This is a genomic window from Roseateles terrae (genome assembly GCF_014192155.1).
Taxonomy (GTDB): Bacteria; Pseudomonadota; Gammaproteobacteria; order Burkholderiales; family Burkholderiaceae_C; genus Roseateles; species Roseateles terrae.
On record NZ_JACHXO010000010.1, the window covers coordinates 115,344 to 168,723 of the forward strand.

57 protein-coding genes (2 of these 57 only partly in view) are annotated in these 53,380 nt (G+C 66.6%); 28 read left to right on the forward strand and 29 right to left on the reverse strand.

Going from position 1 to position 53,380, the window contains the following annotated elements:
- The 3 genes in view from FHS28_RS22290 to petA are tightly spaced (at most 21 nt apart) and all read right to left on the reverse strand, a layout consistent with a single transcriptional unit that may run on beyond the window.
- Nucleotides 1-114, reverse strand: the 5' portion of a protein-coding gene (locus FHS28_RS22290; RefSeq protein ID WP_088454040.1) for a cytochrome c1. 669 nt of this gene lie to the left of the window's left edge; 114 of the gene's 783 nt are visible here — the first part of the coding sequence; its start codon is at nucleotides 112-114; its stop codon lies off the left edge, out of view.
- Nucleotides 115-132: 18 nt separating this feature from the next.
- Nucleotides 133-1,533, reverse strand: coding sequence for a cytochrome b (locus tag FHS28_RS22295; RefSeq protein WP_088454041.1), 1,401 nt, complete (start codon nucleotides 1,531-1,533; stop codon nucleotides 133-135).
- A gap of 21 nt (nucleotides 1,534-1,554) precedes the next feature.
- Nucleotides 1,555-2,151 (reverse strand): ubiquinol-cytochrome c reductase iron-sulfur subunit, encoded by a 597-nt coding sequence (gene petA, locus FHS28_RS22300; protein WP_088454042.1) that lies wholly within the window; start codon nucleotides 2,149-2,151, stop codon nucleotides 1,555-1,557.
- Between the two features lie 191 nt (nucleotides 2,152-2,342).
- On the opposite strand from petA, the gene mscL reads away from it, so the two are divergent.
- Both mscL and FHS28_RS22310 read left to right on the forward strand, forming a co-directional pair.
- Nucleotides 2,343-2,795 carry a large conductance mechanosensitive channel protein MscL gene (gene mscL / locus FHS28_RS22305; protein ID WP_088454043.1) on the forward strand — a complete coding sequence of 151 codons (453 nt, stop codon included), beginning with the start codon at nucleotides 2,343-2,345 and terminating at the stop codon, nucleotides 2,793-2,795.
- A gap of 120 nt (nucleotides 2,796-2,915) precedes the next feature.
- Nucleotides 2,916-5,429, forward strand: a complete 2,514-nt coding sequence (locus tag FHS28_RS22310; RefSeq protein WP_088454044.1) for a DUF1631 family protein — start codon at nucleotides 2,916-2,918, stop codon at nucleotides 5,427-5,429.
- Between the two features lie 2 nt (nucleotides 5,430-5,431).
- Here FHS28_RS22310 and pdxA read toward each other — a convergent pair whose 3' ends face one another.
- Both pdxA and FHS28_RS22320 read right to left on the reverse strand, forming a co-directional pair.
- Nucleotides 5,432-6,463, reverse strand: a complete 1,032-nt coding sequence (gene pdxA / locus FHS28_RS22315) for a 4-hydroxythreonine-4-phosphate dehydrogenase PdxA (protein WP_088454045.1) — start codon at nucleotides 6,461-6,463, stop codon at nucleotides 5,432-5,434.
- Nucleotides 6,460-7,212 carry a Nif3-like dinuclear metal center hexameric protein gene (locus tag FHS28_RS22320; RefSeq protein WP_088454046.1) on the reverse strand — a complete coding sequence of 251 codons (753 nt, stop codon included), beginning with the start codon at nucleotides 7,210-7,212 and terminating at the stop codon, nucleotides 6,460-6,462. Before FHS28_RS22320 ends, pdxA begins: the two co-directional genes overlap by 4 nt.
- Here FHS28_RS22320 and FHS28_RS22325 point away from each other — a divergent pair.
- The gene (locus FHS28_RS22325; protein WP_088454047.1) at nucleotides 7,211-8,383 is read left to right on the forward strand and encodes a S1C family serine protease; all 1,173 of its coding nucleotides are present in this window, start codon (nucleotides 7,211-7,213) and stop codon (nucleotides 8,381-8,383) included. The two genes, FHS28_RS22320 and FHS28_RS22325, sit on opposite strands and share 2 nt — an antisense overlap.
- Before the next feature lie 136 nt (nucleotides 8,384-8,519).
- Here the strand turns inward: FHS28_RS22325 and tatC are convergent, their stop codons facing one another.
- The 13 genes from tatC to argB form a co-directional block, all read right to left on the reverse strand.
- Nucleotides 8,520-9,320 carry a twin-arginine translocase subunit TatC gene (gene tatC, locus FHS28_RS22330; RefSeq protein WP_088454048.1) on the reverse strand — a complete coding sequence of 267 codons (801 nt, stop codon included), beginning with the start codon at nucleotides 9,318-9,320 and terminating at the stop codon, nucleotides 8,520-8,522.
- Nucleotides 9,317-9,799, reverse strand: a complete 483-nt coding sequence (gene tatB, locus FHS28_RS22335) for a Sec-independent protein translocase protein TatB (protein ID WP_088454049.1) — start codon at nucleotides 9,797-9,799, stop codon at nucleotides 9,317-9,319. Before tatB ends, tatC begins: the two co-directional genes overlap by 4 nt.
- Before the next feature lie 8 nt (nucleotides 9,800-9,807).
- Nucleotides 9,808-10,035: a Sec-independent protein translocase subunit TatA gene (gene tatA, locus FHS28_RS22340; protein WP_088454050.1), complete on the reverse strand. Its 228-nt coding sequence runs from the start codon at nucleotides 10,033-10,035 to the stop codon at nucleotides 9,808-9,810.
- A 120-nt stretch (nucleotides 10,036-10,155) separates the two neighbouring features.
- The gene (locus FHS28_RS22345; protein ID WP_088454051.1) at nucleotides 10,156-10,503 is read right to left on the reverse strand and encodes a histidine triad nucleotide-binding protein; all 348 of its coding nucleotides are present in this window, start codon (nucleotides 10,501-10,503) and stop codon (nucleotides 10,156-10,158) included.
- Between the two features lie 26 nt (nucleotides 10,504-10,529).
- A complete protein-coding gene (locus FHS28_RS22350) occupies nucleotides 10,530-10,874 on the reverse strand; it encodes a DUF4870 family protein (protein WP_246410470.1) in 345 nt (114 codons plus the stop codon).
- A gap of 4 nt (nucleotides 10,875-10,878) precedes the next feature.
- Nucleotides 10,879-11,352, reverse strand: a complete 474-nt coding sequence (locus tag FHS28_RS22355; protein WP_088454053.1) for a phosphoribosyl-ATP diphosphatase — start codon at nucleotides 11,350-11,352, stop codon at nucleotides 10,879-10,881.
- Nucleotides 11,353-11,355: 3 nt separating this feature from the next.
- Nucleotides 11,356-11,748 (reverse strand): phosphoribosyl-AMP cyclohydrolase, encoded by a 393-nt coding sequence (gene hisI, locus FHS28_RS22360; RefSeq protein ID WP_088454054.1) that lies wholly within the window; start codon nucleotides 11,746-11,748, stop codon nucleotides 11,356-11,358.
- Between the two features lie 16 nt (nucleotides 11,749-11,764).
- Nucleotides 11,765-12,223, reverse strand: a complete 459-nt coding sequence (locus FHS28_RS22365) for an NUDIX domain-containing protein (RefSeq protein WP_088454157.1) — start codon at nucleotides 12,221-12,223, stop codon at nucleotides 11,765-11,767.
- A 181-nt stretch (nucleotides 12,224-12,404) separates the two neighbouring features.
- A complete protein-coding gene (locus FHS28_RS22370) occupies nucleotides 12,405-13,397 on the reverse strand; it encodes an ATP-binding protein (RefSeq protein ID WP_088454055.1) in 993 nt (330 codons plus the stop codon).
- Nucleotides 13,398-13,430: 33 nt separating this feature from the next.
- A complete protein-coding gene (gene slmA, locus FHS28_RS22375; protein ID WP_088454056.1) occupies nucleotides 13,431-14,069 on the reverse strand; it encodes a nucleoid occlusion factor SlmA in 639 nt (212 codons plus the stop codon).
- A gap of 155 nt (nucleotides 14,070-14,224) precedes the next feature.
- On the reverse strand, nucleotides 14,225-14,911 hold the full coding sequence (locus FHS28_RS22380; RefSeq protein WP_088454057.1) for a response regulator: 687 nt from the start codon (nucleotides 14,909-14,911) through the stop codon (nucleotides 14,225-14,227).
- Between the two features lie 246 nt (nucleotides 14,912-15,157).
- Entirely contained in the window at nucleotides 15,158-15,814 is a 657-nt protein-coding gene (locus tag FHS28_RS22385) for a pyrimidine 5'-nucleotidase (protein ID WP_088454058.1), read from the reverse strand.
- Between the two features lie 15 nt (nucleotides 15,815-15,829).
- Entirely contained in the window at nucleotides 15,830-16,771 is a 942-nt protein-coding gene (gene argB, locus FHS28_RS22390) for an acetylglutamate kinase (protein ID WP_088454059.1), read from the reverse strand.
- A gap of 66 nt (nucleotides 16,772-16,837) precedes the next feature.
- Between argB and FHS28_RS22395 the strand changes: the two genes are divergently transcribed.
- Genes FHS28_RS22395 through FHS28_RS22405 form a run of 3 tightly spaced genes read left to right on the forward strand, consistent with a single transcriptional unit; the run spans nucleotide 16,838 to nucleotide 18,614 of the window.
- Nucleotides 16,838-17,773 carry a cation diffusion facilitator family transporter gene (locus FHS28_RS22395; RefSeq protein ID WP_088454158.1) on the forward strand — a complete coding sequence of 312 codons (936 nt, stop codon included), beginning with the start codon at nucleotides 16,838-16,840 and terminating at the stop codon, nucleotides 17,771-17,773.
- Complete coding sequence (gene dtd / locus FHS28_RS22400) at nucleotides 17,770-18,207, forward strand: D-aminoacyl-tRNA deacylase (protein WP_088454060.1); 438 nt, start codon at nucleotides 17,770-17,772, stop codon at nucleotides 18,205-18,207. The genes FHS28_RS22395 and dtd overlap by 4 nt, the downstream gene beginning before the upstream one ends.
- Before the next feature lie 23 nt (nucleotides 18,208-18,230).
- Nucleotides 18,231-18,614 carry a VOC family protein gene (locus FHS28_RS22405; RefSeq protein ID WP_088454159.1) on the forward strand — a complete coding sequence of 128 codons (384 nt, stop codon included), beginning with the start codon at nucleotides 18,231-18,233 and terminating at the stop codon, nucleotides 18,612-18,614.
- 112 nt (nucleotides 18,615-18,726) lie between these two features.
- Here FHS28_RS22405 and FHS28_RS22410 read toward each other — a convergent pair whose 3' ends face one another.
- On the reverse strand, nucleotides 18,727-19,692 hold the full coding sequence (locus FHS28_RS22410) for a tripartite tricarboxylate transporter substrate-binding protein (protein ID WP_088454061.1): 966 nt from the start codon (nucleotides 19,690-19,692) through the stop codon (nucleotides 18,727-18,729).
- Between the two features lie 241 nt (nucleotides 19,693-19,933).
- On the opposite strand from FHS28_RS22410, the gene FHS28_RS22415 reads away from it, so the two are divergent.
- Nucleotides 19,934-20,719: a hypothetical protein gene (locus FHS28_RS22415; RefSeq protein ID WP_184295440.1), complete on the forward strand. Its 786-nt coding sequence runs from the start codon at nucleotides 19,934-19,936 to the stop codon at nucleotides 20,717-20,719.
- Between the two features lie 57 nt (nucleotides 20,720-20,776).
- On the opposite strand, the gene FHS28_RS22420 is transcribed toward FHS28_RS22415, so the two are convergent.
- Nucleotides 20,777-21,085: a hypothetical protein gene (locus tag FHS28_RS22420; protein ID WP_088454063.1), complete on the reverse strand. Its 309-nt coding sequence runs from the start codon at nucleotides 21,083-21,085 to the stop codon at nucleotides 20,777-20,779.
- Between the two features lie 144 nt (nucleotides 21,086-21,229).
- Between FHS28_RS22420 and FHS28_RS22425 the strand changes: the two genes are divergently transcribed.
- Nucleotides 21,230-22,126, forward strand: coding sequence for a Crp/Fnr family transcriptional regulator (locus FHS28_RS22425; protein WP_088454064.1), 897 nt, complete (start codon nucleotides 21,230-21,232; stop codon nucleotides 22,124-22,126).
- Here the strand turns inward: FHS28_RS22425 and FHS28_RS22430 are convergent.
- Nucleotides 22,077-22,667, reverse strand: coding sequence for a GNAT family N-acetyltransferase (locus FHS28_RS22430; RefSeq protein WP_088454065.1), 591 nt, complete (start codon nucleotides 22,665-22,667; stop codon nucleotides 22,077-22,079). The genes FHS28_RS22425 and FHS28_RS22430 overlap by 50 nt on opposite strands.
- 272 nt (nucleotides 22,668-22,939) lie before the next feature.
- Here FHS28_RS22430 and imuA point away from each other — a divergent pair, with 272 nt between their 5' ends.
- Genes imuA through FHS28_RS22445 form a run of 3 tightly spaced genes read left to right on the forward strand, consistent with a single transcriptional unit; the run spans nucleotide 22,940 to nucleotide 28,523 of the window.
- Nucleotides 22,940-23,812: a translesion DNA synthesis-associated protein ImuA gene (gene imuA / locus FHS28_RS22435; protein WP_184295448.1), complete on the forward strand. Its 873-nt coding sequence runs from the start codon at nucleotides 22,940-22,942 to the stop codon at nucleotides 23,810-23,812.
- On the forward strand, nucleotides 23,772-25,256 hold the full coding sequence (locus FHS28_RS22440; RefSeq protein WP_246410474.1) for a Y-family DNA polymerase: 1,485 nt from the start codon (nucleotides 23,772-23,774) through the stop codon (nucleotides 25,254-25,256). Before imuA ends, FHS28_RS22440 begins: the two co-directional genes overlap by 41 nt.
- Nucleotides 25,257-25,271: 15 nt before the next feature.
- Nucleotides 25,272-28,523, forward strand: a complete 3,252-nt coding sequence (locus FHS28_RS22445; RefSeq protein WP_088454067.1) for an error-prone DNA polymerase — start codon at nucleotides 25,272-25,274, stop codon at nucleotides 28,521-28,523.
- Here FHS28_RS22445 and FHS28_RS22450 read toward each other — a convergent pair.
- Complete coding sequence (locus tag FHS28_RS22450) at nucleotides 28,482-29,252, reverse strand: alpha/beta fold hydrolase (protein WP_088454068.1); 771 nt, start codon at nucleotides 29,250-29,252, stop codon at nucleotides 28,482-28,484. The two genes, FHS28_RS22445 and FHS28_RS22450, sit on opposite strands and share 42 nt — an antisense overlap.
- 219 nt (nucleotides 29,253-29,471) lie before the next feature.
- On the reverse strand, nucleotides 29,472-30,584 hold the full coding sequence (locus FHS28_RS22455; RefSeq protein ID WP_088454069.1) for a hypothetical protein: 1,113 nt from the start codon (nucleotides 30,582-30,584) through the stop codon (nucleotides 29,472-29,474).
- 275 nt (nucleotides 30,585-30,859) lie between these two features.
- Between FHS28_RS22455 and FHS28_RS22460 the strand changes: the two genes are divergently transcribed.
- The 4 genes from FHS28_RS22460 to FHS28_RS22475 all read left to right on the forward strand — a co-directional run bounded on the left by FHS28_RS22460 (nucleotide 30,860) and on the right by FHS28_RS22475 (nucleotide 34,775).
- Nucleotides 30,860-31,228 (forward strand): hypothetical protein, encoded by a 369-nt coding sequence (locus FHS28_RS22460; RefSeq protein WP_088454070.1) that lies wholly within the window; start codon nucleotides 30,860-30,862, stop codon nucleotides 31,226-31,228.
- A 370-nt stretch (nucleotides 31,229-31,598) separates the two neighbouring features.
- Nucleotides 31,599-33,056 carry a hypothetical protein gene (locus tag FHS28_RS22465; protein ID WP_088454072.1) on the forward strand — a complete coding sequence of 486 codons (1,458 nt, stop codon included), beginning with the start codon at nucleotides 31,599-31,601 and terminating at the stop codon, nucleotides 33,054-33,056.
- Nucleotides 33,057-33,131: 75 nt separating this feature from the next.
- On the forward strand, nucleotides 33,132-34,106 hold the full coding sequence (blaOXA, locus tag FHS28_RS22470; RefSeq protein WP_088454073.1) for a class D beta-lactamase: 975 nt from the start codon (nucleotides 33,132-33,134) through the stop codon (nucleotides 34,104-34,106).
- Between the two features lie 189 nt (nucleotides 34,107-34,295).
- A complete protein-coding gene (locus FHS28_RS22475; RefSeq protein WP_246410495.1) occupies nucleotides 34,296-34,775 on the forward strand; it encodes a copper chaperone PCu(A)C in 480 nt (159 codons plus the stop codon).
- Between the two features lie 40 nt (nucleotides 34,776-34,815).
- Here FHS28_RS22475 and FHS28_RS22480 read toward each other — a convergent pair whose 3' ends face one another.
- On the reverse strand, nucleotides 34,816-35,766 hold the full coding sequence (locus tag FHS28_RS22480; RefSeq protein ID WP_088454075.1) for a LysR family transcriptional regulator: 951 nt from the start codon (nucleotides 35,764-35,766) through the stop codon (nucleotides 34,816-34,818).
- An 83-nt stretch (nucleotides 35,767-35,849) separates the two neighbouring features.
- Between FHS28_RS22480 and FHS28_RS22485 the strand changes: the two genes are divergently transcribed.
- The 4 genes from FHS28_RS22485 to FHS28_RS22500 all read left to right on the forward strand — a co-directional run bounded on the left by FHS28_RS22485 (nucleotide 35,850) and on the right by FHS28_RS22500 (nucleotide 39,856).
- Nucleotides 35,850-36,878, forward strand: coding sequence for a zinc-binding alcohol dehydrogenase family protein (locus FHS28_RS22485; protein WP_088454161.1), 1,029 nt, complete (start codon nucleotides 35,850-35,852; stop codon nucleotides 36,876-36,878).
- A gap of 140 nt (nucleotides 36,879-37,018) precedes the next feature.
- Complete coding sequence (locus FHS28_RS22490; protein WP_184295451.1) at nucleotides 37,019-38,107, forward strand: type 1 periplasmic-binding domain-containing protein; 1,089 nt, start codon at nucleotides 37,019-37,021, stop codon at nucleotides 38,105-38,107.
- Between the two features lie 90 nt (nucleotides 38,108-38,197).
- Nucleotides 38,198-38,947 carry a phasin family protein gene (locus FHS28_RS23925; protein WP_088454162.1) on the forward strand — a complete coding sequence of 250 codons (750 nt, stop codon included), beginning with the start codon at nucleotides 38,198-38,200 and terminating at the stop codon, nucleotides 38,945-38,947.
- Between the two features lie 297 nt (nucleotides 38,948-39,244).
- The gene (locus FHS28_RS22500; RefSeq protein ID WP_088454077.1) at nucleotides 39,245-39,856 is read left to right on the forward strand and encodes a DUF642 domain-containing protein; all 612 of its coding nucleotides are present in this window, start codon (nucleotides 39,245-39,247) and stop codon (nucleotides 39,854-39,856) included.
- Between the two features lie 132 nt (nucleotides 39,857-39,988).
- Here FHS28_RS22500 and FHS28_RS22505 read toward each other — a convergent pair whose 3' ends face one another.
- Together FHS28_RS22505 and FHS28_RS22510 are read right to left on the reverse strand one after the other, a co-directional pair.
- Nucleotides 39,989-41,488 carry a carboxypeptidase M32 gene (locus FHS28_RS22505; RefSeq protein WP_088454078.1) on the reverse strand — a complete coding sequence of 500 codons (1,500 nt, stop codon included), beginning with the start codon at nucleotides 41,486-41,488 and terminating at the stop codon, nucleotides 39,989-39,991.
- A 110-nt stretch (nucleotides 41,489-41,598) separates the two neighbouring features.
- Nucleotides 41,599-42,081 carry a YqaA family protein gene (locus FHS28_RS22510; protein ID WP_088454079.1) on the reverse strand — a complete coding sequence of 161 codons (483 nt, stop codon included), beginning with the start codon at nucleotides 42,079-42,081 and terminating at the stop codon, nucleotides 41,599-41,601.
- Between the two features lie 42 nt (nucleotides 42,082-42,123).
- Here FHS28_RS22510 and FHS28_RS22515 point away from each other — a divergent pair, with 42 nt between their 5' ends.
- The 7 genes from FHS28_RS22515 to FHS28_RS22545 all read left to right on the forward strand — a co-directional run bounded on the left by FHS28_RS22515 (nucleotide 42,124) and on the right by FHS28_RS22545 (nucleotide 49,361).
- Nucleotides 42,124-43,080 carry a substrate-binding periplasmic protein gene (locus FHS28_RS22515; RefSeq protein WP_088454080.1) on the forward strand — a complete coding sequence of 319 codons (957 nt, stop codon included), beginning with the start codon at nucleotides 42,124-42,126 and terminating at the stop codon, nucleotides 43,078-43,080.
- Between the two features lie 178 nt (nucleotides 43,081-43,258).
- On the forward strand, nucleotides 43,259-44,359 hold the full coding sequence (dusB, locus tag FHS28_RS22520) for a tRNA dihydrouridine synthase DusB (RefSeq protein ID WP_184295491.1): 1,101 nt from the start codon (nucleotides 43,259-43,261) through the stop codon (nucleotides 44,357-44,359).
- A complete protein-coding gene (locus tag FHS28_RS22525; protein ID WP_088454082.1) occupies nucleotides 44,356-44,589 on the forward strand; it encodes a helix-turn-helix domain-containing protein in 234 nt (77 codons plus the stop codon). Before dusB ends, FHS28_RS22525 begins: the two co-directional genes overlap by 4 nt.
- A gap of 35 nt (nucleotides 44,590-44,624) precedes the next feature.
- Nucleotides 44,625-46,205: a bifunctional phosphoribosylaminoimidazolecarboxamide formyltransferase/IMP cyclohydrolase gene (gene purH, locus FHS28_RS22530; RefSeq protein WP_088454083.1), complete on the forward strand. Its 1,581-nt coding sequence runs from the start codon at nucleotides 44,625-44,627 to the stop codon at nucleotides 46,203-46,205.
- A 182-nt stretch (nucleotides 46,206-46,387) separates the two neighbouring features.
- A complete protein-coding gene (locus FHS28_RS22535; protein ID WP_088454084.1) occupies nucleotides 46,388-46,909 on the forward strand; it encodes a porin family protein in 522 nt (173 codons plus the stop codon).
- A 355-nt stretch (nucleotides 46,910-47,264) separates the two neighbouring features.
- Nucleotides 47,265-47,786: a porin family protein gene (locus tag FHS28_RS22540; RefSeq protein ID WP_088454085.1), complete on the forward strand. Its 522-nt coding sequence runs from the start codon at nucleotides 47,265-47,267 to the stop codon at nucleotides 47,784-47,786.
- A 99-nt stretch (nucleotides 47,787-47,885) separates the two neighbouring features.
- A complete protein-coding gene (locus FHS28_RS22545) occupies nucleotides 47,886-49,361 on the forward strand; it encodes a coniferyl aldehyde dehydrogenase (protein WP_259373090.1) in 1,476 nt (491 codons plus the stop codon).
- Nucleotides 49,362-49,371: 10 nt separating this feature from the next.
- Here the strand turns inward: FHS28_RS22545 and ruvC are convergent, their stop codons facing one another.
- The 3 genes from ruvC to FHS28_RS22560 are packed head-to-tail and all read right to left on the reverse strand — an operon-like array spanning nucleotide 49,372 to nucleotide 51,549.
- Entirely contained in the window at nucleotides 49,372-49,920 is a 549-nt protein-coding gene (gene ruvC, locus FHS28_RS22550) for a crossover junction endodeoxyribonuclease RuvC (RefSeq protein WP_088454087.1), read from the reverse strand.
- A gap of 16 nt (nucleotides 49,921-49,936) precedes the next feature.
- Nucleotides 49,937-50,923, reverse strand: a complete 987-nt coding sequence (locus FHS28_RS22555) for a phosphatidate cytidylyltransferase (protein WP_088454088.1) — start codon at nucleotides 50,921-50,923, stop codon at nucleotides 49,937-49,939.
- Nucleotides 50,920-51,549, reverse strand: a complete 630-nt coding sequence (locus FHS28_RS22560) for a lysophospholipid acyltransferase family protein (RefSeq protein ID WP_088454163.1) — start codon at nucleotides 51,547-51,549, stop codon at nucleotides 50,920-50,922. The genes FHS28_RS22555 and FHS28_RS22560 overlap by 4 nt, the downstream gene beginning before the upstream one ends.
- A 138-nt stretch (nucleotides 51,550-51,687) precedes the next feature.
- On the opposite strand from FHS28_RS22560, the gene FHS28_RS22565 reads away from it, so the two are divergent.
- Both FHS28_RS22565 and FHS28_RS22570 read left to right on the forward strand, forming a co-directional pair.
- On the forward strand, nucleotides 51,688-52,089 hold the full coding sequence (locus tag FHS28_RS22565; protein WP_088454089.1) for a COG4315 family predicted lipoprotein: 402 nt from the start codon (nucleotides 51,688-51,690) through the stop codon (nucleotides 52,087-52,089).
- An 84-nt stretch (nucleotides 52,090-52,173) separates the two neighbouring features.
- On the forward strand, nucleotides 52,174-53,380 hold the 5' portion of the coding sequence (locus FHS28_RS22570) for an ABC transporter ATP-binding protein (protein ID WP_088454090.1). It continues 545 nt past the right edge of the window; the window shows 1,207 of its 1,752 coding nt (coding positions 1-1,207); it begins with the start codon at nucleotides 52,174-52,176; its stop codon lies beyond the right edge, outside the window.

Sequence of the window (53,380 nt, forward strand, 5' to 3'; positions counted from 1 at the left end):
TTTGGAAACCGGGAAGTGATCCCAGGCCGGCCCGGCTTCGTTGGCCTGGGCGGCCGGGGTGAGGCCCGCGCCCAGAGCCAGAGACGTCACCAGCAAAGCGATGAGTTTTTTCATTCGTCGACTCCGTGGTGCTCAGTGCGGATGGAAGGTGACACGGTCCGGCACCGGTTTGAATGTGCCCATGCGCGACCACCACGGCATCAGCAGGAAGAAGCCGAAGTAGAACAAGGTGCCCGCCTGGGACATCAAGGTGAAGGCGTCATTGGGCAACTGGATGCCCAGGTAGCCCAGCATCAGGAATACCAGCACGAAGACGATGTACATCCACAGGTGCCAGCCCGGACGGTAGCGGATCGACTTGACCGGGCTGTGGTCCAGCCAGGGCAGGAAGAACAGGATGATCACGGCGCCGCCCATGACCAGCACGCCCCAGAACTTGGCGTCCAGCATCAGCAGCAGCGCAATACCCAAGACACCCGCGACCAGCACCGCCCCCTTGGCCATGGCCGACATGCGGCCCTTGATCAGCGTCATGAACACGCTCAAGGCCACCACCACACACAGCACCTTCACCATCACATCGGTGGTGGCGCGCAGCATGGAATAGAACGGCGTGAAGTACCACACCGGGGCAATGTGAGGCGGCGTCTTCAGCGGGTCAGCCGGAATGAAGTTGTTGTATTCCAGGAAGTAGCCACCGAACTCGGGCGCGAAGAACACGATCGCGGAGAAGGCCATCAGGAAGAGGCCGGCCGCAAAGATGTCGTGCACCGTGTAGTACGGGTGGAAGGGGACGCCGTCCAGCGGGATGCCGTTGGCATCTTTCTTGGCCTTGATCTCCACGCCGTCCGGGTTGTTGGACCCCACTTCATGCAGCGCAATGATGTGCGCCACCACCAGGCCGATCAGCACCAGCGGCACCGCGATGACGTGGAAGCTGAAGAAGCGGTTCAAGGTGGCGTCACCGACCACGTAGTCGCCGCGGATCATCAGCGCCAGGTCCGGACCGATGACCGGCACGGCGGCGAACAGGTTCACGATCACCTGCGCGCCCCAGTACGACATCTGGCCCCACGGCAGCAGATAGCCCATGAAGGCCTCGGCCATCAGGCACAGGAAGATGGCGCAGCCGAAGATCCACACCAGCTCCCGCGGCTTGCGGTAGGAGCCGTAGATCAGCCCCCGGAACATGTGCAGATAGACCACCACGAAGAACGCGGAAGCGCCGGTGGAATGCATGTAGCGGACCAGCCATCCCCAAGGGACGTCCCGCATGATGTATTCCACCGATGCAAAGGCCAGCGATGCATCCGGTTTGTAGTGCATCACCAGGAAGATGCCGGTGGTGATCTGAATGACCAGGACCAGCAGGGCCAGAGACCCGAAGATGTACCACCAGTTGAAGTTTTTCGGAGCGTAGTACTCCGACATGTGCTCCTTGAAGAGCTGGGTCGCGGGGAACCGGTTGTCTACCCACGTCATGAACCGGACGCCTGCAGGGGCGCCGGCGGGTGCTTCCTTGAATTCAGCCATGTCGTCTGCCTCGGGTCCGGGTTAAGCCTTCTTGTCTTCACCGATCAACAGCTTGGTGTCTGACAGATACATGTGGGGCGGCACCTCGAGGTTGTCGGGGGCCGGCTTGTTCTTGAAGACACGGCCAGCCATGTCGAAGGTCGAGCCATGGCACGGGCAGAGGAAACCCCCATGCCAGTTGTCTGGAAGCGACGGCTGCGGGCCGGGCTGGAACTTGTCGCTCGGCGAGCAGCCCAGGTGCGAGCAGATGCCCACCACCACCAGGTACTCGGGCTTGATCGAGCGCCATTCGTTCTTGGCGTAGTCGGGCATGGGAAAGGCCTTGCGGTCCGACTTCGGGTCGGCCAGCTCCGGGTCATTGCCCGGCAGTGCCTTGAGCTGGTCTGGCGTACGGCGAACGATCCAGACAGGCTTGCCCCGCCATTCGACGGTCAGCTTTTCTCCAGGGGCCAGTCCCCCGACATCGACTTCAACGGCAGCACCGGCTGCCTTGGCGCGTTCGGACGGGGCGAAGGTGCTGACGAATGGGACCGCTGTCGCGACACCGCCCACTGCTCCCGCGCAACCGGTGGCGATGATCCAGGTGCGCTTGCCTTTGTCCACTTGTTGGCTACTCATGAGGGTCCTTAACTGGAACTTCTGATAGGGGGCAACCAAAGATTCTAGGCATGAAAAATCACCTTGACTCTAAGGCGCTCTACCGATGTGCATGCGCGCACCAAGTTGACATTTGTCGTGGCGAGAACGCCGTTAGGATGCTTAGCTCGCGGCGCAGACCGCAGCCATTCGAAGGTCAACGGAGCACGAACATGGGATTTCTCACTGAGTTTCGCGAATTCGCCGTCAAGGGGAACGTCATGGACCTGGCGGTGGGCGTGATCATCGGCGGCGCCTTTGGCAAGATCGTCGATTCAGTGGTCAAGGACCTGATCATGCCGCTGGTGGGCAAGGTCGTCGGCGGACTGGACTTCAGCAACTACTTCATCGTTCTGGGCAGCCCACCGGCCAACTACACCGGCCCGATGACCCATGAAGCACTGACCAAGGCCGGGGTGCCCCTCTTTGCTTATGGCAGCTTCTTGACCGTGCTGCTGAACTTCATCATCCTGGCCTTCATCATCTTTCTCATGATCAAGCAGGTGAATCGCCTCAAACGTGCACCCGCGGAAACCCCTACGGCGCCCGCAGCGCCCGCTCCGGAACCCGCCGATGTCCAGCTGCTGCGCGAGATTCGCGACGCGCTCATTCGTGACAAAGCGTAAAGCCGTCTAGAAACGTCACCTTTTGCGCAACGTCCGTGCGTGACCCGCCCGATCGGGGGGCTTGCATGGACGATACTGCATGCTGTGGTGAAGTCACCACAATGCGTGCCAGATGCATTCATGAACCGTCTCAATCCCCACCTCGACGCGGCCTTGCAGCGCGTGCGCTCCGCGGTGGAACAAGCCGCAGAGCGCGGCGCCGAAGGCTTGGGCCTCGCCGCCCTGTCCGCTGGACAGGCCAAGCGGCGCGATGCCCTGTTGTCGGCGCAATTCATCTTCCGCAAGCAGCAGGCCCTGTTCTCCCAGCGGTTTGACCAGTCCATGCGCCGTCAGGCGGAGGACACGAGCGCGCCTGCCCCCGGCCAACACAAGAACACCCAGTGGGACGAGCTGTCCCTGATGGATGACGACCAGGTCAATGCCCTGGTCGCGGCGGACCGCATCGGTCTGGCCATCGGCCATCAGAGCGAGTGGGAACTGCGCGAGGTCGATGGCTACATCGGCGGCATCCCTGGCATGAACGGCAAGGAAGACCGCCATCCGCTGCGGCCGCAGAACATTGCGCAGGCGCTGATCGACGGGGTCTACGCCGCCACCGATGACAGCGACACCCGCCAGATCCTGATCGACGAACTGACCCGCGCCCTGGCCCAGGAGATGAAGGCCTGTTATGCGGACATCGCCAGCCTGTTCCGCAGCCGCGGCCTGCGTCCGCAGGACCTGAAGGTCCGCGGCGGGGACAACTCCCGCGGCCAGTCGCTGCGCGGCGGCATGGGCCCCGGAGGCGCTCCCAGCGGCCACGGCCCGCTCGGTACCGACAGCCGCTACGCCACCCAACCCGGCGCGCTGAACAGTCTCAGTGGCCAGGGCTTCCCCACTCGCGCGGGCGGCCTGCATGGCATGGCGCCGGGCGGTCTGCCCGGGGGTGTCCCCGGTGGCATGGGGGTGCCGCACAGCGGGCACGGCGCCTTCCACGCCGGTTATCCGGTGGTGGGCACCGTCGATCCGCACCTGATGGACCTGCTGCGCCGCCTGGCGCAGACGCCGGTACCCGCCTTCAGTGGCGGCATGGGCGGCATGAATGGTCTGTCCAGCAGCGGCATGCCGCTCTCCCCGGGTCTGGGCACGCCCAGCCAGTGGCAGCACTGGGAAGGCGACACCGTCGGTGCCGGCAGTCCGATGCTGGAAGGCACGCCGATCATGCTGCCGCCCAACCTCATCCACATGCACCGGGATGAGCTGCGTCAGGCGGCCACCGGGTCGCTGGACCACATGGTCATCGATGTGGTGGCCGGGCTGTTCGATCAGATCCTCTCCGACCCCAAGCTGCCCCCGCAGATGTCGCAGCAGATTGCCCGGCTACAGTTGCCGGTGCTGCGTGCGGCGCTGGGGGACCGCAGCTTCTTCTCGTCGCGGCGCCATCCGGTGCGCCGACTGGTCAACCGCATCGCCTCGCTGGCGATGGCCTACGAGAATTTCAACGAGGACCCGGGCAAGAGTTTCCTGGCGCTGGTGCGCGAGCTCATTCAGGACATCGTCAGCGGCGACTTCGACCGCATGGACCTGTATGACGCCAAGCTGAACCAGCTGGAACAGTTCATCGCGGAGCAGACCGCCGAGGCGCTGAAGGCGCAGGGCGATGCGGCCGGTCTGGTGGAGCGCAAGGAAACCGAATTGCGGCTGCAGCAGCGCTACATGCAGCAGTTGCAGCAGGCGATGGCCAATGTGGACATGCGCGACTTCCTGCGCGAGTTCCTCACCCAGACCTGGAGCCAGGTGCTGGTGCATGCCTCACGCCATCCGGATCTGGACGCCGGTCTCGTGGAGCGGCTGCGCAACATGGGCCGCGACCTGGTGTTGTCGGTGCAGCCCAAGACCTCACCGCAGCAGCGTCAGGCCTTCCTGGCCTCCCTGCCGGTGCTGATGCGCACCCTCAACGACGGCCTGGACCTCGTCCGCTGGCCGGAGTCCGAACGCAAGAAGTTCTTTGCCGAGCTGCTGCCGGCCCATGCCGACTCCCTCAAGGGACAGGCCTTGAGCCCGCTGGAGTACAACCTGCTGGCCAAGCAGCTGGAAACCGTCTTCGGCATTGCACCGCCGCGGGAGCAGGATCTGCCGGCCCACACGCCGCTGGACCTGGACCTCACCGAGCGGCTCACCGACGAAGAAGCCAACCGCCTGGGCCTGGTGGACGACCAGCAGGTCGATTGGGACGGCCATCTGGACATCGACCTGAGCGGCGATGAGCAGGGCCCGCTGATGGCCGTGGACATCAGCATCGACGGTCTGCCGGCGGCGGAAGAAGCGCCGGAGCCGACCGGCGGGGTGCTGCTGCTGGAGCATCTGCAGCTGGGCTTTGCCTACCAGATGAACCGCGACAACAAGTGGATCAAGGTGCGCCTGGCCCACATCAGCGGCGGCCGCAGCTTCTTCATCTTCACCCATGGCGATCGCCATCAGGGTACGCTGACGATGACTTCGCGGATGCTGCACAAAATGTGCGTGGGTGGCCGTCTGCGCGCCTTCGAAAGCGCCTATCTGCTGGAGCGGGCCACCGCGCGTGCGCGCAAGCAGCTCGCGGCACTGAGCGCGAGCGTCAAGGCACAGGCGCCGACGGCCAAGCCGAGCGTTTGATGCTACGCGCCGGCGCTGCTTAACTGCCGCGCCATCCGGATCGCCGCCCGCATGCTGGATGGGTCCGCCCGGCCGGTGCCGGCGATGTCGAACGCCGTGCCGTGATCCGGGCTGGTCCGCACCAGCGGCAGCCCCAGCGTCACATTGACGCCGTCTTCGACGCCCAGGTATTTGACCGGGATCAGCCCCTGGTCGTGGGTCATGGCCACCACCGCGTCGAACTCGCCGGGATGCTGCGGCGGCGCGTGACGAGCGCGCATGAAGATCGTGTCCGGCGCGAAGGGTCCGGTGGCTCGGATGCCCAGCGACTGCGCCTGCGCAATGGCCGGTGCGATGTGCTGGATCTCCTCATCGCCGAAGAGACCGCCCTCCCCTGCATGCGGATTCAGGCCCGCCACGGCGATGCGCGGCGCGGCGATGCCGGCGCGCTTGAGCGCCGCATCGGTGATGCGCAGGGTCTGCAGCACCTGCCCCGCGGTGATCAGGTCCACCGCCTTGCGCAGCGCCACGTGGATGGTGACCAGCACCACCCGCAACTGGTCGTTGGCCAGCATCATGCGGACCGGGGGCAACTGGCCCTGTGCGTCGGCGCAGAGGGCCTGCAGCATTTCGGTATGGCCCGGGTAGGACACCCCCGCCGCATGCAGCGCTTCCTTGTGGATCGGCGCCGTCACCAGCGCGCGGGACCGTCCGGCCTGCTGCTCCGCCACCGCCGCTTCGATGCAGCGCGCCGCGGCCAGGCCGGCCACGCCGCTGATCCGTCCGATCGGCTGGTCCAGCAGCGACGCGGCTGCACCCGCCAGCAACCCGGGCGGCTGCCACACCGGCAGGCAGTCCGGCGGCGGCACTTCCGGGGCGGTCTCCAGCTGCACCACCGGCAGCGTCAGCCCCAGTATCTGCACCGCACGACGCAGCACCGCCACATCGCCCACCAGCCGCAGATCGGCGCCGCGGTCCGCCGCCCAGGCGGCCACCGCCACCTCCGGACCAATGCCGCAGGCATCCCCCATCGTGATCAACAGTGGCGCGGTCATGCGGGATTCGGGATGTCGATGAATTGATAGTCCAGGCCCAGGGCCTGTGCGACGTGGCGCCCCAGGGCCTGCACCCCATAACGCTCGGTCGCATGGTGGCCGGCAGCGATGAAGGCGACGCCGGTCTCCGCCGCATAGTGGGCCTGCGGCTCGGAGATCTCGCCGGTGATGAACACGTCGGCGCCCGCGGCGATGGCCGCTTCGAAGTAGCCTTGCGCCCCACCCGTGCACCAGGCGACCCGGCGCAGCGGACGTCCATCCCCCACCGCCTGCACCGTGGCGCGGCCCAGACGCTCTTCCAGGTGATGGGTCAGCGACGGCAGGTCGGCGAAGGAGGCCGGCAGCTCACCGATCGATCCGAGGTCCTGCTCCCCGAATCGACCGTCCGCCTGCCAGCCCAGATGCAACGCCAGTTGCGCGTTGTTTCCCAACTCGGGATGCGCATCCAGCGGCAAGTGGTAGGCAAACAGATTGATGTCATGCGACAACAGACGGGACAGCCGCTGCTTCATCCAGCCGACAACCTGGCCATCCTGTCCGCGCCAGAACAGCCCGTGGTGAACCAGAATGGCGTCCGCGCGGGCCTCGATGGCCGCATCGATCAGCGCCAGACTGGCCGTGACCCCACAAATCAGGCGTCCGATCTGCTCACGTCCCTCGACCTGCAGACCGTTCGGCCCATAATCCTTGAAGCGCGAGGGCTCCAGTGTGGCGGCGAGCAGCCGCTCCAGTTCCGTGCGATGTGCCATGACAGGGTCTCAATTGCGTCAAACCTGGCTGATTTTCTCCCAGGCCACCACGGTGGCGCTGGCCGGTGTCTTTGTGGTGGCCTCGCTGAAGCCGGAATGGCTGCATCAGGGGCCGTCCGTCCTGGCCACGCTGCCGACGGCCGTGGGCGCCCCGCCGCGGGCCGCCGTGCAATTCAGCTATGCGGCGGCGGCGCAGGCGGCGTCGCCCGCGGTGGTGGCGGTGCTGGCCAACAAGCCGGCCCTCACCCAGCGTGAGATCGACGCCGACCCCTGGCTGCGCTTCCACTTCGGACGGCGTATTCCGCAGCGGCAACAGACGGGCCTGGGCTCCGGCGTCATCGTCTCGCCCGAGGGTTATGTGCTGACCAACAACCATGTGGTGTCGGGCGCCACCGAAATCCGGGTGCAGTTGCCCGATGGTCGCGAGGCCGCGGCCCGGCTGGTGGGAACGGATCCGGAGACCGACCTGGCTGTGCTGCGCATCGAGCTGGCGGCGCCGCTGCCGGTCATCCATCCCGGCCGTGCGGAAGACCTGCAGGTGGGCGATGTGGTGCTGGCGATCGGCAACCCGTTCAATGTGGGACAGACGGTGACCTCGGGCATCGTGAGCGCGCTGGGCCGCTCGCAGCTGGGGCTGAGCACCTTCGAGAATTTCATCCAGACCGATGCGGCCATCAACCCCGGCAACTCCGGCGGCGCACTGGTGGACGCGCAGGGCCGGCTGGTGGGGATCAACACGGCCATCTATTCCCGCACCGGCGGTGGCAGCCTGGGCATCGGCTTTGCGATTCCGGTGGATTCGGCCTATCAGGTGCTGGAAGCACTGATCAAGGACGGCAAGGTCAGCCGCGGATGGATCGGGGTGATCACCGGCGAGGTGAATCCAGAAGTGGTGGAGATGATGAAGCTCTCCATCCAGCAGGGCGTGCTGGTGAAGGAAGTCTTCAAGGCCAGTCCGGCCGCCAAGGCAGGCGTCGAAGCCGGTGATGTGGTGACCGAGGTGAACGGCCACGCGGTACGGTCACCCCGAGAGCTGATCAATGTGGTGGCCGCGCTCAAGCCGGAGAGTCAGGTGCAGGTCCAGGTGCAGCGTGGCAAGCAGAGCCTGAGTCTGCAGTTGCAGGTCGGCCTGCGCAAGCCGCTGACGGACGAAGGCACACCGGAAGAATGACGCGCAGCTGCTGGCAAGGCAGCAGACCGCAGCACGCAGCACGCAGCACGCAGCACGCAAAAGGCCATGCACCTCTCGGGCATGGCCTTTTGTTTTGGATGTCGAGCCGCCAGGACGCCGGCTCGCCGTACCGTTGTCAGCTTTCCGTCGATCCTGCAGCGTCCGTGTCCGGTGCCTTGCTGTAGCGGGCGAACGCATTTGATGCCCAGATGCCCACCTCATAGAGGATGCACATCGGAATGGCCAGCGCCAGCTGCGAGACGATGTCGGGCGGCGTGATCACGGCAGCCACCACGAAGGCGATCACGATGAAATAACCCCGGAATTCCTTCAACTGCGCCACCGTCACCAGCCCCATGCGGGCCAGCACCACCACCACCACCGGCACCTCGAAGGCGGCGCCGAAGGCGATGAACATGTTCATCACAAAGCCGAGATAGGCCTCGATGTCCGGCGCTGCCGTGATGCTCTTGGGGGCGAAGCTCTGGATGAAGGTGAACACCTTCGCAAACACCACGAAGTAGCAGAAGGCCACGCCAGCAAAAAACAGCAGCGTGCTGGAGACCACCAGCGGCAGCACCAGCTTCTTCTCGTGGGAATACAGGCCGGGCGCCACAAACGCCCAGACCTGGTAGAGGACCACCGGCAGGGCGACCAGGAAGGCCGCCAGCAGCGTGATCTTCAGCGGCACCAGGAACGGGGACAGCACGTTGGTGGCGATCATCGAGCTGCCCTGCGGCAGATGCGACACCAGCGGCACCGCAAGCAGATCGAACAGACCGCCGGGGCCGGGATACAGGCACAGCACCCCAAAAGCCAGGCCAACGGCCAGCAAGGCGCGAATCAACCGGTCGCGCAGCTCCATGAGGTGGGAGACAAAGGGCTGCTCGGTACCGGCCAGTTCGTCTTTGGAGGCGTCGTCGTGGGGGCTGCTCATGAAGCTCGGCGTGGGGGACGAAAGCGCGCCACTCGGGCCGCGCCGGATTGGGTGTGCCTGCGCACCCCTTGCCGCTGCTTGTACCAGAGCGGCGTGGCGCCGCGTTTGAGGCGCCAGTTCTTGCCAGGATGGCTGTAGGCCGGCGGGGGCACGGACGCGGCCATGGCGGCTTCGCTCGAGCCGCCTTCCACCGACAGGTCGGACCAGGTGGAATGGATGGCCTGATGGGCCGAGTCCATTTCCTGGCGGACGGTGGTTTCCACGTCGTTCACCGCCGTCTGGAACTGGGTCTTCATCTTCTGAAGTTCTTCCAGTTCGATCGAGCGGTTGACCTCGGCCTTCACGTCGGACACATAGCGCTGCGCCTTGCCCAGCAGGTGGCCCACGGTCCGCGCGACCCGGGGCAGACGCTCCGGGCCCAGCACGACCAGCGCCACACCGCCGATCAGGATCAGCTTGTCAAAGCCGAAATCGATCATGCGGACGCTCAGCTGCGGGTCTTGGCGTCAACGTCCACCGTGTTGGGATCGGCGGCCTTGTTGGCGTTGGCCACTTGCTGGGGAGGCGCATCGCTGCCGCCGTCCTTCATGCCGTCCTTGAAACCCTTGACGGCCGCGCCCAGGTCGCCGCCCACATTGCGCAGCTTCTTGGTGCCAAACACCGCGATCACGACCACCAACACGATCAGCCAGTGCCAGATGCTCATACTACCCATGACATTCTCCAGAGTGGATATTCAAATTCTAGTGGCCCCGCGTGACACGAACACGGCGGTGGCCCTTCAAGCCCTTCCCGCATGAGCGACATATGCCCCAGCGGAGAGGGTTGCAGCGTCTCAGCCCTTGGCCCACGGGCGGGGACCGCCCATCGCATGCATGTGCAGGTGGAACACTTCCTGGCCGCCATCCGAACCGGTGTTCACCACCGTGCGGAAGCCATTGGTCACGCCCAGCTGCTTCATCAGCTGCGGCACCAGTACCGTCATCTTGCCCATCAGCGCCGCATGCTCAGGCTGCAGGTCGGCCATGCTGGCAATGTGCAGCTTGGGAATCAGCAGGATGTGGACCGGCGCCCAGGGATGAATGTCGTGGAAGACCAGCAGATCCTCGTCTTCATGGACTTTCTTCGACGGGATCTGGTCCGCGACGATCTTGCAGAAGATGCAGTTGGGGTCGTGACTCATGGTGTTTCGGGAGGTCTCTGACCGGTTCAGACCGGCATCGGCTTGTTGTCGTTCCAGTTCAGGATGCCCTTGACCAGGCGATAGATCATCCACAGCGTGTCCACCGCCAGCACGACGATGCCGACGCCGACGATCAGGAGGGCGAAGCCGATCACCGCCCACAGCAGGCTCCACCAGAAGGTGCGAATCTGCCAGGTGAAATGGCTGGCGTAGATCGTGCCTTCAGTCTCTTCGCGCTTCACGTAGTTGATGATGATCGCAACGATGCTGGTGATGCCGGTGAAGAAGCTCAGCGCATACAGCACGTAGGTGATCAGCGTCAGCTGCTTCAGACTGGCCAGCTTCTCGCCGGTCGGGGCATTCAGGCTCATGTTCTCATTCATCGCGCGCGCTCCCTGGTGGGTTGTTGTGAATCGGGCGGGCCGGCCGGGACCGGGCAGCAAACTCTTCCAGTCCGGACAGTCCTTCGCGACGGGCCAGTTCCGCGAGCACCTGGCCGGGCTCCACCTTCAGCGCAGCGAGCGCGACGATGGAGTGAAACCACAGGTCTGCCACTTCGTACACCAGCTTCTGCGGGTCGCCGTCCTTCGCGGCCAGCACCACTTCGGTGGCTTCTTCTCCCACCTTTTTCAGGATGTGGTCCAGGCCCTTGGAAAACAGCTTGGCCACATAGCTCGTGTCGGCCTGGCCTTCGTCGCGACGCTGGGCCACCACCTCACCCAGGTGCGCCAGTACGTCCCGGCTGGCCCAGGCTGGGGCGCTGACGGGGACGCTGGTGGGCGCGCCGACGGAGGCACCGATCGGGGCGCGCGTGTCGGCGCTCGGAGAGTCGCTGATGGGGGCGCTCATGGGTCAGCTCTTGTAGATCTGGGCCGGATCCTTGAGGACCGGCTCCACGGAGGTCCAGCGGCCGTTTTCGAGGCGCTGGAAGAAACAGCTGTGCCGGCCGGTATGGCAGGCGATGCCGGGTTCATGCCCGTGCTGGGTGATGGTGAGCAGCAGCACGTCGTTGTCGCAGTCCATGCGGATGCTGTGCACCTGCTGCACATGACCGGACTCCTCGCCCTTGTGCCAGAGCTTCTGGCGCGAGCGGCTCCAGTAGACCGCCTGGCCGAGCTCGGCGGTGCGAGCGACAGCGTCGCGGTTCATCCAGGCAAACATGAGGACATCGCCGGAGCCGTGCTCCTGCGCAATGACGGGGACCAGCCCATCGGCGTCCCACTTGATCTGATCGAGCCAATCCATGGCGGCAGTGTAGTCCTCAGCCGACGTGGGTGGGGCCGGCGTGCTTCCGTTCTTCGGCGAACCAGCGCAGGACAGGGAGGGTGCCTGGCAGCACCGGCTGCACCTGCACCGGCAGATCCTGCCAGGCCATGGCCTGCTGCTCGCGCATCTCGAACTCGCCGGTCCAGTCGAACACCTTGCAGAAATGCAGACGCACCCGGGCATGGGGGTAGTCCATCATCTCCACCTTCCAGGGATGGGCCGCACCAATGGTGATGCCCAGTTCTTCCTGCAACTCGCGGCGCAGCGCCTGCTCGACGGTCTCGCCCTGCTCCAGCTTGCCGCCGGGGAACTCCCAGTAGCCCGCATAGACCTTACCTTCGGGGCGGGAGGTCAGCAGGAATTCCGCTTCCTGGCCATGCGGCGATCGCCGGACCAGCACGCCCACCGCCACGTCGACCGGAACCCGGTCTTCCGGCCAGGCGGGACCATTCACCGAACTGGGCGAGCCGGCAGGGCTGGCGGAGGGAATGGCAGCCGGGGCCGATGGAGACACCGAAGTTCCTGCGGTGACGTCGGTCACGGCGGCTTCGGTGGATGCGGCTTCGGTGGATGCGGCTTCGGTGGATGCGGCTTCGGTGGATGCGGCTTGGGCTGCAGCGGGGATCTTGGCAGACTCAGACATGGTCCAGCCCCTGGGGGGCATCATCGTCAGTGGCAGAAGAAGCGCCGGCGCCGGAGCCGGCCGTGCCATCACGGGTGGCGGGCGAGGTCGTCGGCAGGCCGGCGTCGTCCGCACCGCCGCGACCGGCGAGGTCTCGCGCAAACTGGTAGGCCACACGACCCGACCGGGAGCCACGCTCGAGCGCCCACACCAGCGCCGGCTGGCGGGCGGCTTCGATCTGTGTCTCGGTCAGGCCGAAATGGCGCAGCCATTGCGCCACGATCGTCAGGTATTCCTGCTGGCTGAAGCTGTAGAAGCTGATCCACAGCCCGAAACGCTCGGACAGCGAGATCTTCTCTTCCACCGCTTCGCCGGGATGCACTTCCACATTGCCGTCGCGCTCGGCATGGGTGTAGCCGAGGTTGTCCTTCATCTGCTCGGGCAGCAGGTGGCGACGGTTGCTGGTGGCGTAGATCAGCAGGTTGTCGGTGGCCGCGGCGATGGAGCCGTCCAGCATCGACTTCAGGGCCTTGTAGCCGGCCTCACCTTCGTCGAAGCTGAGGTCGTCGCAGAAGATGACAAAGCGTTCGGGGCGATCGGCCACCAGGTCGGCCAGCTCGGGCAGGTCCACCAGATCGGTCTTGTCGACTTCGATCAGGCGCAGGCCCTGCCCGGCGAATTCATTGAGGCAGGCTTTGATCAGCGAGCTTTTGCCGGTACCGCGCGCGCCGGTCAGCAGCACATTGTTGGCGGGCTGTCCGGCCACGAACTGGCGGGTGTTGCGCAGCAGGCGCTCCTTCTGCGGCTCAACCTCCTTGAGGTCGGCCAGCCGGATGCCCGAGAGATGCTTCACCGGCTCCAGCCGCGCGCTCGCACCGCGCTTGCGGTAGCGGAAGGCGACGGAGGACGACCAGTCCGGCGCAGTCAGCGGCTGCGGCAGCACCGCTTCGAGACGGCTCAGCAACGCGTCGGCACGCTGCAGCAGGGCATCAAGGGCATCGGACATGGGCGGCAGTCAGAGCGGCGGCAGGGGCAGCGGTCAGGACAGCATCCGCATGGCGGCTTCGAGCTGCTCGGTGGGCAGGCGCTTGAAGCCCGAGCGGGCATACCGCTGCAGCCGGCCGATGATGAAGCTCACCAGCACCGAGGCCTGAGCCTGGGCTTCCACCGTGGGCGTGCTTGAACCCGAGGCTTCAGCGGCGGCGCGCAGGGCCTGACGCAGAGCGGATTCGACCTTGTCGAAGAATTGATTCATCCGGGCGACCAGCCGATCGTTTTCATAAACGAGGGCGTCACCCACCATCACCCGGGTCATGCCGGGATTTCGCTCGCCGAACTGCAACAGCACGGCCACGATGCGCTGGGCCTGGGCCAGGCCTGAAGGCTCGCGCTCGGCAATCTGGTTGAGCAGGGAGAAGATGCTGGACTCGATGAACTCGATCAGTCCTTCGAACATCTGCGCCTTGCTGGCGAAATGGCGATACAGCGCGGCTTCGCTCACTTCCAGGCGAGCGGCCAGGGCGGCGGTGGTGACCCGCTCCGCGCCCGGCTGTTCCAGCATGCTGGCCAGGGTCTGAAGGATCTGCACGCGGCGTTCACCGGGCTTGAGGCGCTTGCGCGGCAGCTCGGCAGCTTTGGTCGCGGCGGTATCCGTGGTGTCGGGGGGGCTGGTATGCATAGGCGGGGCCAGAACGAGTGCGTGGATTCTGGCACATGCTTTGCCCTCGCCCGGTGACGCAAGGCCAGGGTCCGGTTCGCCAGCCTCCTTGAAGCGGTCTCAGTCGAGCCAGCGCCGAGCGCCGTCCGGCGCCCGTCCCGCCGGGGGTCCGACCTTCAGTCCCGCAGCCAGCCGAGCCTGCGGGCCTCGTAGATGGCTTCCACCTTGGAACGCACCTGCAGCTTCCGATAGGTGCGTTTCACGTAGGTCATGATCGTGTGCGGGGACACATTCATGAACTGGGCGATCTCGTCGAAGGTGAACCCCTTGGCTGCCAGGTGCAGCACGCGGGACTCCTGTTCCGACAGGGCGACCACCTGCTCATCGACCAGCGGCATCGAGGCCGAGTCGGTGAAGCCGCGAGTGCCGTGGCCGTTCTGCGGCGCCAGGCGCAACAGCAGCCGCCGGGCAATGACCGGGCTGATGGGGCTGCCCCCGGCGCGCAGCGAGCGCAGCTGGCCGGGCAGGTCCAGGGCGAGCGAGTCCTTCAGCAGATAACCGGTGGCGCCGGCTTCGATGCTGGAGAGCACATGTTGCTCGTCACCGAAGACCGAGATGACCATCACCTCGCATTCGGGCGCCACATGGGCGGCATGGCGGATCAGCTCGATGCCGGAGCCGCCGGGCAGGTCGAGGTCGACCAGCAGCACGTCGGGGCGCGTCTGGTCGAACATTTTCCGGCCTTGCGGCAAGTCGGTGGCCATGCCAACCAAGCGGATATCTGGCGCTTTCTCAAGCGCATGGGCGAACCCTTCGCGAAAGCGAAGCTGGTCCTCGACGATCAAGACGCTGAACAGTGACATGCATTCCCTCACGGCTTAGAGGCCGTCCCAGCACATTCTGTGTGTCAGCACAACACACCGGCAATCCCCAGCTTGGAGTGGAGTGACCAAAGACAGGTCGGGTGCTGGGTGTGCCGCAGGAATGACTGGTTCTCCCTCGAGGAGCGCTCAAGGGCAAGGGGTGATCCCGCTGCGTTTCAAAATGTTGGTGGATGCTGCTCTACGCGACGGTGGATCCCCCGCGTTCCGGGGAGTGGCGCGGCGCCGTCAAAGGAACGACTTCAACTCACGCAGCCGCGACACGCGGCGATCCACGAAGGCGGGGCGATGCGGGTGATGGAAGGACGACCAGCCGCGCATCCACACGGTGGACATGCCCAGGCGCCGGGCGGCCTTGAGGTTGGCAAGGCTGTCCTCGACGAGGATGCATTGACTGGGGGAAACACGCAGCCGTGCGCACACATGGCGAAACATCCGCACGTCGGGCTTGGGTCGCCAGTGGCCGAAGATCTGCATCTCTTCCACCGTGATGACGGCATCGAAGACCTGCAAAAGATTCAGGGCGCGCAGCACGCGCCGCGCGTAGCGGGCGGGTGCATTGGTCAGCAGCACCTTGCGGCCGCGCAGGCGGCGCAGCCAGGCGATGTCGGGCGCCGAGGCCCGCAGGCCTTCTTCCAGCTGCGGCAGGGCGTGGGTTTCATCGAGAAAGTGCGAGCCCACGATGGCGTGATGCCGCACAAGGCCCAGCAATGTGGCGCCATAGCGCCGCCAATAGCGGCGCCGCAGATCCTGCGCCTCTTCGCCGGTCACGCCGAGATGGCGAACGATGTAGTCGTTCATCGCCGCCCCCAGCGCCGCGAAGATCCCCGCGGACGCGTGGTGCAGCGTATCGTCCAGATCAAACAGCCAGACCGGCTCCCGCATCGGGTCGGGAGGGGCTCAGTGCGATCTGATCATGGTGCCGTAAGCCTGCTCCGAGAGGATCTCCAGCAGCATCGCATGCGGCACGCGGCCATCGATGATGTGCACCGCCTTCACGCCGCTGCGGGCGGCGTCCAGCGCGGAAGCAATCTTCGGCAGCATGCCGCCGGAGAGCGTGCCGTCCGCAAACAGCTCGTCAATCTCGCGGGCGGAGAGGTCGGTCAGCAGGTTGCCCGCCTTGTCCAGCACGCCGGGGGTATTGGTCAGCAGCACCAGCTTCTCGGCCTTCAGCACTTCGGCCAGCTTGCCGGCCACCACATCGGCATTGATGTTGTAGCTTTCGTTGCTCTCGCCAAAACCGATGGGGCTGATGACCGGGATGAACTGGTCGTCCTGCAGGGCCTTCACCACGCTGGGGTCGATGGCGACGATATCGCCCACCTGACCGACGTCATGTTCCTTGGCCGGATCGTCCTTGTCGACCATCTTCAGCTTCTTGGCGCGGATCATGCCGCCATCGCGGCCGGTCAGACCCACCGCCTTGCCACCGGCGACGTTGATCAGGCCGACGATGTCCTGCTGCACCTCACCGGCCAGCACCCATTCGACGACGCTCATCGTCTCTTCGTCGGTCACGCGCATGCCCTGGATGAAGTGGCCCTTCTTGCCGAGCTTGTTCAGCGCGTCTTCGATCTGCGGGCCCCCGCCATGCACCACCACCGGATTCAGGCCGACCAGCTTCAGCAGCACCACGTCTTCGGCGAAGTCCTGCTGCAGGGCCGGATCGGTCATGGCGTTGCCGCCGTACTTGATGACGATCGTCTTGCCGTGGTACTTGCGGATGTAGGGCAACGCCTGGGACAGCAGCTCGGCCTTGTCCCGCGGGGGGATGTGGCTCAGGTCGCCTTGGGCGTGTCCGACCGGGGTCGGGGTGGCGGGCGCGGAGGAATCTGGCTTCATGGTGCGGTCCGGGCTGGAAGCGGATGAAAAACTCGGGCGGATTGTAGGACCGGCACAATGCCGGACATGCAAGTCCAGCACTATTTGAAACTATCGGTGGTCGTCGCCCTGGTGACCATCGCCCTGAAGATGGCGGCGTGGCACTGGACCGGGTCGGTCAGCCTGTTCTCCGACGCGATGGAGTCGCTGGTGAACCTGGCCGGGGCGCTGTTCGGCCTGGGCATGGTCACCATCGCCCGTCGCCCGCCGGATGAGGACCATCCCTTCGGCCACCACAAGGCGGAGTACTTCTCCAGCGCCTTTGAAGGCGCGCTCATTCTGGTGGCCGCCCTGGGCATCGCCTGGACCGCCATCGACCGTCTGCGCGCGCCGCAGCCGATCCAGTCGCTGGACATCGGCCTGGTGCTCTCCCTCATCAGCACCGTCATCAACGGCGTCCTGGCCTCGGCGATGCTCAAGGCCTCTCGCGAGCACCGCTCCATCGCCCTGGAAGCGGATGCCCGCCACCTCTTCACCGACGTCTGGACTTCGGTGGGCGTGGTCATCGGCCTGCTGGGGGTGCGGTTCACCGGCTGGACCTGGCTGGACCCGCTGCTGGCCCTGCTGGTGGCGATGAACATCCTGCGCGAGGCGGTGCACCTGATGTGGCGCTCCACCGGCGGCCTGATGGACCAGGCGCTGTCGTCCGAAGACCAGCTGGCCATCAACAGGGTGCTGCAGCGCTTCGCCGGCCCCGACTTGCGGTTTGACCACGTGGCCACGCGGATGGCGGGTCAGCGCCGTTATGTCGACCTTCACCTGCACCTGCCGGCGCCCTGGACGCTGGGCCGAGCGGCGGCGTTGCGGGGCGAGGTGGAGCAGGCGCTGATGCAGGCGCTGCCCGGCTTGCGCGCCAGCATCCAGTTGCTGCCGGTGAATGTGGAAACCCGCTTTGACGAGATCGAATGCACCCCGTCGGCCCCGCTGGGCGGCGATGCAACCCCCAACGCCCCCCAACCATGATCGCCCTTCTCCAACGCGTCCAACACGCCCGCGTCGATGTGGGGGACCGCTGCACCGGTGCCATTGACGCAGGCTTCCTCCTGCTTCTGTGCGCGGAGCCGCAGGACACCCCCGCCACGGCCGAAAAGCTCATCCAGAAGGTGCTCAAGCTGCGTGTCTTCAGCGATGACGCCGGCAAGATGAACCGAAGCCTGCAGGACACCGGCGGCGGCTTGCTGATCGTCTCGCAGTTCACCCTGGCCGCCGACACGTCCAGCGGCAACCGCCCCAGCTTCACCGGCGCCGCGCCGGCCGCCCTGGGCCGGGAGCTCTACGCGCATGCCGTCGCCTATGCTCGGGCCCAGCATCCCCTCGTCGCCACTGGAGAATTCGGTGCCGACATGAAGGTCAGCCTCGTCAACGATGGCCCCGTCACCATTCCGATCCGCCTGTGATCGATCAGAAAGAGAACCGCATCATGATCAGCTACGTCACTCTGGGCAGCAACGACCGCGTCAAGGCCAAAGCCTTCTTTGATGCGGCGCTGGCCCCGCTGGGCCTCATCGCTTCCTATGCCGATGATGAAATGGTGGGCTATGGGCCTCGCGGCGGGGAGACCCAGTTGTGGGTGGTTCAGCCTTTTGATGGCCTGGATGCCGCGGCCGGCAACGGCAACATGCTGGCGCTGGCGGCTTCCACCCGGGCGCAGGTGGATGAGGTGCATGCGGCCGCGCTGGCAGCGGGCGGCCGGGACGAAGGCCGCCCCGGTGTGCGGGAGCAGTACGGTCCGAACTTCTACGCCGCGTATTTCCGTTCGCCGGAAGGCCACAAGCTCGCCATCGTCTGCCGCACGCCGGCCTGATCCATCACCCAGCGATCCGACCAGCGATCCACCCAGCGATCCACCCAGTAAAAAGCCCGCCGGATGGCGGGCTTGTCATCGGCGGGCGAAGCCGCGTTCTCAGTCGGCGTTCTCAGTCGGCGTACTGACCTGCCGCCTTGATCACCGGGCCCCACTTGTTGATCTCGGCTTCTACAAACTTCTTGTGGTCGGCCGGATTCACCCGGGCGTCGGTCACGATCACCGCACCCAGCGCTTCCTCGCGCTTGTGGAAGTCCGCATCCTTCAGCGCCGTCTTCAGGGCGGTGTTGATCTTGTCCAGCACCGGCTTGGGCGTGCCCTTCGGGGCGTACAGACCGTGCCAGATCGTCACATTGAAGCCCTTCAGCCCGGCTTCGTCCAGTGTCGGCAGCTTGGCCAGGCCGCCGCCCAGGCGCTTGGGCGTGGTCACTGCAAAGGCCTTGACCTTGCCGCTTTCGATCTGGCTGGTGGTGTTGGTCGTCTGGTCGCACATGATGTCGACCTGACCCCCGATCAGATCCGTCATCGCCGGGCCGGTGCCCTTGTACGGCACCGTCGTCATGTCGGTCTTCAGCGTGCTCTGGTAGAGCAGCCCGCACAGGTGCGAAGCCGATCCCAGACCCGCATTGGCCAGGTTGATCTTGCCCTTGTTGCCGTCGATCCACTTCGCCAGTTCCGCATAGCTGCTGGCCGGCAGGGTCGGACGGGAAATGATGGTCATGGGCACTTCGTTGATCAGGCCCAGGTACTCGAAGTCATCCAGCGTCTTGTACTGCAGATTGCGGTAAAGCGAAGGCGAGGTTGCCATGCCGATGTGATGCAGCAGCAGCGTGTAGCCATCGGGCGAAGCCTTGGACACCTTGGTCGCGCCCAGCGTGCCGCCGGCACCGCCGACGTTCTCGATCACGATGGTGGCATTGAGCGGTTTGCGCAGGGCTTCGGCCAGATCCCGGGCCACCTTGTCGGTGGGGCCGCCAGCGGCAAACGGCACGACGATGGTCACCGGCTTCTCGGGGTAGTCGGCCCAGGCGGCGCCCACGCTCAACGCCGCGATGCAGGCGAACAAAGTCTTCTTCATGGCTGTCTTCCATCAGGAGTGTGTGGTGGCAGCGATGCTAAAGAACCAGACCCCGGTGCGACTAGCGGAAACTACGTAAGGGTGGCCGCATGAAGGCCGAACCAGCTCTGTGGCGGGGCAGCACCCAGGGGCTTGTTCCTTCATGAGGCGCCCAGCGTCCTCCCCCCTTCACCCCAATCGCCCCATGCACTCCACGCACGCACTCCGTTCCGCTGTCACGCCAATGCCTCACCAGGACGTCTTGAATGATCGGGGGGCAGTCGATCCGCCGGTGCCTCACGGCGCGGTCCCCAATGCCCTTCGCGCGATCCAATACAACCAGTCGGATGCGGCCTGCCTGCTGCGCCTGTTGGGCTCGATGGATCCCGTCGTCGCGGCGCTTCCCACAGACACCAAAGCGCAGTACATCGAGCGCTGCGACAGCATCGCCAGCTACCGCAGCCTGCATGCCGACAACATCCGCGCCGACCGCCCGTCGTTGAGGCACGGACCGTTCGCCAGGCCGGATCCTGTGCGGCAGAGCCATGCCCATCAGGCCTTTCAAGATCGGGACACCTTGAAGGACATCACGCGTCATCTGAGTGAGCTCACCGCCAGCCACATGGCCGAATCGGCGCTCAACATGCAATTTCAAATGGCGGCGCTGGACAAGGTCGCCAGCGGCGTGATTCCCCGGCCGGCCATCCTCCGGCAGGCCGAAGCGTTCCTGAAATCCCATCAACGCACCGCCCCCGCTTCCGACCCTGACGCCCTCGGCGTTGGCAAGGTGCACGACTGGGCGCAGCGGTTCACGATGCAGATGAAGTACAGCATCACGGCCTTCGAGCGGCTCCAGGACTTGGGAGCCAAAGTTCCCTTGAAGGCACTCGGTGCGCAGCGCGAGGCCTACATCGAGACGTTTGTAGCGGCTCAGAACGCCGCGGGAAGATCCGATCGGGCGGGCTTCGAAAAGCACTTCCAGACGCTGCAGCAGCTGTCGGCAATCCAACGGCGATCGCAGGAGCGGACCTCCCTCACCATGCCGTGACGAACCCGGGCTGTGGCCTTGATTCACAGCCGGTGCACGACCGCCGCATCAACGCCTTCAATCGTCCTGCCACTGCAGCAGCCGCCGCTTCAGATCGTCCTGCAGCTTGCGCACATCGGCGGCGCTGCGGCAGATGCGCGTCTCCCACTCCGGGCTGCGGGCGGGACGTTTGGCCAGCCTTGCGATCAACTGGTCGGCGCCCGCTTCCAGGGTCAGCACCTCCTGCCCCTCGAAGCTGAAGGTCGAGCCGCGCTCGGCCAGCGAGCGCAGGTCCCGCAGGGCGCGCTTGAGTTGCACCAGCGCGGCCTCCGGATTGAACGGCGGCAGGGCGAAGAAATCACCCGGGTCTTGAGGGTCTTCGGTCATGGCGTCTCCAAAGGTTCAGTTGAGCACAGCGATGTTTGACGTTTCAACAAGCGTACAGCGACATTCATAGGGTCAACCCCGGGGCGGATTTTCCCGAAGAGGGACTGTCCGTACAGTGTCAACCGGCGGCACGATGATCGTGTCATGTCTCTTTCTGCAACGACGCTGTCCCCGGAGACCCGCCCCGAGCCGCCGCGTGCGGTCCGGACTTCCGTGCGCGACCGGGCGAGAGCCGCTTCACCGCGGGAACTTTTGTCGGTGCCGTGGTTGGCGGGCCTGACGCCCGCCGAACGGCAGCAGGCGTCGAGTGGCCTGCTGGTGGTGGAGGTGATGCCCGGGGAAGCGCTGTGTCGAAGCGGACGGGCGGCGAGCTACTGGTTTGGCGTGCTCGAAGGCCTGCTCCGGCACAGCGAGCCGGGGGACACAGGCCGGCCCATGCGTTTTGGCGGCGTCGCTCCCGGCGGCTGGTGCTGTGAGGACACGCTGCTGCAGCGTGCTCCGTATCGAAGCGATGTGCGGGCCTTGCGCCGTAGTGTGGTGGCCGCGTTGCCGCTTGAGGATTTCCATGCGCTGCTGGGAAGCAGCCTCGGCTTCAATCAGTATCTGCTGTTGCAGTTGCACGAGCGCCTGGGCCAGGTGGACACGCTGCGTGACATGGAGCGGCGCAGCGACCCCGACCTTCGGGTGGCGCGGCACTTGGCGGCCCTGTCACATCCGCGGCTTCATCCGGGGGTGGGTGATCTTTTGCGCATCACGCAGCAGGAACTGGGGCAACTGGTGGGGTTGTCGCGTCAGCGGGTGAATGAGGCGCTGGGCCGACTGGAAACCGAACATCTGATCCGGGTGGCGTATGGGGGCGTGCAGGTCCTGAACGCCGGCCGGCTGCAGCAGTTTGGGAGTCCGGCTTCCGCCGGCCCCACGGCGTCCATGTCGGCATCTGCGGAGACCGAAACCGCGGCTGCGGCTGCGGCCTCTTCGTCTCAAGAGCCCCTCACGCCCCGAACGGCGTCGGCTCCGGCTGCTGCGGCGGACACGCCTTGAACTGCGTCACGTTGATTTCGTAGAGCAGGCTGGCGGCCTCTCCGGGGTGGTCCGCCACCGAGCCTTTGAGCCGCAGCCCCAGGCGCTCCACCGTCTTGCGTGCGGCCACGTTGCCGGGTGGCAACAGGGACTGCACCTCTCCAGACTTGAGCTCATGAAACGCCAGACGCAGAGCGGCCAGGGACATTTCGGCGGCATAACCGCAGCCCCAGAAATCGGAGCGAAAGTGGAATTCGAGCAGCAGCGTGGGGACGCCGGTCACCAGCGCGCGGGTCAGGCCGCCGAATCCGATGGCGCCTGCATCGGGATGGTCCTGCAGTTCCACCGCCCAGGGGCCAAAGCCGTCGGTGGCCCACCGGGCCTGCCAGTCCGCCAGACGGGTGGCGGCGCCGGTGCACTCGGTGCCGAAGCGAAGATTGGCCGGGTCCATCAGCGCTTCGTGTAGCGCGCGCAAGTCACCCGGAGCGGGGGCCCGTAGACGCAGACGCGCGGTGTGCACGTGCGAAGCCAGGCCGGGAACGGAGGTATGCGGCATAAACATAGGGTTATTACCTAATTATGCGCCGCACCTGTATCCGTACGCCAAAAGAGATGGGTCGCCGACTCTAACGCAAGGCCATTCAACGAGATGCGAACAGAGACCCGGGGGCTTCGAACACAGGTCGAACTTCTCGAACGCGCTTCGTGCGGGATTTCTCATTCCGCCTGACATCCGCCCACCCGCCGCCCGAAGCCCCTGTTCACGTGACCTTCACCTGCTTGCCGGCATGACATCGACTCCTATACTGTATGCCCATACAGTCTTTTTTCATCATGTCATCCCAGCTTGCCGAGGCGGGGACCCTGCCCGCTCCAGCGGGACTGCTGTCCCCCTCACAGAATGCCGCCGGCCCCGCGCCCGCGCCCTTGCCGCCCCATGTGGCGGAGGCGTTGTGGCGCGGAGATTCGCTCGGCCGGTCGTGCAACACCCGCTGGCCCAGCGGCTTCCCCGCGCTGGACGCGGAACTGCCGGACGGCGGATGGCCCTCGCGGCAGATCACCGAGATCCTGCAGCCGCAATTCTCCCTGGTTGAATGGCGCCTGGTCGGCCCGTCGCTGCGGGAAGTCGTGGCCGATGGCGCCGCGGTGGTGATGGTCGGCCCGCCCAAACGACCGCATCTGCCAGGCCTGCTGCATCTCGGCCTGAACGACCGCCAACTGGTCTGGCTCTCCGCCCGCGCGCCCTCCGAGCGGCTCTGGTGCGCGGAGCAGCTCATCAAATCCAATGCGGCCGGTGCCATCATGGCCTGGCTGCCGCAAGCCGCGCCTGAACAGCTGCGCCGGCTGCAGGTGCTCGCCCAGTCCTTTGACGGACCGGTCTTTCTCTTCCGCCCTCTGCAGGCCCGCCACGATCCCTCGCCCGCGCCGCTGCGCCTCACCGTGGAGGTGGATGTGGACTGGCAACTGCGGGTCACCCTCATCAAGCGCAAAGGCCCCGCCCATGAGCAGCCGCTGGTGCTGCCCTCCATCCCCGGTGGCCTGGAACTGGTGCTGACGCCGCGCGTCATGCGGCCGAGCGGCTGGGTGTCGGAACCGGATCGGGTGTCCGTGCCGGAGGCCGCTGTGTCGTCGTTCTCCCCTGCGTCTGTTGTGAAGGAGGTCCACCATGCTGTGGGTCGCCCTGATTCTTCCGCCCTCTCCTACTGACGCGGCCGAGGACCCGCGGGCGGCCTCTGCCGCTTCGTCCCCTTCGTCCCCTTCGTCCCCTTCGTCCGTTTCGCCCGATGCGCTGCGCGGGCTGGCCATCTGGTGCCTGCAGTTCACCCCCCGGGTGGCCCGCATGGAAGATGCAGTGGTCATGGAGGTCTCGGCCAGCCTGCGCCTGTTCCGCGGGCGGGCGGCGCTGCAGGCCCGGCTGGCGGATGAAGCCCCCGACCTCGGCGTCTGCAGCATCGGCTGGGCGCCCACGGCCACGGCCGCATTGGTGCTGGCCCGTTGCGGCATCACCGGTCTGGGCGACCGCCTGCTGCAGGTGGTGCTGGACCCGCTGCCTCTGGACACGCTGACCGCCGCCGCAGCCCATGCCGCCTCGCTCAGCCGGGCGGGCGTGCGCACGCTGGGGCAACTGCGTCAATTGCCGCGCGGCGGTGTGAGCCGTCGTTTCGGGGCGCCAGTGCTGGCGGCGCTGGACCAGGCCTATGGACTGCGCCCGGAAGTGCATGCCTGGGAAGCCTTGCCCGAGGACTTCCACGCCCGCATCGAACTGCCCAGCCGCGAAGACCGTGCGCCTGCGCTGCTGATGGGCGCCCGTCCGCTCTTGATGCAGCTGTGCGGCTGGCTGGCGGCGCGGCATGCCGGCGCCACCGGCATCACCCTGCACTGGGTGCATGACTCGATGCGCGCCCGCGACATCGGCGACCACGGCCAGCTCACCGTCCGCACCGCCGAACCCATCCGCGAGCTGGAGCATTTCTGCCGGCTGCTGGCCGAGCATCTGGCCAAGACCCAGCTGCTGGCGCCGGTGGGGGAGCTGCGGCTGGAAGCGCTGGGCGTGCAGTCGCTGCAGGAAGACAGCGCCTCGCTGCTGCCCGATGATGTCCGCACCGGCGAAACCCTCTACCTGACGCTGGAGCGCATCGCCGCGCGGCTGGGGCCGGAGCAGGTGCTGCAACCTGCCCTGGCGGACGACCACCGCCTGGAATGGATGACCCGCTGGCAGCCCTGCGATCCGGGTCGATCCAGACGCGGGGGCCGCGCACGCGCCTGTGCGGCGCCGCAGAACCCGGAGCCGGCGTTCCTGCTGGACGAGCCGCTGCGCCTGGCGGTACGGGACCATCGCCCGCACTACCAGGGACCGCTCACCTTGCTGATCGGCCCGGACCGGGTCGAGGGCGGCTGGTGGGATCGCCTGCCGGAGACCGACCCCATCGAGCCCCCGGCCGCCTCCGCTGCTCAGGTCCCGGGCGCCGATGCCCAGGGCCAAGGTGCCCAGGCCCAGGCAGCTTCGCAGACCGCCGATCGCCCCGGCCATCGCAACGTCATGCGGGACTACTGGGTGGCGGTCAACGACAACGCCGGCGTGCTGGCCATCTTCCAGGAGCGCCTGGCCGATGGCGAAGGCGCGTGGTATCTGCACGGCGTCTACGCCTGATGGGACGGACCGCTCATGACGTCGCCCTCCGCGGACCGCCCCGCGGCTCCCCGCCCCTCTCTGGATCTGTCCGCCGCCGCGCAGGCGACGGGCAGCTCCCCGCCGCAGCTGTCGCCATTGCCGCAGTTGCCGGACTATGCCGAGCTGCGCTGCATCAGCAACTTCAGTTTCCTGAAGGGGGCCAGCTGGCCTGAAGAACTGGTGGAGCGGGCCAAGGCGCTGGGTTATCAGGCGCTGGCGCTGACCGATGAATGCAGCATGGCCGGCATGGTCCGGGCCCACACCGCCGCCAAGGAGCACGGGCTGCGCCTGCTGGTGGGCAGCCAGTTCGAGATCCAGGATGCCCCCTGCGACTTCACCCTGGTGGTGCTGGCCTGCAACCTCAACGGCTACGGCAATCTCTGTCAGCTGATCTCCCGCCTGCGCCGCAACAGCGACAAAGGCACCTACCGCTGCAGCCTGCATGACATCGGCCCGCAGGACCTGGACGACTGCGTGGTGGTGGCCTGCCCCGACCGCTTTGCGCAGCCGCAGCCGCTGATGGCGCTGGCGCGCTGGCTGCTGTCGCGTTTCATGGGGCGCTGCTGGCTGGGCGTGGACCAGTTGCAGCGCAGTGACGATGAAATCCGTCTGCTGCGGCTGCGCGAACTCAGCGCACTCACCGAGATTCCGCTGGTGGCGATGGGCAATGTGACGATGCATGTGCGCAGCCGCAAGCCGCTGCAGGATGTCCTGACCGCCACGCGTCTGTGCAAGCCGCTGACCGAATGCGGCCAGGCCCTGGAGCGCAATGCGGAGCGCCATCTGCGGGCACGGGCGCGCCTGGGCATCACCTTTGCGCCGGACCTGCTGGCCGAGACCCTGCAGGTGGCGGCCCGCTGCGACTTCAGCCTGGACGAACTGCGCTACCGCTATCCCAGCGAAGTGGTGCCGGACGGCGAAACCCCGGCCTCGCATCTGCGCCGCCTCACCTACGAAGGCGCAGGACGCCGATGGCCACAGGGCATTCCCGCGTCCGTCAGCGAGCAGATCGAGAAGGAGCTGACGCTCATCGAAGAGCTGCAGTACGAGCACTACTTCCTCACCGTGGCGGACATCGTCGACTTCGCCCGCTCCCAAGGCATCCTCTGCCAGGGCCGGGGCAGCGCCGCGAACTCGGTGGTCTGCTATTGCACTGGCGTGACCGAGGTGGACCCGGCCCGCATGCAGGTGCTCTTCGAGCGTTTCATCAGCAAGGAACGCAACGAGCCGCCGGACATCGACATCGACTTCGAACATGAGCGCCGCGAAGAGGTCATCCAGTACCTCTACCGCAAATACACCCGGGACCGCGCCGCGCTGGCGGCGGTGGTCATCTCCTACCGCGTCAAGAGCGCGCTGCGCGATGTGGGCAAGGCCCTGGGCTTCGACCCGGAAGCGCTGGATGCGCTGTGCAGCAACCACCAGTGGTGGGACGGCATGGAGATCGATGCGGCACGGCTCGCGGAGGTCGGGCTGGACATGCAGCAACTGGCGGTGCGCCAGCTGCTGGACCTCACCCGCACGCTGCTGGGTTTTCCGCGGCATCTCTCGCAGCATCCGGGCGGCTTCGTGCTGACACATGGACCGCTGACCCGCATGGTGCCGGTGGAAAACGCCTCCATGCCGGACCGCACCGTCATCGAATGGGACAAGGACGACCTCGATGCGGTCGGCCTGCTCAAGGTGGACGTGCTGGGCCTGGGCATGCTGACGGCGCTGCGCAAGACGCTGGCGCTGATCAGCGAGCGGGATGGTGATGTCTTCGGCGTGCAGGACATTCCTGCGGAGGACCGCAAGACCTACGACATGATCTCGCGGGCGGAGACCATCGGCGTCTTTCAGATCGAGAGCCGTGCGCAGCGCAGCATGCTGCCGCGGCTGAGGCCCCAGTGCTTCTACGATCTGGTTGTTGAAGTGGCGATCGTCCGTCCCGGCCCCATCCAGGGCGGCATGGTGCATCCCTACCTGAAGCGGCGGCAGCAGCAGGAACCAGTGGTGTATCCCAGCGAAGCCTTGAAGGTCGTGCTGGAGCGCACGCTGGGCGTGCCGGTGTTCCAGGAGCAGGTGATGCAGATTGCCATGGTGGCGGCCGGCTTTACCGGCGGCGAGGCGGATGGTCTGCGTCGCTCGATGGCGGCCTGGAAACGCAAGGGCGGCCTGCAGAAGTACTACGACAAGATCGTGCAGGGCATGACCTCGCGCGGCTATGAACTGGCCTTTGCGCAGGCGATCTTCGAGCAGATCAAGGGCTTCTCGGAATACGGCTTTCCGGAATCGCATGCGGCCTCGTTTGCGCTGCTGGTCTACAGCAGCTGCTGGCTCAAATGCCATCGACCGACCGAGTTCCTCGCCGGCATGCTGAACTCGCAGCCGCTGGGGTTCTACTCGCCCAGCCAGCTGGTGCAGGATGCCCGGCGCAATGGGGTGGTGGTGCTGCCGCCCGACGTGATGTTCAGCGACTGGGACTGCACGCTGGAGCCCTGTGCATTCAGCCGCGCGGCGGATGCAGGCGGCGGGGATCGCGGCCTGGTTCGTGCGCCGATGGCGGTGCGCCTGGGGCTGCGTCTGGTGAAGGGGCTGCAGAAGGCTTCGGCCGACCAGATCCAGCGCGCCCGTGCGGAGGCGCCGTTTGACGATGCGGAAGATGTGGCGCGCCGGGCGGGTCTCAATCAGCAGCAGATGACGATGCTGGCGTCGGGCGATGCGCTGGCCAGCCTCAGCGGGCATCGGCGCCAGCAGATGTGGGACGCCGCGGCGCAGCACGCGCCGCCACCGCTGCTGCGATCGGCGCCGGTGCAGGAGGATTTTCTGGAGCTGCCGCAGGCGCCCGAAGGCGAGGACATCGTCTTCGACTATGCGTCGCTGGGCCTGACGCTGCGCAGCCATCCCCTGGCGCTGCTGCGCCCGCTGCTCAAGGAGCGTCGGCTCATGACGGCAGAAGAGCTGGACGCGTCACCGGACGGGCGGGTGGTGCGCGGATGCGGCATCGTTACCGTCAAGCAGCAGCCGGCCACGGCCAAGGGCACCATCTTTATTTCGCTGGAAGACGAGACGGGCGATGTGCAGGTCATCGTGCATCAGAAGCTGTGGCAGCGGCAGCGTCAGGTGATGCTGCATGCACGGCTGCTGGCGGTGCGGGGGCAATGGCAGCGCAAGGGTGAGGTCCGCAACCTCATCGCCGGTCATCTGGAAGACCTGACGCCTTTACTGGGGCGTCTGCAGACCGAGAGCCGGGACTTTCATTGAGGCGGCCTGCCACGGCATCCAGGCCTCCGGCGCCTGGGCGAGGCGGTCCGCGATGATGCCGAGCACGGCGGGATTCCAGCACAGGCCGCAGTGGCTGCTGTCCACTTCCACATTCTCGATCGAGTCGTGGTCTGCAGGCTGCAGGCAGGCTTCCCAGGCCACCACGCCGTCACTGCGGCTGTGGATGGCGGTCAGCGGCTGCGGCGGTGCGGTCATCAGGCGCTGCTTGAATCCGGGTTCCAGCACCGGCAGCGCGCCGCTCAACAGACGGTAGAGCAGGCTCACATTCGTTTGTGCGGCCTCACCGGTGATCGGCGTGCCGATGGTGATCACCTGACGGATGGGCACCGACATGCGCTTGGCAATCTCGCGCGCATAGATGCCACCGAGGCTCCAGCCGATCAGCGTGATGCCGCCTTCGTGGTCACCGTAGCGCGCTTCGACTTCATCGGCGAGTGCGTCGATCCAGGCGTCGATATCGCCGCTGGGGCCGGTGTTCAGGCCCCGACCCCAATCGCGCGCGTCATAGCCGAGCCTGCGGCAGAACTCCAGCAGCGGCGAGACGGTCTGCGCATCGGCCGCGAGGCCGGGGAACACCACAACGGGATGTCCGTCTCCGGCTTCGAAGCGGCTGTGGTCCATCAGACGGCAACTGGCGTATTCAAAGGCCGCGCGAAACGGCTCGATGCCCAGGAGTGTCCAGGACGGGGACAGGATGGCTGAATTCATGATGCACGGACCCCGAATCTCTATTGGGTCCGATGTTCAGGCCCACCCCCGCCCCTGAGAACCCCCTCAACGCCTTCAAAACAGGTCGGACGTGACCTACACCACGTCCGAACCTGCGGCGCATCATCGGAACAGGGCAATCAGGATGATGATGGGAATGGGCACACCGAGCATGTAGAGAAGAATGGATCGCATGAGAGTCTCCGGTGGTGAGGGGAATCAATCGTTCAGATCGCGCTGACGGCCGCCGATAGTGGCCAGCCAGCTGGCGGTGAAGGCACCGATCAGCAGGGCCACGAACATCCACAGGGCGGCCTGCATGGCGGCTTTTCGGGCGGTGTCGGCGGCATCGCGGGCGCGGGTTTCGGCGGCTTGCGCATCGGTGCGCGCACGCTGCAGCAGTTCATTCACGCGACGCTCTGCATCGGCCTGGCTCAGCCCGGTCCGCTGCGCCACCAGGGCGCCGGCCTGCCGCTGGTCTTCCGGCGACAGCGTGCCGCCCTGGCGCCATGCATGCATCACGAGACGACTCAGCTCCGGCAGCAGCTGGGCGGTGCCGACATCCGGCTGCGTACGCAGCGTGGCGGGATTGGCGCCGTTCAGGCCCGCGGCGTTGGCCGTGCCGCCTGTGCTGCCCGCGTTGCTTGACATGGCGGTGCTGCCAGCGCTTCCTGCCGCGCCAGCAGTCGTCGCAGTAGCTGCAGGGTCGCGGCGCATCATCGCATCCAGGTAGTAGCCGAGGTCAAAACCAGTGGCATCCCGCAGGCCGGACTCCATGCCGCCGTCACGACTGCTGCCCATCATGGCGCCGCCGCTGCCGTCACGACCGGCCCCACTCATGGCGCCAGCGCCTGCGGCACCTGCCGCGGCGACGGTGCCGCCGGCCACGGTCGAGGCCGCCTTCACGCCGGCACCGAGGATGCCGCTGATCGTTGCGCCGAGCAGCGCTGCAGTGAACAGCGTTGCCACGGCCCAGCTCAGCAGGCCGTGGGCGGTATCGCGGAAGTGCACTTCATCGACATGGGTGTCGCGCCAGCGGGTGCGCAGCCGACCGGCGAGATAGCCGCCGAGGCCGGAGGCGGCCAACTGCGTCAGGGCGAGCCACACGATGCCGGTCACGCCGATCGTCTGTGCCTGCGCGCCTTCGCCGGACCACGGTGACATGGCCGCCAGGCCCAGGCCGGTGCCCAGCACCAGCAGGATCAACGACAGTGCGGCGGCCGCCGCGGCCCCGGCGAGCACCGAGGCCCACGACACGGCCGACCATGTTCCGCTACTGGCAGAACGCAGTGCGCCGGCCTCGCTGCTATACCAGGCTTCATTCGCCACCATGATGGGTCTCCTTGAGGTGATGGCTGCAACAGGCAAGCCGCGCACCCAAAGCGCCGCTTCGTCAAATCCTGGGGACTTCACCGTGAGCGCCCTTCGCCCCAAAGGAGCCGCAAGGGCTGCAAGAGCCGTAAGCGCCGCCAGGGCCCAAAGGAGCCACCCCTTCCCAATGCGCCGCCCAGCGCATGGCCCTGCACACACACTGCCGCGTTCCCGCAGCGCCCGCCCGGCGCGCCGCCCTGTGTACGGAGGCACACACTCAGGCGCACAATCGCCGCATGCCGACCGCCTTCGTCTACCTGAAGTTGCCCACTCGTCACCTCCCGGCGGACCATCGCCTGGAGGATCGCATTGATCAGGCCTTGCGGGATGCGGGCCTGGGCACGGTGCTTGGCTGGGGCAGCTCGCTGGGCGATGCGCCGCCGGGTCAGATGCGGCCCCTGGCCTTTCTGCGCATCGACATTGAAGCGGAGAATCTGGACGGTGCACGCCAGCTGCTGCGTCCGTTTCTGCAGCGTGTGGACATTCCTGCAGGCACGGAGTTGCATTTCACGCGTGGTCACCAGCCGCTGCAGGATTTTTTCGACGGCACGGACTGGCGGTTGGAACAAATGGTCCCAGGTGCCAAGCGCAGCCTTCAGCGCTGACCTTCATCAATGAAGAGCTTCGGCCCATCGGCCATCACCCGTGGGTCTTGATGGGGGAGGACGGGCATGGCCAATTCCCATCACTGTTTCCAGACCTCGGTCCTGCGCCCCTGTATGCAGTGCTCGGTGGGGAAAGGGAGGAGCCAGGTGCCATTTGCGGAAGTCAAGGAGGAGACCGCGAAGCGGGCGGGGGACATGAAGCAAATGGTGCCTGGCTCCTTCCTTTCCAACGCGGACCTCAACAACTGCCAGTCGCAGAAGGGCAAATGCGCAAAAGCTCAAAAGCTCAAAAGCTCAAAAGCCCCAACGTAACGCCCGTTACCCGCATCCCTCCGATCCCGCAGAATCAGGCAAGCACAATCCGTCGCCAATGCCTCCCCCCAAGTCCCCCACCCAGATTCATGTCGAGCTGCACCCCGGCGGCATTCGCATCGGCCCGAATGAGCCCCTCCTGCGCAGCCGCCTGCTCCCCCGCCTGATCGCCGCCCTGCTGCAGGCGCATGAAGACGGCCTGGCCCGCCGAGACAGCCCGTGCAGCCGCGCCGAACTCTGCGCCCGCATGGCCGGCATGGCCGAGCTTCACCGCACCCAGGTCTGGCGCGCCATGGCGCAGCTGGCTCAAACGCCGCTGGCGCCGCTCATTGCCGCCCACACCCCCAGCGGGGGCCCTTTCTGGCTGCAGGACGCGACCTTCACCCGCTGCCGCTTTGTCCTGGACACCGGGGCTCCCGCCCAAGGCGCCGCCCTGGCTGACTGGCTCGGCCAACGCCCCGCCACCCATCTCCCGGCCGCCACCGCGCTGCTTCCCTGGTCCTACACCGAAGCCCTCGCCCGCGCCGACCACCTGCTGGACCGCGGTGAGCTCTATCCTGCGCGCCTCGCCCTCCAGCAGGCCGAACCGCAGCTCCCCGCCGACGATCCCCTCGCTGCCGCAGCGCTTGGCTGGCGCCGTGCCCGCATTGCCCGCCGCCTGGGCGACTGGGGCGCTCTTCAGGACGAACTTCGCGACCTCTCCCACACGCTCAACGACACCCGACTCGCTGCGCCGGAGCGCCAGCAGCTCCAGGCCCGCATCGCCATCCTGGCCGCCTGGCACTGGTATGGGAGTCTCGGCCAACCCTCAGCGGCGCTCGCGCGACTTGACGACGTCCCGCCCGCCGCCCTCGCCTTCGACCCCACGCTGCGCTGCGACCACGGCAACCTGCGCGGCATCGCCCTGCGCGAGCTTGCCCTGGCCCAATCCGACGCGGCACTCGCCAGCGCCTCCGTCGCGGCCCTGGGTGATGCGCTGCGCAGCGCCTCCCTCGCCGGCCTGCCGGATGCCTTGCAGATCTGCGCCGCCAACCTCTCCCACGGCATCGGCCAGCTCGCCCATGCCGGTCTGCTCGGCGACGCCGCCAGCCTGGAGGAGGCACTGCGCTGGCTGCTCCTGAGTGACGTCATCTGCACCCGATGGCAGCTGGGCCGTAGCTCGCTGCTCAACACCATCTTCCTGCTGCGGTTGTGTGGCCTTGGCGGCTGGCGCTTCTCCACCGTGCGTCGCATGGCCGAGGCGGCCGGCCAGCCGCTTCAGGCCGACTCCTACGCCGCCCTCGCCGCCCAGCGATGGGAAGCCTGCCGCGGCCGACAGTCGCAGATCCCGGCCGACCAGCGCTGCGCGTTCCTCCTGCTGTGGGCCCGCCACGCCGCCGCCGAATGCGACAGCTTCACCGCCGCAGACCTCATCCGCCAGGCGCGACTGCAAGCCCGCAAACTGCGCGACCCACAAGCCCGCCAGCGCTACCTCGACGAGGCGGCCGCGCTCAGCCAGCAAGCGCAACGCGCGTAACCGCAGATCAGCCCCCGACCGGGCCATCGCGAAGGAACACTGCGGCTCTCATCGACACCTCACAGGGAGCCCCTCATGAACACTGACGCCCAGACGTTCACACCGTCGCCGACCCCTTCATCCACTGCTGACGCCGCGCGGGCCACACAGGTCCCGCGTCGCAGCACCTTCCCCCTGCTTGCCCTCACCGCAGCGCTGACCTTCGGTCCGATCTTCGTCGCCCTCACCGGTTGCAAGGCTGCCAGCGCCCAGACCTTCGCGGCGAGCGCGCCCACCGTAGCGGTCACACCCGCGGCGAGCTCCGACCATCGCGAACGCTGGACCACCCGTCCCGAACTCCAGCGCCACTTCGACGCGCTCAACACCCGCGGCACCCTGGTCCTGATGGACTCGGCGTCTTATCAATGGATGGCCTCGGACGCCGCCCGTGCTTACATGCCGTACCTCCCGGCTTCTACCTTCAAGATCCCCATGTCCCTCATCGCCCTGGAGACCCGCGCAGCCCAGGACGAAAACACCCGCTTCGCCTGGGATGGCCAGCAACGCCGCCTGCGCGACTGGAACCAGGACCAGACCCTCGCCAGCGCCTACAAGGTGTCCGCCGTCTGGGTCTTCCAGCGCCTGGCCCGCACCGTCGGCCAGCCCACCGTGCAGCAGTTCCTCTACGACTTCCGCTACGGCAATGCCAAGGCCGGCCCGGTGGGCGACACCTTCTGGCTGGAGGGAGACCTGCGCATCAGCGCGGTCGGGCAGATCGAATTTCTGCGCCGCCTGCATGACCGCCAGCTGCCGCTGTCCGATGCCACCTATGCCACCGCCCGCCAGGTGATGCGCCGCGACACCGGCCCAGGCTGGACCCTGTATGCCAAGACCGGCTGGGGGGATGCAACCACACCGGCGGTCGGTTGGTTCGTCGGCTGGCTGGAGCGGGAGCGCGATCCGCGCCCGGTCTACTTTGCCCTCAACATGGACATGCTGCACGACGAGCTCGGCCCGCAGCGCGAGAGGGTCGTGAAGGACAGTCTGCGCGCACTCGGCTACCTGGACTGATCAGCCCTTGCGAGTCGCTGGGGCGGCTGCAGCGCGACGGTCGGAACCGCCGCCCATGGGTTTGATCGATCCATCCGCCCGCGCGCGGCCGGATGGCCGATACTCCCTCGCGTCATTCATTCCCGCAGGCAGGTGCCCACCATGAAGTTGTTCCCTTCCTTGTCCGCTCTCCGCATGACCCGGCGCCGCATGACGGCCCTGCGCGTGGCCATTCCCGCCGCGATGCTGGCCGTCGCCGGTCCGGTGCTGGCGCAGGTCACCGTCACGGCGCCCTGGGTGCGGGCCACCGTGGCCCAGCAGTCGTCCACCGGCGCCTTCATGCAGCTGAAGTCGGCCAAGGCGGTCAAGCTGGTGTCGGTCAGCACCCCGGTGGCCGGCATCGTCGAAGTGCATGAGATGGCCATGGACGGCCAGGTGATGCGCATGCGCGCCGTGCCCGCGTTGGAGCTGCCGGCCGACAAGACGGTCGAGTTCAAGCCCGGCGGCTATCACGTCATGTTGATGGACCTGAAGGGCCAGGTGAAGGTGGGGGACACCGTGCCGCTGACGCTGGTCTTTGAAGGTGCGGACCAGAAGCGCGAAACGGTGCAGGTCAAGGCCACGGTGAAGCCGCTCGGCGCCGCCATGCCGATGGACGATCACGGCGGCCACGGCGGTCACCAGCACTGAACCTCCGCACGCCTCGCCCACGAAAGCAGGCCCACCCGGGTCAGCCGCCGCGCCCTCCCTGCTTGGCCAACCCCGCCGCAAGGTGGTCCACCAGCGCCTTGATCCGCTGCGGCATGAAGCGCTGACTGGGCATCAGCGCATGCAGCGGCATCGGGCGGCCGACCCACTCGGGCAGCACCTCCACCAGCGCCCCGCTGGCCAGGCTCTCCCGCACATCCAGCTCGCTCTTGTAGGTCAGCCCCCGGCCTTCCAGCGCCCACAGATGGGCGATGCCGCCATCGTCCGCCGTGCGTCGCCCCTGCACCGCCACCTCCACGGCGGGCCCGCCCAGCTGGTCCTTGCGCCAGAACTTCCACTGCCGCTCCAGCCGGTCGCCGATCTTGAAGCGGATGCATTCATGGCCCGAGGCCAGGTCTTGCGGATGCTGTGGCCGCCCATACCGCTTCAGGTAGTCCGGCGATCCCACCAGCAGCCGCCGCCCGTCAAACAGCCGACGCGCCACCAGCCGTGAATCGGCGAGTTCGCCATACCGCAGGGCGACATCCACCTCGTCCCGCACCACGTCCTGCAGGCCGTCACCCACATTCAGATGCAGTTCCACCCCGGGGTGCCGCTCCAGGAACGCGTCCAGCAGCGGGAGCACCACCCGCCGCGTCAGGTCACTCGACGCACTCACCCGGATGCGGCCACGCAGCACCGGCATCGCCGCCTTGCCCTGGGTCGGCTCCCCTTCGTGCAACTGCGCCAGCCCTTCGTCCAGCAGTTCCAGTGCGCGCTGGGCGTAATCCCGCAGGCGCTCGCCCGCAGCGGTGAGGCGCAGCGCCCGGGTGCTGCGCTCCACCAGCCGTGCCCCCAGCCGGGCCTCCAGCTTCTTCAGCATGGCGCTGGCAGCGGCCGGGGTGATGTTCATGACCTTGGAGGCTGCCGTGAGACTGCCGCCGCGGGCGCATTCGACCAGCAGTCTCAGCTCGGCGGTATTTTCAATTTCCATTTAAAACTGATAGCGATTGAACTGACTTCATTGATTGTGCTCAAAGGGGGAGGATGACGCTTGTTGTATTGCTGGAGTCCCTCATGAAAGCTGTTGGTTATCTCAAGAATCTGCCCATCTCGGACGCTGAGTCGCTGATCGACGTCGAAGTGCCCATGCCGCAGGCCGGCCCGAACGACCTGCTGGTGGAAATCGCCGCCGTGGCCGTCAATCCGGTGGACACCAAGATCCGCAAGAGCCGTCCCGCTGCGGACGGTGCGCCGGTGGTGCTGGGCTGGGACGCCGTGGGTCATGTGCGTGCCCTGGGACCGGAGGTGAAGGGTTTCTCCGTGGGGGACCGCGTCTGGTACGCCGGCGACCTCACCCGCATGGGCAGCAATGCGCAGTTCCAGGCGGTGGACCATCGCATCGTCAGCCGCGCGCCCACCTCGCTCAGCGACGCCGAAGCTGCCGCCCTGCCGCTGACCGCCATCACCGCCTGGGAAATGCTGCATGACCGGCTGCAGGTGAACCGCGACCGCCGCCCGGTCAGCCTCCTCGTGACTGGCGCCGCCGGCGGCGTCGGCTCCATCCTCGTGCAACTGGCGCGGCAGTGTCCGCACCTGACCGTCATCGGCACCAGTTCCGATCCGGACGGCGCCGGTGGAGACTGGCTGCGCCAGCTGGGCGCGCATCACGTCATCAACCATCGCGAGCCGCTCGCGCCGCAGGTCGCCGCCCTGCAGACGCAAGGCGTGGCCCCGGTGCGCCATGTGGCCAGCCTCACCCACACGCCGCAGCACTTCAAGGATCTGGTGGAACTGCTGGAGCCCCAGGGCCAGCTGGCGCTCATCGACGACTTCAGCGCGGGTGACATCGACGTCATGGCGCTCAAGCGCAAGGCCCTCTCGCTGCATTGGGAATTGATGTTCACCCGGAGTCTGTTCACCACACACGACATCGCCGAGCAGGGTCGTCTGCTGGCGGAGGTGGCCCGGCTGGTCGACGCCGGCCAGGTGCGCACCACGCTGGCTGAGGTGGTGGGACCGATCAATGCCGCCACGCTGCGGCGCGCGCACGAATTGCAGGAGCGTCAGCGCCAGCAGGGCAAGCTCGTGCTTCAGGGTTTCTGAGTAGGTCTGATTCGTGAAACCTTACCGCCTCCTGACAGGGAGGCGGACCACTCAGGGGAAATCCTGGGTGACCGCAGACCGCACAGCGGCGATACCTGAGCCCCTCGAAAAACAATGCCGGGACGGCGAGGGAAATGCGGATGAGTGCTCGACTGCTGGGAGCGGATGCAGCGCATGGCGATGCGCATGCGGGGGAGCCGGAGGAAGGGCATGAACATGCCCTGCCACGTGCGGATCAAGCCAGGCGCCGCTGGAGACTGATGGGGCTGCAGATGCTCGCAGCCGCAGCAGGTTTCAGCGCCATGGCTTCGACCGCGCAGGCCGCCACGATCGGGGTCATCCTGCCCGGCAGCTGGCCGAGCGTGCAGCAGGCGGAAGCACTTCAGCAGGGCATGACCCTCGCGCTCAAGACCTGGCCCGGTGATTCGGTGCCCACCCTCATCGTCAAGGACAGCGCCTGCGACGCCCACAAGGCGGAGCAAGCCGCCGACGCACTGATCCAGGCCAAGGTCGACATCGTGCTGGGCAACTGGTGCGAAATCGGCAACGGCGCCGACCGGCTCAAGGCCGCGGGCATCCCGCTCATCTCCAGCAACGCCGAACGGGTGCCGGGCAAGGAACTGCAGGTGCAGCTCGGCCGCATCGAGCTGTATGCAGCGGAACGCATCGCCACCGAACTGCGCCGCGAGACCGGCCTGCGCATCAGCGCACGCACCTCCTGCTGGCTGGACTTCGAAGCCACGCTGAGCGAGCGGGTGGATGCGGTGCTCTGCCCCGTGCTGACTGTCGACAAAACCCGCTGGGACCAGGTGGCCAACACCTACACCGCCGCCTTCCGCAAACCGATCACGCCGTCCGCTGCGCGCGGATATGCGGCCATGGAGCTGGCGCTGAACTATCTGCGTCGCGCCAAGGGTGGCAAGACCACCGCGGCCCTGAAAGACACGCAGGGCGCCTCCACCTTGCTCGGCCCGGTGCCGGCCCTGGATGCACCCGCCCCCACCACCGCCCTGCAGCTGGTGTTCTCCCCGCACTTGCCGAAGATGAGCCCGCAGCAGGCCCAGACACTGGAGAAGCTGGTCAAGTCCAAGGGCTGCGGCTGCCCGGGTGGCACCTTGCGAGACGGCTGCCCCAAGGACGGCAGCCCCTGGAGCGACATGCCCTTCGTGGTGCGCGGCGGCGGCACCCCCGCCGCCTGTGCATCGGCCATCGGCGTTCTGGAGCTGTAACGCCGCTCCCGTGCTGGCCCCCTTCCAGACTCGTCCTATAGTGCGGGCTGTGGCGCCTTGCGGCGCCGAAGTACTGCACGAGGAATGTCCATGGTCAAAAAGGTGAAGAAGACTGCCGGCAGCGCCCCCGCTGCGGAGGCCGCGCCGGCGGGTCCCGGCCTGCTGGACAGTCAGTTCGGCCAGCTCGTCAAGGAGTCGGCCCAGCAGATCTGGTCCGCGGGACTGGCTGCCTTTGCCAAGGCGCAGAACAACAGCGGCAAGGCCTTTGACAGCCTGGCCGAAGAAGGTGCCCGCATCCAGAAGAAGACCCAGGCCAGCACGGAAGAGCGGCTGGGTGCGGTCGCATCCCGCATGTCCGACATGGCGGGCGAGGTGGGCACCCGGGCGGGTCAGCACTGGGACAAGCTCGAATCGATTTTTGAGGATCGGGTGGCGCGGGCGCTGAACCGTCTGGGTGTCCCCTCGGCGCAGGATGTGGCGGCCCTGCATGAGCGGCTGGATGCGTTGACGCAGGCATTGAAGGCGCAAGGCGGTTCGGTGTCGGCTGCGGATCGCGCGGCGGCACCGCCTGCGGCAGTTCGGAAGTCCGCTCGCAAGACCGCGGCCCGCACGACCCAGTCCACCGCAGCGACGGACATGACAAGGGCGAAGAAGACTGCAGCGCCGGCCACGGCGGCAGCGGCCCCTGCCAGCAAGTCCAGGAAGACCAAGCCTGCCGAGGTGAAGTCGTCTCCTGGCAGCGGGAAAGCATCGGCGAAAACCGCTGCCAAGCCTGCCACCCGCGCGGCGTCGAGCCCTGCCGCGGCCAGCAAAAAATCGGCGTTGCGCACCCAGCGCTGAGTCCACGCTGATCCGACACGGTTCCCCACGCACCGCTTGGTGCGATTCAGCCCGCACCGCCCGGTGCGTCACAGGCCCGGCCGCCCGCAACCCCTGACCCTTCGCCGCGTCCGGGGGGGGGGGGGGCGGCCAGCGCGCCGCCATTCGCACACGCCACCGGTGGCGATGCGTGCACTCCATCACGATCTCCACCCGCACCCCCAGCGCACAGGGGGATGCCGATGATCGTCCGCGCTCGAACAATCTCACACAAGTTCCGCGGGCCCGGCCCGCTCCCCTGAATCCTTCCGGACTCTCATGAAGCGCCTTCTTGCCGCCGCCCTCGTTGCCCTCCCGTTCGCAGGCTTCGCCGCCACCGACGCCAACCTGCTGACCAACGGCAGCTTCGAAGCCAACGTGCTGCGCAATGGATCCTGGGCCACCTTCGGCAGCATTGACGGCTGGACCGTCGGCAACAAGGGCGTGGAAGTGCGCAACAACGTCTCCGGCACCGCCCTGGACGGCCGCAACTTCGTCGAACTCGACACCACCGGCAACAGCAGCATCAGCCAGAGCTTTGCCACTGTCGCCGGCTATACCTACGAGCTGAGCTTCTCCTACGCCAACCGCAGCGACAACCGCGGTGCGGCCAGCGATGGCCTGTGGTGGAGCGTGGGCAGCCTGTCCGGCGCCGTGGGTCAGAACACCAACACCCACTGGACCACCTACACCACCAGCTTCGTTGGCACTGGCAGCCCGATGACCCTGAGCTTCACCGCCATCGGCCGCAGCGACTCCTTCGGCACCTCGCTGGACAACGTTCAACTCAGCGTGCTGTCCACCGTGCCGGAACCGCACGGCTATGCGCTGATGCTGGCGGGCCTGGGCACCGTCGGCCTGCTGTCGCGTCGTCGCCGCCGCAGCGCCTGATCCGGTTCATTTCCGTCAAAGGACGCGTTGGGACTTCGCTTCGGCGAGGCAGCGCGACATCAGAGGCTCCCACGAGGGCCCAGCAAAAAGGCATCCCTCGGGATGCCTTTTTGCTTGCGAGGGCAGTCAGCTTCAGCCCAGATACCGCGACTCCAGATGCCGGCGGAAGTGCGCCGTGTTCAGCGCCTCGCCGCTGGCGCGCTTCACCAGCTCGGGCGTCTCGTAGCGGCTGCCCTGCTGCCAGATGCGGTCCTTCAGCCAGTCGAACACCGGCGTCAGCTCGCCCTTGGCGATGTCGGCATCCAGGCTGGGGCGCTCGCGCCGCATCGTCGCAAACCACTGCGCGGCATACATCGCGCCGAGCGTATAGCAGGGGAAATAACCGAACAGGCCTGCGCCCCAATGCACGTCCTGCATCGGCCCGTCCTTGAAGTTGCCCCGCGTGTCCAAACCCAGCAGCTCCTGCATCTTGGCGTCCCACAGCGCGGGGATGTCCTCCACCTCGATCTCGCCTTCCATCAGCGGTCGCTCGATCTCATAACGCAGGATCACATGCGCCGGATAGGTCACCTCGTCGGCATCCACGCGGATGTAGCCCGGGGCCACGCGGGTCATCATCCGGTGCAGGTTCTGGGCGGCGAACGCCTCCTGATCACCCAGATGACGGCGCACCAGCGGCTCGATCAGTCCGGCAAAACCGGGATGCGAAGCGAGCTGCATCTCGAAGGACAGGCTCTGGCTTTCGTGCAGGCCCATCGACCGCGCCGCAGCGATCGGCAGCCCCATCCAGTCCCGCGGGAGGTTCTGCTCATAGCGCCCATGCCCGGTTTCGTGAATCGTGCCGGTGAGACTCTGCAGGAAGCTGTCTTCGCGATAGCGCGTGGTCATGCGCACGTCCTCCGGCACACCGCCGCAGAACGGGTGGGTACTTTCGTCCAGACGACCGGCGGCGAAGTCAAAGCCGAGCAGCTTCATCGCATCCAGGCCCAGCGCACGTTGCGCCTGGGTGGGGAACGGGCCTTGCGGCTGCACCACCGTTTCGCCTTGCTGACGCGCCATCACCTGGCGGATGAGGCCGGGCAGCCATTGGCGCAGATCGCCAAACACACGATCGACATCGGCCGAGCGCATGCCGGGCTCGTACTGGTCCAGCAGCGCGTCATAGCGGGAGAGGCCGCTGGACTCGCTCAGCAGCCGTGCTTCCTCCCGCACCAGCCGCACCACCGGTCGCAGGTTCTCGACATAGCCCGCCCAGTCATTGGCGGGACGCTGGCTGCGCCACGCATGCTCGCAGTGCGACACCGCCAGCGACCTGGATTCAACCAGGCTCTGCGGCAAGGCATTGGCGGCCCGCCACACCCGGGTCATCTCTCGCAGCGAGGCGCGCTGCACCTCATCCAGCGGCTCCTGTTCGGCACGGGCCAGCAGGTCCTTGAGCGCGGGATCGGTGCCCAGCTGATGCAGCAGCCCTTCCATCTCCGCCAGCGCTTCTGCGCGGGACTGCGCGCCGCCGGCCGGCATGAAGGCCGCCTGGTCCCACGAAGCCATGGCATGCAGATGCTGCAACCGGTGCTTGCGGCGGTGGCGCTGGCACAGGTCGTCATAGGCCGGCGTGCTGGCGGATGAGGTCATGCGGTGTCTCCTGAATGCCCGCTGCTGCGGATATAGGGTGATGTGCCAGCATTGTGGCGGTCTCGAGGACCTTCCTCCCACTCCCCCGAAAGAGTGGTGCGACCTCCGCCTCAGGGCAGGAAATACAGCCCGACCGTAGTCATGATCAGGTAGCGGGCGCACTTGCCGATGCCCATGTAGACCACGCACGGCCAGAAGGGCAGTCGCAGCCATCCGGCCAGTGCGCAGAGCGGGTCGCCGACAATGGGCAGCCAGCTCAGCAGACAGGTCCTGGCGCCGAAGCGCCGCAACCATCCCAGCACCCGCTGGTCCCGCGGCGAGTGATGCGTGGCCGCCTCATATGCGCGCTCTGCGCCCCAGCCCATCCACCAGCTGATGGCGCCGCCAATGGTGTTGCCAACCGTGGCAACGGCAATCGCGGGCCAGAACAATTCGGGCTTTTGATGCACCAGCAGCAGCACCACCGGCTCTGAGCCCAACGGCAGCAAGGTGGCCGAGACCAGCGCCACCACAAAGACCGCCCCCAACCCCACTTGCGGAAGCGCCAACGCCTCCAGCATCAGGTCAATCACGTGTTGCAGCCATGCTTCCATGCGTGGGATTATCCGGATTAGTCTGTTCTGTCTGAGGTCTTCATGTCGTTGCGCACCCTCGCGACATCCTGGGCGGTGTCGCTCTGTGCGTCCGTCGCCGCCGGGTTGGCGCTGATCATGTCTCCCGCCACGCCGTTCATCGTGGCACTTTTCACGATCACCGTCGCTTCGCAGGCCCAGCCACCTCAAACCGGTCCCAGTGCGGCCAGCAACGCTTCGGCAACGGCGATGCCCGGCGCTTCCACGACCTTGCCGCCCTTGCCCGCCGTCAGTGGTGGCGCCTGCACGCAGCTGATCGCCTCCGGCAATCCGCAATATCCGCCGTACCTCTGGCGCCCGAACGACGATGACACCCGGCTGGTCGGCGCCAATGCCGACCTGATGCAGTGGCTGGCCCGCGAGATCGGCCTGCCGATCGAAACCCGCTATGTGGGCCCCTGGGGACGGGTGCAGGAAGAAGCCCGCGCCGGCCGCATCGACCTGATCGCGGGCGCCTTCTTCACCCTGCCCCGCACCGAATACATGGACTACTTCTTCCCGGCCTTCCGGGAGACCCGCTCGGTGGTGCTGACGCGGGCGAACTCGTCGCTGAACTACCGGCGCTGGAGCGACCTCTCGCCGCATCAGGGCGTGACGGTGATCAACAACAGCTTTGGTGTGGAATTTGACCAGTTTGCGCGTCAATCGCTCAAGCTGACGCAGGTGGCCACCGTGGAGCAGGCCATCCAGATGCTGCAGCGCGGCCGTGTGGATTACTTCATCTATGAAGACACGCCCGCCGAAGCCTATGCAGCACGCGCCGGCGGTGCAGCGCTGCGCCCGCTGATGCCGGCAGTGGCCCACGAAGGGCTGTACCTGACGCTGGCCCACCGCTCCCGCTGCAACACCCCCGAGCTGCGGGGCCGGCTGACCCGCGCCCTCTACAAGCTGAGCCAGGAACGCACGATGAACCGCTTCCTGGAGCAGGGGATCCAGCTGTGGAAGCAGCAGGCACCCTGAGCGCCCCTGGATAGCTCGATTCGGCGACAGGGCTGAAACGAAGGGGTCCGGCAGCCCTTTCGTCAACTGACATCCCAGAAAAGTCGTCCCCCATCCGGCCGGGTGGGTCGCCTGACAGCGCTATACTTCTGCCTCTTTTTTGTGCAGTTCCCCCATGCCCACGCCGCTGCCCGGTCCCATGACACTGGGCCCCTATCGCCTGCCCAACCGGCTGTTCGTTGCTCCCATGGCGGGCGTGACGGACCGGCCGTTCCGTGTGCTGTGCAAGAAGCTTGGCGCGGGGTATGCGGTGAGCGAGATGGTCACTTCCCGCAAGGACCTGTGGAACAGCCTCAAGACCTCGCGCCGGGCCAATCATGAAGGCGAGTCCGCACCGATCTCGGTGCAGATCGCCGGCACCGATGCGCAGATGATGGCGGAGGCGGCCGCCTACAACATCGACCGCGGCGCACAGATCATCGACATCAACATGGGCTGCCCCGCCAAGAAGGTCTGCAACAAGTGGGCCGGTTCCGCGTTGATGCAGGATGAGCCGCTGGCGCTGGAGATCATCGAAGCGGTGGTGGCGGCCTGCGCGCCACGCGGCGTGCCGGTCACGCTGAAGATGCGCACCGGCTGGTGCCAGGCCGAGAAGAATGCGGTGCGGCTGGCCCGTGCGGCGCAGGAGGCCGGTGTGTCGATGGTGACGGTGCATGGCCGCACCCGTGAGCAAGGCTACAGCGGTCAGGCTGAATACGACACCATCGCCGCGGTCAAGGCTGCGCTGAACATTCCGGTCGTGGCCAACGGCGACATCAGCACCCCGCAAAAGGCCCTCGAAGTGCTCGCCGCCACCGGCGCGGACGCGCTGATGATCGGCCGCGCCGCCCAGGGCCGCCCCTGGATCTTTGCCGAGATCGCGCACTTCCTGGAAACGGGTGAGCTGCTTCCGGCTCCGCGCATCGCGGATGCCAAGCGCTGGCTGATCGAGCACCTGCACGACCACTACACCCTTTATGGCGAGCTGACCGGCATGCGCAGCGCTCGCAAGCACATCGGCTGGGCCGTGCGCGCCCTGCCCGGTGGCGAAGATTTCCGCCGCCACATGAACACCCTGGACAGTTGCGACGACCAGGTCCGCACCCTCAGCGACTGGCTCGACGCACTGGCCCAGGACCATGACCGCCTGCCCTATCTGGCGCCGGCGGCCAATGACGACCCGGACGAAGAACTCAGCAGCGGCGTCTCTCCCCACAACAACGACAACAGCGCACACGAAGAAAGAAGGCTCACCGCATGACGCCCAAACCGATCGACGCCTGCGTCCGCGAGAACCTGGAAGCCTACTTCCGGGACCTCGGCGGCGAGGCGCCCCATTCCATGCACGAAATGCTGATCCGCCTGGTGGAGAAGCCGCTGCTGGAAGTGGTGATGCAACACAGCGAAGGCAACCAGAGCAAGGCCGCCGAATGGCTGGGCATCAATCGCAACACGCTGCGACGCAAGCTGGTGGAACACAAGCTGATCTGACCGATTGATCTGACCGATTTCTCTCAAGGACTTCCATGGCACAACTCACCGCACTGATCTCGGTGTCCGACAAGACCGGCATCGTCGACTTCGCCAAGGCGCTGCATGCGCTGGACGTGAAGCTGCTCTCCACCGGCGGCACCGCCAAACTGCTGGCCGATGCCGGCCTGCCGGTCACCGAAGTGGCGGACCACACCGGCTTCCCGGAAATGCTGGACGGCCGCGTCAAGACGCTGCATCCGAAGATCCATGGCGGCCTGCTGGCCCGTCGTGAGGTGCCCGAGCATGTGAAGGCGCTGCAGGACCACGGCATCGCCACCATCGACATCCTCGCGGTCAACCTCTATCCGTTTGAAGCCACCGTGGCCAAGCCCGGCTGCACGCTGGAAGACGCGATCGAGAACATCGACATCGGCGGTCCGGCGATGGTGCGCAGCGCCGCCAAGAACTGGAAGGACGTGACGGTGCTCACCGATGCGCAGCAATATGCGCAGGTGCTGGAAGAACTCAAGGCCCACGGCAAGACCAGCGACCGCACCCGCTTTGCCTGCTCGGTGGCGGCGTTCAACCGCATCGCCCAATACGACGCGGCCATCAGCAACTACCTGAGCGCCCGCCAGGACGACGGCGCGCTGTCCGAGTACCCGGCGCAGCTCAACAGCAGCTTCATCAAGGTGCAGGACCTGCGCTACGGTGAGAACTCGCACCAGACCGCGGCCCTCTACCGCGACCTGTTCCCCGCGCCGGGCTCGCTGGTCACCGGCAAGCAGCTGCAGGGCAAGGAACTGAGCTACAACAACATCGCCGATGCCGATGCGGCCTGGGAATGCGTGAAGAGCTTCGACACGCCGGCCTGCGTCATCATCAAGCATGCGAATCCCTGCGGCGTGGCGGTGGCAGCCACCGCGGTCGAGGCCTACAGCAAGGCCTTCAAGACTGACCCGACCAGCGCCTTCGGCGGCATCATCGCCTTCAACCGCGAAGTGGATGGCGCAGCTGCGCAGCTGGTGGCCAAGCAGTTTGTGGAAGTGCTGATGGCGCCGTCCTTCAGCGAGGAAGCGCGCCAGATCTTCGCCAGCAAGGCCAATGTGCGCCTGCTGGAGATCGCGCTGCCGCCGGGCGGTGCACGTCCGTGGGACCAGGGCCGCAATGCGCAGGACGTCAAGCGCGTCGGCTCGGGCCTGCTGGTGCAGACGGCCGACAACCACTTCCTCTCCAAGGCCGACCTGAAGGTCGTCACCACGCTGCAGCCGAGCGCCCAGCAGCTGGAGGACCTGATGTTCGCCTGGACCGTGGCCCAGTACGTCAAGAGCAATGCCATCGTCTTCTGCGGCGACGGCATGACCCTGGGCGTCGGCGCCGGCCAGATGAGCCGCATCGACTCGGCCCGCATCGCCTCGATCAAGGCGGAGAACGCCGGCCTGACGCTCAAGGGCGCGGCCGTCGCCAGCGATGCCTTCTTCCCGTTCCGCGATGGCCTGGATGTGCTGGCTGATGCAGGGGCGAGCTGTGTCATTCAACCGGGCGGCTCGATGCGCGACGACGAAGTGATCGCCGCCGCCAATGAGCGTGGCATTGCGATGGTGTTCACCGGCGTGCGTCACTTCCGCCATTGAGCAGCACCCGCTTGATCACGTCATGACGTGACCCTGCTCTGATCCTCAGGCCCGCCGCGAGCGGGCCTTTTTCATGTTGGCGCGGACCATTCATACGTCAGCCCTTGTCATTGCCGCTCCAGGACCGGATTGATAACTTTTGGGCCCGCACCACTGGGGTGCTTTCTACCCGCATTGAATCCATGAAAAAGATTGCATTCATCGCTGCAGCCCTGCTGTCCACCGGTCTGGCGCAGGCGCAGAACAGCCCGTTCTATGTCGACGCCGGTTATTCCTTCATGCAGCTGCACACCAGCGACCCCGACACCAAAAAGGGCCTGGGCGCGCTGCGCGGCATGGCTGGTTGGGAGGTGCATCCCAACCTCGCGCTGGAGCTGATGCTGGCCGCCGGCGTGAGCGATGCGAAGTACAGCGACGGCAGCAAGATCAAGCTGAGCCATTCGCTGGGTGTCTTCGCCAAGCCCAAGTTCGCCGTCACCGATCAGATCGAAGTCTTCGGCCGCGCCGGCTGGACCCGCACCAGGCTCAAGGTCAGCGACGGCAGCAACAGCGTGACCGATCACGGCCAGGACCTCGCCTGGGGCCTGGGCGCCAGCTACAAGATCATGCCGGGCTGGTCCGCCTCGCTGGACTACACCCGCTACTACGACAAGAACGGCGGCAACATCAGCGGCATCGGCGTGAACGTCGGTTATCGCTTCTGACGCCGGAAGGCGGGTGAGTCGGCCCGGTCCGCCCGGGTGACGGCCCCACCTGGCCCCGGCTCACTGGCTCACTGGCTCACTGGCTCACTGGCTGATTGCACAGCAGCCCGCCCTCCGGCGGGCTTTTTCATGTCCAGCCCTCCGCTGCGCGCAGGCCGCTGTCTGTCGTCCTGCAGCGCCTCAAGGCCTACTGAAGGGGGATACATCTGTCACCTCCTCGCACACATCGTGTCGGGCTCACAACTGCATGTGAACAAATTGGCGTTGCACCATCAAGTTGCGTTGACCCATTCATGTCAGGGTTGATACCGTTCGCATCCGCACCACACGGGTGCTGCTTAGGAAGTAAATCAACATGAAGAAGATTGTTCTCGCCGCCGCTCTGCTGGCTGCTGGTGTGGCTCAAGCCCAAACCGGCAACTCCGCTTTCTACGCCGAAGGTGGCTACCAGTTCACCAAGATCGACTACTTCGGCCCCACCGCCGACGTCGGCGCCATTCGTGGCGTGCTGGGCTGGGACCTGCACCCGAACGTGGCTGCTGAACTGATGGTGAACCTCGGTGCTGGCGACGACTCCATCGGCAACCTGGGCGCCAAGGTCAAGCTGAAGAGCGCCACCGGCGTGTTCATCAAGCCCAAGTACGCGCTGAACAGCCAATTCGAAGTGTTCGGCCGTCTGGGCTGGGCCAGCACGAAGCTGAAGTTCAGCAACGCCAACGCCAGCGCTGAAGACAAGGGCAACGACTTCGCCTGGGGCCTGGGCGCCAGCTACAAGTTCAGCAAGCAGTGGTACGGTTCGGTGGACTACACCAACTTCTACGACAAGGACGGCGGCAAGGTGGACGGCGTGGCCCTGAGCGTCGGCTACCGCTTCTGATCGAGCGATTCGAGCGACCGGCCTGATGCCGGTCCCTCGACGCCTGAAAGCCCGCCTCTCGGCGGGCTTTTTCTTTGGGGCGGCCACAGGTTGCCCCGCTTGGCGGCAACAGCACCCGGCCTTACCCTTGCGTCCTCACCCACATCAAGACGTCAGAGGGACACCATGGACCAGAGCCTGCAGGAGCGCCTGCGCCTCGTGCTGGAGCAGCAGCGCGCCGCCTTCGACGCGAACCGCATGCCCAGACTCGCCGAGCGGCGCGACCGGCTGGAGCGCCTGGGCCGTCTGACCACCACCCATCGCGCCGAACTGCAGGCCGCCATGGCGCAGGACTTCGGCCATCGCGCGCACCAGGAAAGCCTGCTGGCCGACATCTTCACGGTGGAGTCCGGCGTACGCCACGCGCTCAAGCATCTGAAGTCCTGGATGGCGACCAAACGCGCGCCCACGGCGCTGCACTTCCTGCCCGGCCGCAACCGGCTCATGCCGCAGCCGCTGGGTGTGGTGGGCATAGTCTCACCCTGGAACTATCCGTATTACCTGGCGATGGCGCCGGCCCTCGCCGCACTGGCGGCAGGCAACCGCGTGATGATCAAACCGTCCGAACTGACGCCCGCCACCTCGGCGCTGATGGCTCGTCTGGTGGCCGAGCACTTTGCACCGGAAGAGATGACGGTGCTCACCGGCGACGCCGACGTCGGCCGCGCCTTCACCGAACTGCCCTTCGACCATCTGTTCTTCACCGGCTCCACGCCGGTGGGCCGGGTGGTGGCGCAGGCGGCAGCGCGCAACCTCACGCCGGTCACGCTGGAGCTGGGCGGCAAGTCCCCGGTGGTGATCGACCGCAGCGCCGATCTGGCGCAGGCTGCCGAACGCATTGCCTTCGGCAAGCTGCTCAATGCAGGGCAGACCTGTGTGGCGCCGGACTATGCACTGGTGCCCCGCGAGTCGGTGGCCGCCTTCACCGAGGCGGTGCTGGCCGCCATCCGGCGCCTCTATCCGCAGATCGACGGCAACCCCGACTACACCGCCATCGTCAGCCCGCGCCACCATGCCCGCCTGCTGGCCCTGGTGGAAGAAGCGCGGGAACAGGGCGCCACCGTGCGGCGCAGCCATGACGAGTCCCCGCAGGACCGCCGCCTGGTGCCCACCGTGCTGCTGGACACCCGCGCCACCATGACGGTGATGCGGGAAGAGATCTTCGGGCCTTTGCTGCCCATCGTGCCCTACGACCAGCCGGCGGATGCGGTGCGCCACATCAATGCTGGCGACCGTCCGCTGGCGCTGTACTGGTTCGGCCGCGACGATGCGGCCCGCGATCAGGTGCTCGCGCAGACCCACGCCGGCGGCGTGACCATCAACGACTGCCTGTGGCATCTGGGTCAGGAAGAGCAGCCCTTCGGCGGCGTGGGCGCCTCCGGCATGGGGGCCTATCACGGCGTGTGGGGCTTCAATACCTTCAGCAAGCTCAAGCCGGTGTTCTATCAGTCCGCCCTGGCGGGCACGCGGCTGTTCTATCCGCCGTACGGGCCGCGCTTTGACCGGCTGATGGCGCTGATGCGCAAGATCGCCTGAGCCACCAGACTCAGTAGGCGCGTCCCTTGCGGAACTGCGCATGCTGACGACGCTCCAGCGTCGTGCTGCGGCTCATCGCCTCGAAGCTCACCCGCGCATGCGCATGCATGATGGCCAGCCCCAGCGCATCGGCCGCATCCTTGCCGGGTTCCCCCGGCAGGGACAGCAGCCGCTGCACCATCATCTGGATCTGTTCCTTCTTGGCGTGGCCGTGGCCGACCACCGCCTTCTTCATCTGCAGCGCGGTGTATTCGGACACATGCAGATCGCAGGAGACCAGCGCCGTCAGCGCCGCCCCGCGCGCCTGACCCAGCAGCAGCGTCGATTGCGGGTTGACGTTGACGAAGACGATTTCCACCGCGGCGCATTGCGGCTGATACCGGGACACGACTTCCCGCACGCCCTCATACAGGATTTTGATCCGGCCAGGCAGATCGCCGGTCGCAACGCTGCTGGTCTTGATGGTGCCGCTGGCCACATACGACAGCCGTGACCCCTCCGCGTCGATGACGCCAAAGCCGGTGGTCTGCAGACCAGGGTCGATGCCGAGAATGCGCATGGCGGTGAGTCCGGGATCAGGGCTGCTTGCTGAAGTACCAGCGCACGGCATGGAAGAACACCGGCGCTGCAAAACACATGACGGCGATGCGGTCCAGCAGGCCCACCGCACCGGTGATGGCGCTGCGGTTGCCCCAGGCGTTGATGCCGGCATCCCGTTTGAGGGCCTGCATCACGAAGGCGCCAAAGCTGCCGCAACCGGCTGCCACCAAGGCGGCAATCGCGGCCTGACCGGCCTTGAACGGCGTGATCCAGTACAGCAGCGCGCCCACCAGCGCGGCGGTGAACACGCCAATCCACCAGGCCCGCATCGAGAACGACCGGCTGATGTGCCGCGCCACCGGACGCGCCCGCATCTTGCCGGTGGCCACCTGCTGGGCGATCTGCCCGCAGGCCACGACGGCCACCAGGAAGAACAGCAGGAAGGCGCCCCGGCCCTCATAGCGCGGAATGTCCAGCAGCAGCAGCGCCGGCGCATGCGAGAGCCCGTACACGCACACCATGATGCCCCACTGGATCTTGGCATTGCGCTCCAGGAAACGCGCCGGATCGTCCGCCAGGGCGCTCGCCACCGGGATGGCCAGGAAGCCATACACGGGGATCAGCACCGAGAACAGGTCAAAGTGGCGGGTGCCCACCAGCACATATTGCAGCGGCAGGATCACGAAGAACGCCAGGATCAGGCCGCGATGGTCCGCCCGGCGCGTGTGAAGCAGGGTGATGAATTCGCGGAAGGCCAGGAAGGAGAACACGCCGAACAGCAGCGTCGCGCCCACCGGTCCGGACACCCAGGCGGCCCAGAACAGGCAGGCGCCCACCCAGACCATGTTGAGTTCATGCCGGAACCGGGCGCGGCGTTGCTGCCAGTCGTCCTGTTCCTGCTCGGAGCGTTCGCGCAGGGACCACAGCAGCGAGCCGATGCTCACCAGGATCAGCATGCCAAACAGCACCACAAACAGCGCCGCCACCTGCTCGCTGGTGGTGAGGGTCTTGAGCCACCTCATTCCTTCCACCCTCCCGGCCGCTGGGCCATGACGGCCGCCCGGGCCCGTTCCAGGAAGGCGCGCTTGTCCTCGCCCGGTTCCAGCCGCAGCGGCGCGCCGAAGGTGACGGTGCACAGGATGGGCACCGGCACGACCTCGCCCTTGGGCATGACGCGCTGCACGTTGTCGATCCAGGTGGGGATCAGCTCCACATCCCGGAACTGCTCCGCGAGGTGATAGAGACCCGCCTTGAACGGCTGCGGCGCACCCTTGTTGGAGCGGGTGCCTTCCGGAAAGATCACCAGCGAGTCGCCGGACTGCAGCGCCTCCACCAGCGGCTCCAGCGGATCTTCATCCGGCGTGGCGCGGGTGCGGCTCACATAGACGGCATTGAACACGGCCGTGGTCAGCCAGGTCCGCAGCTTGCTGCCGGTCCAGTAGTCACGGGCGGCGATGGGGCGGGTACGGGCACGCAATTCGGATGGAAGCGATGCCCAGATCAGTACCCAGTCGAAATGGCTCTGATGGTTGGCAAAGTAGATCCGCTGGTCCGCAGTCGGCGGGCAACCCTTCCAATGACCCTGCGCACCCGTGATGAGGCGCGCCAGCCAGGCCAGGAAGAGGCCGGTGGTGTCGGCTAAGAACATGGACCGCATTATCTCCGGACGGCGGTGCATCCGAGGCTTGCGGCCGCCGCGCCCCGGCGCGATGATCGGCCGCCTGGAGAGAGTCCCTCTGCAGCCCATTCCAAACAGGAGACAGACAGCATGAACATTTCGCGATCCATGTTGACCTCGACCACAGGCCGCGCCGGCCGTGTCACCGTCCGCAGCCTGGCGCTGGCGGTTGTTCTGGCCGCATCGGCCGGTGCGGCCTCGGCCCAGCAGGCCCCCGCCATGGTCAAGGACGGCGCCCTGGTGGGCCACAACGGGATGACGCTCTACACCTTCGACAAGGACGCCGACGGCAAGAGCGCCTGCAACGGCCCCTGTGCCAAGAACTGGCCGCCGTTGATGGCCAAGGCGGACGACATCACCTCCGGTGACTGGTCCATCATCACTCGCGACGACGGCAGCCGGCAGTGGGCCTACAAGGGCAAGCCGGTGTACTTCTGGGTGAAGGACACCAAACCCGGCGAGCGCACCGGCGATGGCGTGAACAATGTGTGGCATACCGCCAAGCCTTGAACGCATGGCCTGACCGCATGACCTGACCCGCCGGCCCGCACGATGGCGTGCGGGCCGGCGTTTTTTTCCCGCTTCGCATTTCGCATGACCCTTCAACAGTTGATCGGCGGCCACATGCGCCGCCACTGGCGGCCCTACGCCGCCAGCGCCCTGATGCTCAGCACCATTGCCGTGCTGACGGTCTGGATTCCCCGCCAGGTGGGCCATGTAGTGGACGACCTGATCGCCCAGCGCCTGACCGGCTGGAATCTGGCCACCCAGCTGGGGCTGCTGCTGCTGGCGGGGCTCAGCATTTATCTGCTGCGGGTGGGCTGGCGGCTGGCGCTGTACGCGACGGCGTACGAACTGGGCCGCGGACTCCGACAGCGGCTGTACGACCAGATGACCCGGCAGGGGCCGGCCTTCTTCCATGCGCAGCGCACCGGCGACCTGATGGCGCTGGCCACGAACGACATCGACGCGATCGAGATGGCCGCCGGGGAAGCGCTGCTGGCCGCCTTTGACGGCAGCCTGACGTTCATCCTGGTCGTCAGCATGATGACCCTGAGCGTGGATGCACGCCTGGGCCTGGCGGCGCTGGCGCCCTTCCCGTTCATGGCGTATGCCTTCTGGCGCATCTCCGAGCGGGTGCACAAGGCCTGGTCGGATTCGCTGACCCGTTTCTCGTCGCTGAACCAGCAGGTGCAGGACAGCCTCGCCGGCGTGCGCACCGTGCGGGCGCTGGGCCTGGTGAACCGCAGTCGCAGCCAGTTTGCCGAACTGGCGCGGGATGCGGGGGAAGCGTCCTATCAGGCGCAGCGATGGGAAGCGATGTTCGAGCCGGCGGTGGGGCTGTCACTGTCGGCCGCCACCGTGATCGCCCTCGGGACCGGCGCCTGGCTGGTGGCACGCAACGACATCACCATCGGCCAGTTGACCGCTTTCACCATGTATCTGGCGCAGCTGATCTGGCCGATGTTTGCCGCGGGCTGGGTGCTGTCCCTGCTGGAACGGGGCCGGGCCGGCTGGCGTCGGCTGGAACCCGTCCTCAACGCGCCGGACGGCCTGCAGGATCTGGGCCGGGAGGACATGCCCTCGCCCGCGCCGGTGACCTGGGACCGGATCGGCTTTCACTATCCCGGCATGACGCAGCCGGCGCTCAGCGACATCGACCTGCGCTGGTTGCCCGGACAGACGCTGGGCATCGTCGGGCCGACCGGTTCGGGCAAGTCGACGCTGCTCAGGCTGCTGCTGCGGCAATACGAACCGACGTCCGGCCATCTGCGGGTGGGCGCCCTGGAGGCGCCGCAGG

What these genes read in the sequence shown, in the direction of transcription:
- FHS28_RS22295 (WP_088454041.1), bottom strand. Translation starts at nt 1,533, where the DNA reads ATGGCTGAATTCAAGGAAGCACCCGCCGGCGCCCCTGCAGGCGTCCGG.
- petA (WP_088454042.1), bottom strand. Translation starts at nt 2,151, where the DNA reads ATGAGTAGCCAACAAGTGGACAAAGGCAAGCGCACCTGGATCATCGCC.
- mscL (WP_088454043.1), top strand. Translation starts at nt 2,343, where the DNA reads ATGGGATTTCTCACTGAGTTTCGCGAATTCGCCGTCAAGGGGAACGTC.
- FHS28_RS22310 (WP_088454044.1), top strand. Translation starts at nt 2,916, where the DNA reads ATGAACCGTCTCAATCCCCACCTCGACGCGGCCTTGCAGCGCGTGCGC.
- pdxA (WP_088454045.1), bottom strand. Translation starts at nt 6,463, where the DNA reads ATGACCGCGCCACTGTTGATCACGATGGGGGATGCCTGCGGCATTGGT.
- FHS28_RS22325 (WP_088454047.1), top strand. Translation starts at nt 7,211, where the DNA reads ATGACAGGGTCTCAATTGCGTCAAACCTGGCTGATTTTCTCCCAGGCC.
- FHS28_RS22320 (WP_088454046.1), bottom strand. Translation starts at nt 7,212, where the DNA reads ATGGCACATCGCACGGAACTGGAGCGGCTGCTCGCCGCCACACTGGAG.
- tatC (WP_088454048.1), bottom strand. Translation starts at nt 9,320, where the DNA reads ATGAGCAGCCCCCACGACGACGCCTCCAAAGACGAACTGGCCGGTACC.
- tatB (WP_088454049.1), bottom strand. Translation starts at nt 9,799, where the DNA reads ATGATCGATTTCGGCTTTGACAAGCTGATCCTGATCGGCGGTGTGGCG.
- tatA (WP_088454050.1), bottom strand. Translation starts at nt 10,035, where the DNA reads ATGGGTAGTATGAGCATCTGGCACTGGCTGATCGTGTTGGTGGTCGTG.
- FHS28_RS22345 (WP_088454051.1), bottom strand. Translation starts at nt 10,503, where the DNA reads ATGAGTCACGACCCCAACTGCATCTTCTGCAAGATCGTCGCGGACCAG.
- FHS28_RS22350 (WP_246410470.1), bottom strand. Translation starts at nt 10,874, where the DNA reads ATGAGCCTGAATGCCCCGACCGGCGAGAAGCTGGCCAGTCTGAAGCAG.
- FHS28_RS22355 (WP_088454053.1), bottom strand. Translation starts at nt 11,352, where the DNA reads ATGAGCGCCCCCATCAGCGACTCTCCGAGCGCCGACACGCGCGCCCCG.
- hisI (WP_088454054.1), bottom strand. Translation starts at nt 11,748, where the DNA reads ATGGATTGGCTCGATCAGATCAAGTGGGACGCCGATGGGCTGGTCCCC.
- FHS28_RS22370 (WP_088454055.1), bottom strand. Translation starts at nt 13,397, where the DNA reads ATGTCCGATGCCCTTGATGCCCTGCTGCAGCGTGCCGACGCGTTGCTG.
- slmA (WP_088454056.1), bottom strand. Translation starts at nt 14,069, where the DNA reads ATGCATACCAGCCCCCCCGACACCACGGATACCGCCGCGACCAAAGCT.
- FHS28_RS22380 (WP_088454057.1), bottom strand. Translation starts at nt 14,911, where the DNA reads ATGTCACTGTTCAGCGTCTTGATCGTCGAGGACCAGCTTCGCTTTCGC.
- FHS28_RS22385 (WP_088454058.1), bottom strand. Translation starts at nt 15,814, where the DNA reads ATGCGGGAGCCGGTCTGGCTGTTTGATCTGGACGATACGCTGCACCAC.
- argB (WP_088454059.1), bottom strand. Translation starts at nt 16,771, where the DNA reads ATGAAGCCAGATTCCTCCGCGCCCGCCACCCCGACCCCGGTCGGACAC.
- FHS28_RS22395 (WP_088454158.1), top strand. Translation starts at nt 16,838, where the DNA reads ATGCAAGTCCAGCACTATTTGAAACTATCGGTGGTCGTCGCCCTGGTG.
- dtd (WP_088454060.1), top strand. Translation starts at nt 17,770, where the DNA reads ATGATCGCCCTTCTCCAACGCGTCCAACACGCCCGCGTCGATGTGGGG.
- FHS28_RS22405 (WP_088454159.1), top strand. Translation starts at nt 18,231, where the DNA reads ATGATCAGCTACGTCACTCTGGGCAGCAACGACCGCGTCAAGGCCAAA.
- FHS28_RS22410 (WP_088454061.1), bottom strand. Translation starts at nt 19,692, where the DNA reads ATGAAGAAGACTTTGTTCGCCTGCATCGCGGCGTTGAGCGTGGGCGCC.
- FHS28_RS22420 (WP_088454063.1), bottom strand. Translation starts at nt 21,085, where the DNA reads ATGACCGAAGACCCTCAAGACCCGGGTGATTTCTTCGCCCTGCCGCCG.
- FHS28_RS22425 (WP_088454064.1), top strand. Translation starts at nt 21,230, where the DNA reads ATGTCTCTTTCTGCAACGACGCTGTCCCCGGAGACCCGCCCCGAGCCG.
- FHS28_RS22430 (WP_088454065.1), bottom strand. Translation starts at nt 22,667, where the DNA reads ATGTTTATGCCGCATACCTCCGTTCCCGGCCTGGCTTCGCACGTGCAC.
- imuA (WP_184295448.1), top strand. Translation starts at nt 22,940, where the DNA reads ATGTCATCCCAGCTTGCCGAGGCGGGGACCCTGCCCGCTCCAGCGGGA.
- FHS28_RS22440 (WP_246410474.1), top strand. Translation starts at nt 23,772, where the DNA reads ATGCTGTGGGTCGCCCTGATTCTTCCGCCCTCTCCTACTGACGCGGCC.
- FHS28_RS22445 (WP_088454067.1), top strand. Translation starts at nt 25,272, where the DNA reads ATGACGTCGCCCTCCGCGGACCGCCCCGCGGCTCCCCGCCCCTCTCTG.
- FHS28_RS22450 (WP_088454068.1), bottom strand. Translation starts at nt 29,252, where the DNA reads ATGAATTCAGCCATCCTGTCCCCGTCCTGGACACTCCTGGGCATCGAG.
- FHS28_RS22455 (WP_088454069.1), bottom strand. Translation starts at nt 30,584, where the DNA reads ATGGTGGCGAATGAAGCCTGGTATAGCAGCGAGGCCGGCGCACTGCGT.
- FHS28_RS22460 (WP_088454070.1), top strand. Translation starts at nt 30,860, where the DNA reads ATGCCGACCGCCTTCGTCTACCTGAAGTTGCCCACTCGTCACCTCCCG.
- FHS28_RS22465 (WP_088454072.1), top strand. Translation starts at nt 31,599, where the DNA reads ATGCCTCCCCCCAAGTCCCCCACCCAGATTCATGTCGAGCTGCACCCC.
- blaOXA (WP_088454073.1), top strand. Translation starts at nt 33,132, where the DNA reads ATGAACACTGACGCCCAGACGTTCACACCGTCGCCGACCCCTTCATCC.
- FHS28_RS22475 (WP_246410495.1), top strand. Translation starts at nt 34,296, where the DNA reads ATGACGGCCCTGCGCGTGGCCATTCCCGCCGCGATGCTGGCCGTCGCC.
- FHS28_RS22480 (WP_088454075.1), bottom strand. Translation starts at nt 35,766, where the DNA reads ATGGAAATTGAAAATACCGCCGAGCTGAGACTGCTGGTCGAATGCGCC.
- FHS28_RS22485 (WP_088454161.1), top strand. Translation starts at nt 35,850, where the DNA reads ATGAAAGCTGTTGGTTATCTCAAGAATCTGCCCATCTCGGACGCTGAG.
- FHS28_RS22490 (WP_184295451.1), top strand. Translation starts at nt 37,019, where the DNA reads ATGAGTGCTCGACTGCTGGGAGCGGATGCAGCGCATGGCGATGCGCAT.
- FHS28_RS23925 (WP_088454162.1), top strand. Translation starts at nt 38,198, where the DNA reads ATGGTCAAAAAGGTGAAGAAGACTGCCGGCAGCGCCCCCGCTGCGGAG.
- FHS28_RS22500 (WP_088454077.1), top strand. Translation starts at nt 39,245, where the DNA reads ATGAAGCGCCTTCTTGCCGCCGCCCTCGTTGCCCTCCCGTTCGCAGGC.
- FHS28_RS22505 (WP_088454078.1), bottom strand. Translation starts at nt 41,488, where the DNA reads ATGACCTCATCCGCCAGCACGCCGGCCTATGACGACCTGTGCCAGCGC.
- FHS28_RS22510 (WP_088454079.1), bottom strand. Translation starts at nt 42,081, where the DNA reads ATGGAAGCATGGCTGCAACACGTGATTGACCTGATGCTGGAGGCGTTG.
- FHS28_RS22515 (WP_088454080.1), top strand. Translation starts at nt 42,124, where the DNA reads ATGTCGTTGCGCACCCTCGCGACATCCTGGGCGGTGTCGCTCTGTGCG.
- dusB (WP_184295491.1), top strand. Translation starts at nt 43,259, where the DNA reads ATGACACTGGGCCCCTATCGCCTGCCCAACCGGCTGTTCGTTGCTCCC.
- FHS28_RS22525 (WP_088454082.1), top strand. Translation starts at nt 44,356, where the DNA reads ATGACGCCCAAACCGATCGACGCCTGCGTCCGCGAGAACCTGGAAGCC.
- purH (WP_088454083.1), top strand. Translation starts at nt 44,625, where the DNA reads ATGGCACAACTCACCGCACTGATCTCGGTGTCCGACAAGACCGGCATC.
- FHS28_RS22535 (WP_088454084.1), top strand. Translation starts at nt 46,388, where the DNA reads ATGAAAAAGATTGCATTCATCGCTGCAGCCCTGCTGTCCACCGGTCTG.
- FHS28_RS22540 (WP_088454085.1), top strand. Translation starts at nt 47,265, where the DNA reads ATGAAGAAGATTGTTCTCGCCGCCGCTCTGCTGGCTGCTGGTGTGGCT.
- ruvC (WP_088454087.1), bottom strand. Translation starts at nt 49,920, where the DNA reads ATGCGCATTCTCGGCATCGACCCTGGTCTGCAGACCACCGGCTTTGGC.
- FHS28_RS22555 (WP_088454088.1), bottom strand. Translation starts at nt 50,923, where the DNA reads ATGAGGTGGCTCAAGACCCTCACCACCAGCGAGCAGGTGGCGGCGCTG.
- FHS28_RS22560 (WP_088454163.1), bottom strand. Translation starts at nt 51,549, where the DNA reads ATGTTCTTAGCCGACACCACCGGCCTCTTCCTGGCCTGGCTGGCGCGC.
- FHS28_RS22565 (WP_088454089.1), top strand. Translation starts at nt 51,688, where the DNA reads ATGTTGACCTCGACCACAGGCCGCGCCGGCCGTGTCACCGTCCGCAGC.